The sequence below is a fragment of the Phycisphaerae bacterium genome (genome assembly GCA_028714855.1).
Lineage (GTDB): Bacteria > Planctomycetota > Phycisphaerae > Sedimentisphaerales > Anaerobacaceae > CAIYOL01.
Map to the genome: position 1 here is coordinate 57672 of JAQTLP010000009.1, position 42329 is coordinate 100000.

Here is a 42329-nt window from a genome sequence, read left to right on the forward strand (position 1 = left end):
GAGTCCCACCGTCTGCAATGGCGGAAATTAACAGGTATGAAGGTAAACGCTATTACCGGGAAACAGTTCACGTCAATACCGCCAAGGGACTGATCGAGGCGCAGGCATATTTGGCCACTCGCGAATCAATGAAAAAACGTTTCGGTGACAGATTCCACGTCAACCTGATACATGAGCTGTGGCTGCGAAAACGGATTGAAGGGTTTATAAAGAAACATACCCGCCCCGGCGAAGAAACCACCGACGCCAACCTCGAACGGCGGGCAGAACGAGAGCTGCTGGCGACCACCGAGCGCGACCTTGTAATAAGTCACTACCGCAGCGATGCCGTCAGCGACTATTATCTCGAACACGAACTGGACCGTCCCAGGCCAAGCATAAAACCCCTTCGCAGCGAGCCGGATGTTGCACCTTTTGTCAAAAATTATCTGGCACTGGTCATAAAACAGGTCATGCTCAATCAGCTCGACGAAAGAGTGCAGTCCCAATACCGTTTTGAGCTTGAGCATATACGTACTTCCGAAAGATACTTCAAGCGCTCAATCAGTCTTCTCATCGCTTTACAGATGATAAACACCGATGATGTTGAACTTATTACCGGCAAGGCCCTCAAGACAATGTCATACCAGAAATACGACCTTATCGACTACGTCAAATATGCCGTTCAGGCAGCCGATAGCATATTTGATTCTCGCGTGGCTTACTCATATCTTGAGCGTGTCCGCACCAACTTCCACCCCGGCCTTATACCGCTCGGAGCCGAGATAGAATTGAGCAATCTGGGTCCTGCCACTGTTGAGTCGCAGGGAAACTCTCAGAAAAAAACCGACCCGGCATATGATGGTTTTAGATACTTCCACGATTTTTGGCTTGATGTTTTATCATGGAAACTCGGCGGTTATATCGATGACCACACCGGCGAAACTGAACGGGCACGCCGCTGCGGTTTTTTGGAGCTGGCGCCCGGCAGACTGAATATCGCAGGCGAACTGTCCCGGCCTGCAACGGCTGACCCCTGGCTTCTCAACCAATTGATACACGAAATCAGCAAATTCTATAAAGTGGCACCGCACAGTCTGCATTTGTCTTTTCAGCTTCGCAAGGACCAAATCGGCAGCCAGAAAGTCCTCCCGTTGGATTTCGTCAAGTGCCTGCTTGCGCTGGGCGGTGGTTTGCAGAAGCAAAGCAGCGGCAGATTATGGATTTCGAGAATGGGCAATGATGAAATAACCCAGCGCAGCGACGGCGAAGAAGAGCTTGTCTTTGCCAGAACCAGCAAGCGCAAATGGTATCTCGGTGAAGATGAAGTCGCCGACAAAGCTCCTCCTCAGGCCACTACATATACCCAGCAGTATAAGTTCATTCGTCTCGATAAAGAGATTAATTATGAGCCGTTAATCCTGTGCCTTAAAGGTCTTCAAATAGCCTATAATCCTGGCGATTACTTAAGTATCAAGCAGCTGAAAGCGAGTAAGAAATTACAAAAGGACTACGAAGAGCTTAAGGAATGGGCGCTTGAGCCCGCGGAAATCGAGCCGCAGATAATAAGCAGGTTTCTGGATACCATTCAGGGCGGGTTAATGAACGAGAGGCACCGCCGTCCCGCCCATAAACTGCACTATATCGATTGGGCAATAGATGCCATTGACGCGCAACTGCAGAAGTTCAATAAACAGGTTATCACTTCTTAGTTGGTCTGTTTTTTATATTCAGCAGGTATATTTTTCTTCTTTTTAGTTTTCTTATCGCGCACCGGGTTACTTCGTTATGGTCGAATGCCAAATCTTTCGGCAGTTTCCCGATATCGAACCACCGCGCCTCGGCCGCGTCGTCGCCGGCCCTGATTCTTCGCTGTTTCTCTGTAGCGATACCCATAAATACTATCGTAATCTGCCTGCCCCGCGGGTCACGGCCGGGCGTGCCGAAGGTATGCATTTGCTCGAGCACGATACCGCTTAATCCCGCTTCTTCGAACAATTCTCTGACGGCGGCATCTTCGAGCTCCTCGTCGATATCGACAAATCCGCCGGGCAGTGCCCATTTGCCTTTGAACGGCTCGTTTCCGCGATTGATAAGCAGCAGTTTCGCCTTGTCCCCGAAGAAGCCGAATACCGCGGCATCAACGGAGATCATCGGCCTCGGCCAGTCGTAAACATATTTGCCTTTTTTCGCCATAAGGTCCCTAATTTAACAACTCATCCGCAAACAATCAATTGCTTAAAATCTCTTTATCGCTTAAAATGACTAATCTTATGGCCTGTTCACAAAACAAAATTCAAATCGCTTCGCTCCAGCTTGGTAACGGCTGGAGCGGCAGGGTGGTATTATCAGACCTTTCAAGCGGCGTAGAGTTTTCGGCAGCGGACTGGATTAAGTGCCTCTCGCAGCCGCACCTGTTGTTCGAGGACGTCTCGAAAACCATCAAAGTAGAAGGCCGCAATCGCGTCGCGATAAAAAACCTCACTATCGCAGGTACAAATCTGAAAGCGGTAATTAAACGGAGCTGGCCTGAAGATGGTTTCAGTCAGTTTTTCCGCTCGTTCCGCTCCGGCAGGGCGGTGCGAAATTTCGATACAGCTTTGACACTTCATCGCCTCGGGATTCCGGCGGTGGCCCCGCTTGCGGTCATGCAGGAAAAGAAAGGCCCGCTTACCCGCCAGAGTATCTACATCACCCGCTATCTCGAAGAAAGCTATGACCTCCGCGACTTTTGCCGCCAGTATATATCGGAGAGGCGACTATCGTTAAGAAAGCATCTCTCCAATCAGCTCGCCTCGATACTGGCGACGCTGCACAAAAACGGTTTATGGCACAGAGACTCGAAAGCGAATAATTTTCTCGTTACACCGCAAGGTGGGGATAAATACAAAGTTCTGCTCACCGATATGGATGGTATTAAGCCGTATCGGCTGCGGCGAGAGGCTTGCCGGTTACGTTCATTGTGGCAGCTCGCCGCGTCGCTTATGTCCATCCCCGCTGTCAGCCGGACGGATTACCTGCGATTCTTTTTAGACTATTGTAATCTTACAGATATTGCCCCTTCGCAGCGGCGGGAGATTTACCGTCAGCTTGCGGAAATGGCCAAAGCTAAATATCGCCGCTTGACGCGGAAAAATATCCTGATAATCAAGCCCAGCTCGCTGGGTGACGTGGTTATGGCGCTGCCGGCGCTTTCGGCCCTTCGCAGGAGCTTTCCCCAGGCGAAGATTAGCTGGTTTATCCGGCCGGAGTTCGCGCCGCTTATTAAAAATCACCCCGATTTAAATGAGGTAATTCTTTTTGAGCGTAAGTTCTTGGGTCGTGCGTTGTCTAATCCGCGTGCTTTTGGCGCATTGGTTGCGCTTATCTGGCGGATTAATCGCTGTAAATTCGACATAGTAATCGACCTGCAGGGCCTGTTCCGCACCGCTGCTTTTGCCTGGCTGTCGGGCTGTAAAAAGCGTTTCGGAATGGCAAACGCCGGGGAATTCGCCCATCTCTTTTACACGAATAAGATTAAACAGGATAGTGTCTGTATCCACCTTGTCGATTACTACCTCGAAATTGTCCGCCAGGCCGGCGCTGCAAAGATAGATGTGCAATTCCTGCTGCCGGTAGATTCTGTTGCTGCTGATTCGGTCAATAGATTGCTGAAAGCAAAAGACATTAAACCTGATAATTACGCCGTTTTTGTCCCCACGTCCGCACACGAGGATAAATGCTGGCCGGTTGAGCGTTTCGCCGCTTTGGCTGATAAAATTACTAAGCAATTTCACCTCTCCATAATCGCTACCGGCTCGGCTTCCGAAAAGCCAATTGTGGAAAGGCTCAAAAATAAAGCCAATGTCCCGATAGCCAATTTCGCGGGCGTAACTTCTATCGGCGAGCTGGTTACTCTGCTCAAAGGCGCCCGGCTGGTGGTAAGCAATGATACCGGCCCGGGGCATATAGCCGCGGCTTTGGGCGTGCCGGTTGTTTTGATTTTCGGCAGGTCTAATCCCGCCCGCGTGGCCCCTTACGGCAGGCCTGATTGCGCCGCGGCCATTGAGCCGAATGGCAGGGGCTTCGAGGCCGACAGCACTGACCCGAAACACGATATTAAAGCAATAACAGTCGATGAGGTTTATCAAAAGGTATGTGAGCAGCTTTAAAATTGGGTTCGTTTGGGTTCGTTTTTGCGAGTTGGTAGTTCGTAGTTTTTGGTTGTTAGTAATTGTAATATCTGGAGTTATATTCATTTTGGGGGTTTTGGAAATTGGGTTCGTTTTGCATAATTTGTTGTTTTTGATTGATTGACTTTTAACCGCAGATTGCGCAGATTCACACTGATTACTTAAATAAAAGTTGCCTAAGTTAACTGTGTTTTGTTGTTTCATGTTTTTCATAATGTTTAGAATATGTCCCTTTCTTAATAGGACGAACATGCGCGTTTGATACGAAAATTATGGGGCTTTTGAGGGGTCGGTTTTGGCTAAGTCGTTATAGCAAAAGGGATAAAAAATTTTTAAAAAATGGGTTTTTGGGATGTAGGTAGCAACGTTTTTGATTGAAGTACCCTGCTCAATCGCCGCGGGGGGCTATTTATTTTTTACGTTTTTTTTAAGAAAGCTGCGCCGAGGCCGAGCAGTAAAACCGTCGCCGGTTCAGGAGCCCCAATTACCCGGATGTTATCTACTGCACAACCCGGTATATTGGTGAAATCGCTGTCATCCCGTAAACTGAACCTGATACTTTCTATTATATCCGGAGGTTCCGGATAAGCCTGGGAAGTGTGAAAAAACTGTCCTGTCCATAAGTGATTTGAATTAGAATAGATGCTCCATAAGTTGTTCTCCATGTTAACAGTCACCGACATTGAGACCGTCTGTCCAAAATCAAAGGACCCAATTATATCGCCGTATGTTAAGTAACCATTTTCCAGAATGTTGCCGTAGGAATTCAAATCAAGCCTGACTACACTTGGCGTATCAAACAATACAACAAAGTTGTCATAAGCTCCTGCCATGAAGTTTTCCATGTATACATCGAAATCTAACCGGTAAACGGGATAATGCTCAGTAAATTCCAAGTCGAGTTTGAATTGTGAGTATCGCAGAAATCCTGAGTCTTCTGGTATTAATTCGACTGGCTGCTGCGTCAGGCTGCCGAATGAATTTCTTACAATCTGGTCGCCGAATATACTTTCAGTCGGAGTATTACGCGGCGGAGGACTATCTCCAGTGGTCATTTGTGAACCTACAGTGTGTGCAGGTGAGGAAAAATCAATATTATATATAGTATCGGCTTTTGTGAAAACCGGCAGGAATAATAAGAAAAGTGCCAGCAGCAAAAATAAAGTATTTCTTTTCATCTCTCTTCTCCTTCTCTCTTACCCTTTGTCCCCAGTCAAGGGCGTATTTTAGTATATGCTTTACAGCCGGATAGTCAAGGAAAAACAGGGCGGAATTTGGTCTTAACCTACTGCGAGATTGATTGAAAAAAGATGGCGAACAAGTAAAGTAAGCTGCTCTGGATGATAGATCTAATCCGAAGGTTGTGTGTATTCGACGTTTTTAATAAAACTATCTGCTTTCGACGCAAAAAACGGCATTTTGCTTCGCCAAAAGGTTTTATTCTCCTCGGATAGTGTATTATCGCTCGCAAGAACATCCTCGACGATGTTGGCGATATTACCCAAAATTCCTTTGAAGATTAACTGGTCCTGCTGAGCCATTGCCGCCACCTGCAACTGCTGTTTAGGAGGTGTGTTTTCAATCCTAATCGTTAATGCTTTGCCCCATTTGTCTGTTTTGCCCCATTTTGTCGTATCTGAGATTCCGCTGCCTTCACGCATTCCTATTTCAAAACGGGACTTTCTCAATCTGTATCCGAGCTTGAATTCGAAAGAAGAGACAGGCAGGTGATTGCCATCATAAGATGGTTTCAGCAGTTGAATGCTAAGCTGGTTGTAATTGTCCGATCTGATATTAGCATTAAGTTTAACCTTTTCATAAGCGAACAGATTTGGGTCGATTTCACTAAAGTGATTTTTTGCGATTGAGAGCTGTCTAACGTAATTCCGCCATCCCGGAGCGGTGTTATGATAGGGGCGGTTATTGAGAACCTCTTTGACGAAATAACCTGCTCTGGTTAATACTTCATCGCCTTTGTCCAAGTCGTTGTAATCAACAACAACCAGCGACGGCTCCCAGTAAGCCGAGTAGGCAAAAAATATCCAGCCGATACCAAGCTTTTGGGCGAAATCAACCAGAGGGACCGCATATTCCCTATTTTTGTTCGTAGACTGGCTTGAATCCTCCTGTCCCAACTGTTCATATTCAACGTATCCCCACTCTCCTATTATTACGGGGAAACGCCTGGCAAGCTGGTCTATCGTTGTTTTCCAGTTCATGCAACTTGGATTTTTGCAATCGTTATATGCGTGCACTTCATAAATGATATTTTTTCGCTTAACAGGATTGCTTAATACTCCAGAGAGGTCGTGAGACCAATGAACGCCTGAAACTAATGTAATCGCCTCCGGATTAACTGAATTAATAACATCAGTTAATTTCTCGGCAACAGGCTTCCATTCATCCCATGTAATGTAAGCCGGCTCGTTGAAACTGTCGTATAACACCCATCTGCATTTTTTGTATCGTGTTACAATTGTTTTCAATGCTTCCATAGCAAGGGGCAGGTTTGGGTCACAGGTCGGCGCTTCAGTCTTATTATTCAAAGGATTCCCGTGGGCGTGCCAGCCCACGACGACGTACATTCCATTTTCTCCTGTTGCCCTGACTATTTCATCTACATATTTCGACAGGTAATCAGGATTTTCACGCCATTTCAGAGGGTGAATAGGCAGGCGAATTACATTTGCATTCCAGTTGCGGCGGATGTATTTGACAACGGACGCATCATACTTGTCATTGTTCCACAAGTTGCTATCTGCGAACCAGACCCCTCTTAGTATTATATCATTGCCGTTTGCATCGAGGATTCTATTTTTTTCGGTATGCAGAGTGGGCGGGGCATTTGAGCCGTCAAAAACGGGTTGTTTGGAATCGACGTGTTCGGCAGCATAAGATACAGTGCCAAAAGTGAGATTGACGCATAATATAAGTATAGATAATGGTTTCATACGGACTTTTCTCGCAGACTTTTCAAGACATCTGTGCACCTGGTGCACAAGTCGGGGTATTTGCCGTCGGCTCCGACGGTCGACCAATAGTTCCAGCATCGCTGGCATTTTTGATGGGGGCTTTTCTGTGCGGAGACGGTTGTTTCAGTTGCGCCTTTATCGAGTTTGACCTCACTGACAATGCAAAGGGCTGTGAAATTTTTCACGCCGAACTGTTCGATAGCGGCGGCATCATCGTTATTACAGCGGATTGTAACGGACGATTCCTGATTGCTGCCGATAATTTTGTCCTTGCGGAGCGGCTCAAGTGCGAGAAGGACTTTATCACGCAGGTCCATAAGTTTTTGCCATTTTGGCTCATCTTTTTGCCAGTCGATAGAATCATCGACTTTCGGCATTTCAGCGAGATGTATGGTTTCGGTTTTCCCCAACACCATCCAGACTTCTTCTGCGGTATGCACCAAGATTGGTGCGAGCATACGAATAAGAGAATCGAGGATTTTATACATAGCAGTCTGTGCGCTGCGGCGAGAGAGACTATCGGTGGCGTCGCAATACATTCTATCCTTGAGCAAATCCATATAGATACTGCTCATCTCGACCGTGCAGAAGTTATGGATAAGCGAAAAGACCTTGTGAAAGACAAACTCCTCGTAAGAAGCCATAACTTCGGCGATAAGCTTTTGCAATTGCTGCATAGCCCATTTATCGATTTCGAACATATCGTTATAGGCGACGCTCATTTTGTCCGGATTGAAATCGTCGATATTGCCGAGCAGATAACGCAGCGTATTTCTGATTTTCCTGTAGGCATCCTGTGTCCTGCCGATAAGCTCATCATTGCAGCGGACGTCTTCCTGATAATTTACGCTGGCTACCCACAGGCGGAGGATGTCGGAACCATATTTTTTCACCTCATCCTGAGCGTTGACGTAATTACCCAGGGATTTCGACTGCTTCATTCCCTTTTCGTCAACGGTAAAGCCATGCGTTAAAACGCTTTTGAACGGCGCTTTGCCTGTCGCGCCGAGGGCGGGCAGAAGCGACAACTGAAACCAGCCGCGGTGCTGGTCGGAGCCTTCGAGATAGAGGTCAACCGGCACAGGCCAGCCCCTTTTCTGAGCTGCGCTGTACCAACTGCAGCCGGACTCGAACCAGACGTCGAAGATGTTTTCTTCCTTCTGCAAGTCATCGAAATTGAAACCGGCCGGCAGTTGGAAATCGTCTCCGAGAAGTTCGCGAGGCGAATCGGTGAACCAGCAGTTCGAGCCCTTTTCGCAGACGCGTTTGGCAACCGCCAGCACGGATTCTTTGGTCAAAAGGGCATCGCCATTAGAATTTACGAAGACGGGAATAGGCAGTCCCCAGCTACGCTGTCTGCTGATGCACCAGTCAGGGCGGGATTCGAGCATACCTTCGATGCGTTTCTGGCCCCAGGCGGGAATCCATTTTACTTTGCCGGTGCTTTCCAACGCCAAATCGCGAAGGGTTTTGCCGGCAGGGGGCAATTCTTTATCGACGCTGATAAACCACTGCTCGGTAGCCCTGAATATGACCGGGCCTTTGCTTCGCCAGCAATGGGGATAGCTGTGCGTGATTGCGCCCTGAGCGTAAAGCAGGCCTTTTTTGCGAAGGTCGTCATTTACGAGGGTATCTACCTCGAGGACATTTCGGCCTCGCAGATGCTCGGGGGCGGTGTCGTCGTAACAGCCGTTGTCCAATACCGGCGAATAGATTGCCAAGCCGTATTTCTGTCCTGATATATAGTCTTCAAGGCCGTGGCCGGGGGCGGTATGAACTATTCCCGTTCCGTCTTCGGTTGTAACGTATTCGGCGAGGATGACCATATAGGCGTCTTTATCAGTCGGATTACTCTTCACAAACGGATGCACATAGCGCAAGCCCTCGAGGGCTGCACCTTTGACTGACTTATCGCTGATAATATATTCGCCTTCATTCAGCTTGCCAGCCGCTATCGCAGCGGCAAGTCTCTCGGCGCACAAGATTGAGATGAATTTACAGCCGTTGACCTCGTAGGTTAGAGTTTTGTATTCGAGGTTGGGATGGACGGCAACAGCGAGGTTGGCCGCCAGCGTCCAAGGGGTGGTTGTCCAAATCATAAAGCAGACTTTGGCGCTGCTATCATTAACTAAACCGAACTTAACCAGCTGCTCGATACTGTCTTTGGCGACAGGGAAATTCACGAAGATGCTCGGCGAAGAGATGTCTTTATATTCAAGCTCGGCTTCGGCAAGGGCGGTCTCGCAGCCAATCGACCAGTGGATGGGTTTTAGCTGTTTGCGAACCAGACCCTTATCGACTAATTCGGCGAAGACTTCCAAAATGCCCGCTTCATACGCAGGGACGAATGTGAGGTATGGATTTTCGAAATCGCCGAAGACGCCTAATTCCTGGAACTGCCTGCCCTGGAGTTTGACATATTTGCTCGCGTATTGCTTGCAGAGCTTGCGGATTTCGAGCTTGTCTATGTTTTTCGCCTTTTCGCCGAGCTCGGTAAAGACCTTTGCCTCGATGGGCAGGCCGTGACAATCCCAACCGGGGATGTAGGGGGCGTCGAAGCCGGCCATAGTCTTGAACTTAACGACAAAATCCTTGAGGACCTTGTTTATAACGTGCCCCATATGGATATCGCCGTTGGCATAGGGCGGGCCATCGTGGAGGGTGTATAAAGGGGCTCCGCGGCGAGCTTCTCTTGTTTTGGCGTAGATATCTTCCTTCGCCCATTCTTTGCGCAATTGCGGCTCACGCTGGGTAAGATTGGCTTTCATCGCAAAGCTGGTCTTAGGCAGGTTCAACGTATCACGGTAAGTTTTACTGTTCTCATCCGGCATCTAAAAATCCTCAAAAACAAATGCATAGCGAATCGAATATAGTAAAATCGCCAAAGCAGACTGTCAAGAATATCTCTTTATCTCCAACAAGAACAGGGTTGTTATTTTTCACAGAATCGGGTAGTATTTCCGCGATAAATGAGCCGCAAGAGCACTAAAAAAGCAGTGACAGTCAGTCAGCCCAAGAGGTATAGCTGGGTGTGGGTGATGCTTTTGGCGGTTGTAATATTGACCTCGGCGGTCCGCGTCCGGCTTCGGGACGTTCCGCTGGAACGCGACGAAGGCGAATATGCATATGCGGGCCAGCTTATACTGCAGGGCGTTCCCCCGTATTCTCAGGTTTATAATATGAAAATGCCCGGCATCTATGCGGCCTACGCCCTGATTTTGGCTGTTTTCGGCCAGACTATCAGCGGTATTCACCTGGGCTTGGCCGTTGTCAATGCAGCCACTATTTTACTGATGTTTATTCTGGCCAGAAAATTCTTAGACCCTCCCGCGGCTTTAGTCGCTGCGGCGGTCTTTGCAATACTATCGCTGGGACTAAGAGTTTTTGGCTTCACCGCCAATTCCGAACATTTCGTTATCTTTTTCGCAGTTGGAGGTATTTTGTTATTGGTGCATGCCGTTGAGCGTCAGAAGCGGATGGCGCTGTTTGGCGGGAGCGTGCTGGTTGGAATTGCGTTTCTTATGAAACAGCACGGTGCTGCTTTCATTGTCTTTGCGGGACTGTATCTTTTGTTTAGTGAATTACGCAGACCACCATTTGTTTGGAAAAAGTCAGCAACTACGGGTATTCTTTTTATGGCTGGTGTTTTGCTTCCTTTTGCGGTGACTTGCCTTATTCTCAAACAGGCGGGTGTGTTTGGGAAATTCTGGTTCTGGACTTTTGTTTATGCACCAAAGTATGTTTCGTCGATAGAATTCAAGTTGGGAATGCAGAACCTGAGAGACAGAACGACCGAAATTTTCCAGTCGACTGTTTTGATTTGGATTCTTGCAGGTGTTGGGTTAACCGCTTTGTTTTGGAATAAGAAGATTAAAAGCCACCGTATATTCATAGGAGGGTTTTTGGTTTTCTCGTTTTTGTCTATCTGCCCAGGTCTTTATTTTCGTGAGCATTATTTTATTCTTTTGCTCCCGGCTGCGGCCTTATTGGTGGGTGCGGGTGCTGCTTCCATCATCGATGTCTTCAGCCGCAGGGGGGCGAGGATGGTGCCTGTTTTATTGTTGCTGGCTGTGCTGCTTTCTGCCGTTTATCAGCAAAGGAAATTCTTTTTTGTTATGAGTCCAGTTGCGGTCTCGCGTTTCGTTTATGGCTTGAATCCATTTCCGGAGTCTCTGGAGATTGCCCGCTACTTAAGGGGGAACTCATCCGAGAATGACCGAATCGCCGTTATCGGCTCGGAACCGCAAATTTATTTTTATGCAGACAGACGTTCCGCCACGGGCCACATTTACACCTATGCGCTGATGGAAAACCACAGTTATGCCCGCCAAATGCAGGAGGAAATGATAAGAGAAATTGAAAAAGCCAGCCCTGAATTTATGGTATTCGTAAACGTCCCTACTTCCTGGCTCGCCATGCCGGAGTCAGAACAAATGATTTTGGACTGGTTTTGGCAATACCAGAGAAGGTATTACCAACTGGTCGGCGTAATCGATATTATGGGCAATGATAATATTTTATACCGCTGGGGTAAAGATGCCTCCACATATTCACCGAGGTCGATATGCTGGCTTGCTGTTTACCAACGTGCCAATCGCGAGTATTGAATTATGAATGTAATCAAGATATTGTCACTTAAAACCGATAACTCTAATACGCACGATTTAGAACTTTGTTATAATACCGAGAGTTAAAGTATTATGTTTAAAGACAAAAAAGTTATTGTTGTGATGCCGGCCTACAATGCAGCCCAAACCCTGCAACAGACCTACAATGAAGTTATGAGTCAAGGCGTGGTCGATGAGGTTATTGTTGTCGATGATGCCAGCCACGACGAGACCGCCGATATCGCAAAATCTCTGCCGAACACGGTAGTTCACGTCCATCCTCAAAATCAAGGATACGGCGCCAACCAGAAAACCTGCTATAAGCTCGCCCTGGAGCGAAACGCTGATATAGTCATTATGGTCCATCCAGATTATCAATACACTCCCAAGTTAATACCCGCGATGGCCTCTATAATCGGGAACGGCCTTTATCCTTGTGTGCTCGGGTCGAGAATACTTGGGGGATACGCCTTAAAAGGCAAAATGCCGCTCTGGAGATATGTTTCAAATCGCTTGCTGACTCTTGTAGAAAATATTTTCACCGGTGCAAAGCTCTCGGAATACCATACCGGCTACAGGGCTTTCTCTCGCCTGCTTCTTCAACAGCTGCCCTTCGAAGTCGATTCTGACGATTTTGTTTTTGATAACCAGATGCTGGCTCAAGTTCTCTGGTATGGTCATACAATTGCAGAGGTGAGCTGCCCGACCAAATATCAGGCAGATTCTTCCTCGATTAACTTTAGCAGGAGTATCAAGTATGGTTTCGGATGTCTGCGAACCGCTCTTACTTTCCGGCTTGCAAAAATGCGTCTGGTCAAATCGAAGCTGTTTCCGAGGTAATGGATAATCCTCACAAAAAATATTGGTCCATCTATATTTGTCTGGTTTTGACACTTATTACCACGGTGGTCTTTTGTCAAGTCCGCTCTTATGATTTTATTAATTACGACGACCCAGTTTACATTTATGATAACCTACACATTCAAAACGGCATCACACCTGAAACCATCAGATGGGCCTTCACAACTGGTTATTACGCTAACTGGTATCCCTTGACGTGGCTTTCACATATGCTGGACTGGCAGCTTTTCGGGGCCAAGGCGGGGGGACATCATCTCACTAACCTTATTTTTCATATCGTAAACACACTGCTTTTATTCATTGTTCTAAAACAGATGACGCAGAAGCTCTGGCCAAGCGCGTTTGTGGCGGCCTTGTTCGCCCTTCATCCCCTTCATGTCGAATCAGTTGCCTGGGTCGCCGAGCGCAAGGATGTCCTGAGCGCATTCTTCTGGATGCTCACGATGTGGGCGTACCTGCGATATGTCAAACATCCGGTCACCGGCCGTTACCTGCTGACGCTGTTAGCCTTTGCCATGGGGCTTATGGCAAAGCCTATGTTAGTGACAATACCATTTGTATTACTGCTGCTGGACTATTGGCCTCTTGCCCGTGTATCATTGTCATCCGAACGGCAGGCAATCTATCGTCTGATTCGGGAAAAAGTTCCTTTCTTTGTTCTTTCGGTGATTTCAAGCGTTGTTACTTTTTTTGTGCAGCGAAGCAGCGGAACAGTAGCAGAGCTTGTTCGTATTTCTTTAAAAATTCGTATTTTTAACGCTCTTGTCTCTTATGTGGAATACATCGAGAAAATGATATGGCCTGCTCATCTGGCGGTTTTTTATCCGCACGCCGGCCGTAACATGCCGATTTTAAATGTTATAATATCTGCCGCTCTTCTGGCGGCCGCAACAATTCTCATACTTCGGTCTTCCCGAAACCATCGCTACCTGTTCACAGGCTGGTTTTGGTATCTTGGGACGCTTGTGCCTGTTATAGGTCTTGTCCAAGTCGGTCAACAGGCTCTTGCTGACCGCTATACCTACATTCCTCTAATAGGTGTGTTTATCATCATTGCCTGGGGTGTGCCGGAACTGCTGGCGGGAAGGCGGTATGAAAAAATCACACTTACCATATCGGGGCTGCTGGTTATTTTGACTATGTCGATATGTACCCATTTTCAGCTTCGCTATTGGCGAAACAGTCTAACTCTATTTCAGCATGCTCTTGATGTAACCGGCGGCAATTATACAGCGTACATTCACACGGCGGATTTTCTCTGCGAGCGGAACAAGCTCGACGAGGCCATCGCGGAGTATCGAAAATGTCTTCAGATGATACCTGACGACACAATTGCACTTAATAATCTCGGTATTGCACTCGGCAAACAAGGTAAGTTTGAAGAAGCCATCAAATGCTTTACCGAAGCCCTTCGGATAAAACCTGATGCGGCTGCCCATACTAATGCAGGTCATGTCCTGGCCCTTCAAGGCAATCTTGATGAGGCTTTAGTACATCTTGCCGAAGCACTCCGGCTTAACCCTAACTATGCCCAAGCACACTACTATCTCGGGCAGGTTTTGGCGCAAAGAGGAAAATACAGTGAAGCCATCACGCACTTTGAGGATACGCTGCGACTGAAGCCTGACTGGATTGAACCGATGAATAACCTTGCCTGGTTATTGGCCGCGAGCAGGGAAACTACAATTCATAATCCCGCCAAGGCGGTCGGACTTGCCCAACGAGCATGCGACCTCACTAACTACAGGAGTCCTGACTTGTTAGATACTTTGGCTGTGGCTTATGCTGCGGCAGGTGATTTCGGTAAGGCCGTAGATATCGCTGAAAAGGCCTTAGAATTATGCCAATCTTCCGGACAGGATGCGCTTAAAAAGGAGATAGAAAACCGGCTGGTTTTATATAGGGCGGGTAAAGCTTATATTGAAACTAAGTAGGTTGTTTCAAGTTACCCTTGACTCTAAACCGAACAACAAATTAGAATTAACAACCATAATGGATACTATATTGACCAAATACAGCAGCTTTTGGATTTGCCTAGCCTTGATGCTCATTACTACGGCGGTCTTTTGCCATGTTTGTAAATATGATTTTATTAATTACGATGACACCCACTATGTCTATGAAAACCCGAATATTCAAAACGGCATCACACCAAAAGCTATTAAATGGGCCTTCACCACCGGTTATGGCAGTAACTGGCACCCCCTGACATGGCTTTCACATATGCTGGACTGGCAGCTTTTCGGCTCCAAGGCAGGTGGACATCATCTCACTAACCTTATTTTTCATATCGTAAACACGCTACTTTTGTTTGTTGTTCTAAAGCAAATGACGCAAAAGCTCTGGCCAAGCGCGTTTGTGGCGGCCTTGTTCGCCCTTCACCCGCTTCACATCGAATCCGTTGCCTGGGTTGCTGAGCGTAAGGATGTTCTAAGTACTTTTTTCTGGATGCTAACGATGTGGGCGTATGTTCGATTTGTCCGCCGCCCGAAGATTGCCAGCTATTTACCGGTAATCGTATTTCTCGCTCTCGGCCTGATGTCAAAACCTATGCTGGTTACCCTGCCTTTTGTACTTTTGCTTTTAGATTATTGGCCTTTGGAGAGATTCAGCCTGAAACGCGGAAAAGCCGGCTCAAAATATTCGCTGTCCTATCTGCTTATCGAGAAAGTTCCGCTATTTGCGATGGTCGTCGCATCGAGTATAGTTACTTTCATCGTTCAGAGAAAGGGGGGAGCATTACAGGCAGGGGAGAATTACAGTTTTATTACCCGCCTGGCTAATGCCCTTATTTCTTATGTGCAATACATTATCAAGATGATTTTTCCTGTCGATTTGACCGTACTTTATCCTCATCCCGGCCAGAATGTATCGATTCCATACGCTGTGATGTCAGCTATTTTCTTGTTGGCCGTGACAATTATGATACTTCGATTTGCCAAGGAGCACCGATATTCTGTTGTAGGCTGGTTTTGGTATCTCGGGACACTTGTGCCGGTTGTTGGTCTTATCCAGGTTGGCACCCAGGCCAGGGCTGACCGCTACACATATATTCCTCTAACGGGCCTGTTTATCATTATTGCCTGGGGAGTGCCGGAACTGCTGGCAAAATGGCGGTATAAAAAAATCGCACTTACCTGGTCCGGGCTGCTGGTTATTTTGGCTATGTCGATATGTACTCATTTTCAGGTTCGCTATTGGCAAAATAGTCTAACATTGTTTCAGCACGCTCTTGATGTAACCAAGGACAATTATGTGGCACACTTTTGCATGGCAGGGCCTCTTCGCGAGCAGGGCAAACTGAATGAGACCATCTACCATTGTTCGGAGGCCGTTCGAATTAAACCTAACTATGACAAAGCCCTGCACTGTCTCGGCATTACTTTTTTTGAGGCTGGGAGAGTCGACGAGGCTATTCCCTGTTATAAAAAAGCGCTAGAAATAGACCCATCTTTTTTTAATGTAAACATTGGTCTCGCTCTTGCTTACGCAGCTAAAGGCGATTTTGCGGAGGCCATCCAGAACTATAAAATTGCGCTCGAAAAAACGGACACGAGCCGTGAACTGTTAAAACTCGGACGATTCGGAGAAGCCATCGCGGGGTATCGCAAAATCGTTTCGGCAACTCCCAGCAACCCCGATGTCCTCAACGAACTCGGCTATGCACTTGCGCACACCGGCAAATTTGACGAAGCCGCCGGATGTTTTGCCGAATCGCTGCGGCTTGACCCAAACTATGCCCAATCGCACTACTATCTCGGACAAGTTCTGGTACAAAGGGGAAAAATCAATGAAGCCATCATACACTTCGAGGATGCGCTTCGACTTAAGCCCGACTGGATTGAGCCGATGAATAACCTTGCCTGGTTATTGGCTGTAAATAAGGAAACCACAATTCATAATCCCACCAAGGCGGTCGGAGTTGCATGGCGAGCATGCGAACTTACTAATTATAGGAGACCTGACCTTTTGGATACCCTGGCCGCAGCTTATGCCGCGGCAGGGGATTTCAGCAAGGCTATAGAAACCGCTGAAAAGGCCTTGGGATTATGCCAATCCCCCGGACTGAACGCGCTCAAAAAGGAGATAGAAAGCCGGCTGGTCCTGTATAAGGCGGGCAAACCTTATATCGAAACTCGGTAGACCGTTTTCAGCTTGTTCTTGACTCTGCTTCGAACAACAAATAAAGTTGTCGCTAATGGCGAAAAAACTTTACATAATTGATGGTCACGCGCAAATTTATGCTGCTCATTATGCACAGATGCGCGAATTGACCAGTCCATCCGGTGAACCAACCAAGGCAACTTATATTTTCACCACTGTAATTTTGGGCCTTATACGTAACCATAAACCGGATATGCTCGTTGTGGCAATGGACAGCAAAGCCCCGACTTTCAGGGTGAAAATCTACTCCGATTATAAAGCCCATCGTCCGCCTATGCCGGACGATATGCCTGCGCAGATAGACCGTATCGAACATATACTTGCCGCGATGAAAATACCAATTCTGCGTGTCGATGGTTTCGAGGCCGATGACATAATCGGCACCCTTGCAAAAAAAGCCTCAAAAGACGGCATCGATACCTATATCTGCGCAAAAGATAAAGATATGTATCAGCTTGTCGATGACCACGTTTATATCTTCGATATGAAGAAAGGTGAAACTCTTGATGATGATACGCTGTTTGAGAAATATAAAATTCATCCTAAAGATTTCATCGATGTTTTGGCTTTACAGGGTGATTCTTCGGACAATATCCCTGGCGTACCGTTAATCGGAGAAATGAACGCTGTTAAGATGATTCAGCAATACGGTTCTCTCGACAAATTGTATAAACACGCCGATGAAATTAAGGGCAAACGGGGCGAAAATCTCCGCAATTTTAAAGAACAGGCCTATCTTAGCAAAGAGCTTGTGACTATCGATTGCAATGTGCCCTTCGAAATTGATTACAATGCTTTGTCTCTGAAAAAATTCGATGAAGCCAAACTTGGTCAGATTTTCACTGAGCTTGGTTTCAATCGCCTGCTTACACAGTTGGGTTTGCAGGGTTCTTCTGAAACTCAATCAGAGGCAGATGATACTTCAATAGTTACGTCTGATTTAGGTGAGCCGGAATCGGCTAAGACAATTCCGCACGATTACCAGTTAATAGATACTCAGGATAAGTTTGACGGTTTCGTAACCGAACTTAAGAAACAAAAACTGTTTGCCATTGATACTGAAACCACATCCATTAACGCTATGCGGGCCGACCTGGTCGGCATAAGTTTTTCCTGGCAGCCGCATAAAGCATATTATCTGCCTGTAAGGGCTTCGTTAGGCCAAAAGTGTCTCGATGCAGGTATGCTCCGTCAAAAACTCGCCCCGATACTTGAAGATGAAAACGTCAGGAAAATCGGCCAGAACATAAAATATGATTTGCTTGTCCTGAAAAATGCCCGACTGCCTGTAAAAGGGGTTTATTTTGATACGATGGTTGCCTCTTATTGCCTCGACCCTTTACGCAGCAGCCATTCGATGGATAATATGGCTGCCGATTTTTTGAATTACCGCTGTATCCCAATATCTTCGCTCATCGGTAAAGGCAGAAATCAGCGTACCTTTGATATGGTCGATACAGCTACAGCCTGTGAATACTCCGCCGAGGACGCCGACATAACTTTTCAGCTTTATGAATATCTGAAAAACCGCCTTGAAAAAGCCCCCCCGACAAAGAAACTGTTTGAAGAAGTGGAAATGCCCTTGGTCTCGGTCCTAACGGTTATGGAATACAACGGCATTTCGCTCGACACTAAGTTGCTGAAAAAAATGTCCGGCGAACTTGCCGCAACGCTCAAGACTCTTACCGACCGTATTTACGAATGTGCCGGCGCCGCTTTCAACATTGATTCTCCGAAGCAGCTTGCCGAAATCCTTTTTGATAAACTCGGCCTCGAATCTGTCAGGAGCGGCAAAGCCGGCCGCAGCACCGATGCGGACGTCCTTGGACAGCTTTCGGACCAGCATCCTGTTATCGAGCTTATTCTTCAATACCGCCAGATAAGCAAGCTGCAGAATACTTATGTCGATAAGCTAAGCCAGTTGATTAATCCACGCACCGGCCGAGTCCACGCCTCCTTTAACCAGACTATAACCGCGACGGGACGTCTCAGCTCCAGCGACCCCAATTTGCAAAACATTCCCATTCGCACCGAACTTGGCAGCAAAATTCGCTCCGCCTTTATTCCGGAGAGCAAAACCAGCTGCATCCTCAGCGCAGACTATTCCCAAATAGAGTTGCGCCTGCTGGCACATTTTTCGAAAGACCGTGCTCTTATGTCGGCTTTTGAGGCCGACCAGGACATTCACCGCTTCGTTGCCTCCCAGATTTATGGGGTGCCGATCGCAGAAGTAACCGACGAAATGCGCTCACACTGTAAGGCGGTCAATTTCGGTATAATTTACGGTCAGGGTGCGTTCGGATTATCCCGCTCGATAGGGATAAACCATGCCGATGCGAAAAGGTTTATTGATGACTATTTTGCCCGCTACAGTTCAATCCGCAAATTTATGGACGGTGTAATCGATGCAGCTAAACGCACCGGCTTTGCCGAAACGATTCTGCACCGCCGGCGAAGAATCTTAAACCTCGCCAGCAAAAATGCCAATAAACGCGCACAGGCCCAGCGATTTGCAATAAACACAGTGATTCAGGGTTCAGCCGCGGATTTAATAAAGGTTGCCATGATAAACATCCAGCGGAAAATCGAAGCTGAGCTCCCTGCGGTGAAGCTGATTCTGCAAATTCACGATGAGCTTGTTTTCGAGGTGCCCGCGGACGAGGCCGACAAACACGTAAAGTGGATCAGGCAAGAGATGACTACGGCATTGGAGCTTAGTGTCCCCCTGAAAGTTGATATAAGTTACGGCCCAACCTGGCTGAGTGATAAGTAGCGATGCCGGTTTGTATTATGTGGTTTGTATACGACCGATTATCGTGCAATCCAGCGATTTTATTAACTTAGTCAGGTTATCATCCGGCTCGGACGTATTTTTGGCGCAGATAAAAGCGGCCCGAGCGGCCAATATGATTTGCCTGCGGTCCAGGCTGTTTATCAAGGATGGTGCGTTTATCAGGATAAAGTCGAATTTATCCTCCGCCTTTTCCACTATCTCCGTTATATTCATCTGTCTCGATTGGGAAAAATAATGGCCTGGCCAGACCCACAAATTCTCAATTTCAGTTTGAACAGCTTTTGTGCTCAAATCGCTTTGCTCTGCGTCAAGCCCAAAGGCCTTGGCAACGGCGTCACGCTTAAGGTCAAGGTCTATAAGCAGACAGCGTTTTTTACTCTTGGCCAGCCCTATAGCCACATTAACAGGTATTGTTACCGGCAGCGATTCCGTTTCTGTCGAAGTAAATAAGATGCTCCTGCATTTTCTCTTAACTTGTCTTATCCGTTTGATAATAGGTTCGTAACTATCTTCAGCCGGTTTGTCACCGCCTTGACCATCACCTGTGAGATTAATGTCGATTGCTTTCTTGAATTTCTTTTTCCTCAAGAGATTCAGAGTCAGCACAAATAATATGATTACAACTACACCGGCGGCAAGGTATATAATCGCCTCACCTTTGGAATTTATTCCCAGTCTAGTCCAGATATTTTTCAGGGTATCAATCATTTTATAACCGCTGTTCGCCTGGGAAATTATCCCGGCATAGTTTTTCGATATCTTTTGCTACAATTTCCGCGATTATCTTGTCTTGCTCTGATAATAACGGTTTTGGCTGTTCAATAATATGGTCGTCTATCCGGGTCTCCGGCTTTAATCTTTGGATATCGGTTTTTTGGCCTGGGGCCTTTCTTTTTATGGCGATAATCTTTCGCTGCTCAGCCATAATCTCCTCAGCGAGGTCAAAAATCGGGATATCGGACGTTTCCTCTGATGGTTCTGCCTGTTCTTTCATCCCCGGCGGGGGGGGTATTTTTGCCGATATTTCCGCTGTATCAGATGGCCGGGCTGTCTCTATGGAGCTATCTTGAGCGACCGGGTTTTTGGGGGTGGTGTTGTTGTGCAGCGGCACTATATTGCGAGCGCGAAGGATATCCGCCTTGCATTGCAGAATGTCTATGTCAAATTGTTCGTTATTTCCAGCTTTGTTCACCACGGTAACCTCCTGTGACTTTATATTAGTTTAATCGGATTGCGGGTATTAATCAAGAACAAATTGCAGCGGCTGCTACTACCGCGGCGTTTGAGTTGAACTAAATTTCCCCCTTTTTTTTCGAAATGTCAGGCTTTTCAGTCAACATTTCACTCTCCTGATGTGCCTTTATAAAAAGATAAGGTAGCGTTTTTGCGTGGAGATTGGCATAGAGTAAAACGGTTGGCGGCTAATAGCCCCCCGAAGAAAAGCGTGCATAGCCAAACTTAAGTGCCCTAAGTATAGAATTGAAATCTAATTAGCAAAAGCTCTTGCTGATCGGGTTGAGCAAGAAACCGTGGAAAGTAGGTTGTTAAGGAGAAAAAATGGAAATGAAGGACAAAAGAACAAAAGTTGTAGTCTGTGTATTGGCATTAGCTGTTCTGTCAGGGATTTTGACCTTAGCTACAGCCGGCAATTTGGAACCAGACGCTCCGCCGGCACCAACGATGAAAACTCTCAATGAAATTTACGATGCCGTTTCTGGTGTCTCGCAAAGAGAGGGATGTTTGCAACAGGTTAATGTCGACGCCAGCAGCACTTATACTCTCTTCACAGTGCCAACAGGCAAGCGGTTTGTGTTATTGAATTTGACTTTTCGTTATGATTCGTCAAAAAGAAGAGCGTATCTAACTGTAAACGATAATTTTCTCACGGGATATCCTTATGTGAGGTCTTATACGGAGTCTATAACGAATTATATGCAGAGCTACGCAGATTTTCCAGATAGGTGTGTGGTTGTCAATGCGGGTGAGACATTGAAAGTTGTAAATGAAGAATCTGCCACCTTGAAAGCCATGATTGTCGGTTATTATTACAATATCCCGTAAATAATTGAGAATAACCTTGATTATGGCCGCAAGTTATAAGGGGATTTACAATGGACTGTAAGAATCCAATAGGGTTGGCATTGATGGCCGTTTTAGCATTGGGTTTTGCCTCCGCCTATGCGGAAAATATTGATCCTTACGAAGGCGACTCACAATATGCATACGGCGAAAATGCAGGCTGGCTTAATTTTGAGCCGAGCCAGGGGCCGGGCGTTACCGTAAGCAGGACGAAACTTACCGGCTACGTATGGGCGGAAAACATCGGCTGGATAAATCTATCACCTGCATCCTACGGCGGCGTGGTCAACGACGGTGCCGGCAATTTATCTGGTTATGCCTGGGGTGAGAATGTCGGCTGGATAAATTTCGGCCCTTCCTATGGCGGCGTAACCATTGACCTTGACGGCGACTTTGGCGGCTGGGCGTGGGGTGAGAATATCGGCTGGATTAACTTTAACTCCGCCGACCTCTACGGCTACAATGTAAAGGTGTGCAAGGTAAGCTTCGAGGACTTGGCGAAATTCGTCGATGAGTGGCTGCTAACTGGTGATCTGGATGCCGATTTGAACGGCGACGGTGAGGTTGATTTTACTGATTACAGTATACTCGCTGATTACTGGCTTGATTACTGCCCCGACGATTGGCCGCTTTGAGCGGGGCCCATTGAAAATTGCGTGAACTCGCTGAGGCTGAATTGTTCTATTAGTGAATGAATATCATCGATGGTAACGGCTTTTACAGCGTTAATATCATCTTCGATAGTGCGATACTGCTGTAAATATATCCAGTTGGCACCAAGGTCAATCAGCCGACCCATCGGCAGCTCATTCTTTATTACCAGCGCACTCAATATTTTATTTTTTGCTGTTTTCATTTCATTTTCGGTTACGCCGCTTTTGGATAGACTCTCGAAAATACTCTTTACCGTATCAAGCACTTTGCCGAGGTTTTCACTGCCGCAGTTGAAATAGCTGCAAAATACCCCTGTGCCGTCCATGGCCGCAAACTGCATTGATGCCTCTTCCGCCAGCGCCTTGTCGATCAGCTCCCAGAAGAATCTTGACCCGACATCATCGCCAATGATAGTCGCCAGCAGAGATGCGGCAAATCTTCTCTGGTCCTGGGCCGGAACCGCCGGGGACATCAGGCATATATGCTCGCGGGCCAGATTTGATTTTTCGATACGTTCCTTTTTTTTACTTCCGGCTGAGTCTTCCAGTGTTCTGGGAGCAGCCTGCTTTTGCCACTTTTCGCAGCCTCTTTCCACGGTACCGCAAATCTGCTCCCAATCGAAGTTACCTGCGACGGCAACAGCCATATTGTTCGGCGCATAGCGCCTTGAAAAGTAGTCCCGCATCTGTTGGGCCGTTAGATCGCTGATACTTTCCACAGTACCCAGGATGCTGTTACCGCACGGATGACCGCCGAAGTGCAGATGTCGGCATCTATCCAGCACGTCAAAGTTCGGCATATCCTTATACATCGCTATTTCTTCTTTAATTACGTTCTTCTCGATATTGAAGTCTGCATCTCTCAATGCAGGCCTCATCAGCTCTATCCATAACTTTGTCACCTCGCTCAGATATTCCGGTAAAACGGCTGCATAGAAAACAGTGTTTTCCTCTCCGGTAAAGGCATTGAACATAGCCCCAGTTCTATCGAACGCCTGGTTGACTTCGAAGGTGCTTAGTTTTTCAGTGCCTTTGAACAGCATATGTTCGAGGAAATGTGATACGCCGTTTATCTGTTGTGTCTCATCTCTTGAACCGGTTCTAACGAAGAAGCCGACCGCAGCCGACTTGGCAGATTTATTGACTTCGCCTATAACAGCCAGTCCATTTGCCAGTATTTTCTTCTTAAATTCCATATTCTGCTTTAATAGATTTTTATTTCTTTCGGCCCAATTGTTACTGCCGTAAAATCTTTGAAAGGGTTACGCCGCAAAAACCCTAAAATAGAATCGACTGTTGTTTGTTCTATTTTATTTTTAATCTCGTCCAGACTGCGGACCCTGCCAAGTATATAGTAATCGCCTCCTATACCGGCAGCCCTGCTGCCGGACGATTCGCTTTGCAGGACGAGAGTGCTCTTAAGCCCGACTTTGGCCCGTTCGATTTCTTCTTCGCTGATTCCAACGCCGAGCCGGTTGAACTGGTCTGTTATTACATCAAGAGTCTCCTGAGCCTTATCCGGCGTTGTACCTGCATAGCACATTATACCGGCCGCTTCTTTCAAGCTGTGATATTTTGCGGCTACTGCGTAGCAAAGGCCCCGCTTTTCCCTTACCTCTGTAAATAATCGTGCGCTCATCCCGCCCGAAAGGACCGATACCGCAACTCTGGCATTATAATAGTCTTCATCGGCAGGTTTGACTGTCTCGGTCATCAGGCCGATGTGCACTTGGGCGCCGTCATTGTGCAGATGCGTGTATTTGCCTGCCTTGTTTTGCTGTGGAATCACGTCTTGCTGCGACTGTTTTTTTACGTTAGAAAATAACCTTTCTATTTGCGCAACAACAGCATCAAAATCATATTTGCCTGCAACAGCGAAAATTGTCTGCGATAGAGTGAAGTTGTTCTTTATGATTCGCCTTGTTTTTTCGGCAGTGAGGGTCTTTAATTCTGCGATTTCGCCTAAGGCGCTGCGTCCCAAAGGATCCGGATAGAATTGTTCCCGCAGCTTTAACATAACTTTCTGGCGGGGGTCGTCGTCAAGGGCGTGCACCCCATCGATTGCTAATTGCCTTGCCAATTCAAATTGGTCTTCTTTCAGGCCGGCACGCAGTATTATATCAGCATATAGTTCTATCGCTTCAGCCAGATTCCCCGATTCCAAAACAGCACCGATGATTGTATGAGAGCTGCCGACCGAACTGGAGCGATGCAGGCCGAGGCCATCAAGCGCATCGCCAAGGCTTCTATTGTTTTTATCGCCTGCGCCTCTGAAAATCCAATCGGCAATAACACTTCCTGCTCCGCAGCAGCCGTCCGGAAATCTTGCAGCCCCCGCAGGAAGCATAAAATCGAACGCCACCGACCCGACTGCCTCCATCGGCTCACCAAGAACGACCATTCCGTTTTTTAAGATATGTTTATCGAGTCTTTCAGTCATTGATAGCTCTAATCTACCAGTAAGGGGAGATGTTTTCAAAGGAATGCTTCAAAAATTCTGATGCTAACAAATATTTATCGTTTCCATCTGCTTCAGGATACAAAATAAGACCAAGATGTCGATACTAGAATTGTTTCATTATTTTAAATAACTGAGAGTAATATTCCAATAGGTAAGGAACTAACTTTATTAAGAGATAAATGAACCAAGCTGTTATTATACCAACAAAAACTGTAACTGTAATCTTTGTATTTTTTTTATAACTCGGATGAAACCATACGAACGGCAGGGCAAACGGACCGACGAACAAAAAGGCAACTATAATATTGGCGGTGTTGAAATACCATTTCGTTTTAGACTTGCCGGCTCCTTTGAGAAACTCGCCGCAGAAGCGGCACTTTACCGCTTCATCCTGAATTTCTTCCGCACAAAACGGACACTTCTTCATTCTTATGCCACCGCAGCAGTTTCTTCGTCAACCTGGTCAAACCTGACGCTTATCTTCTTGCTCACTCCTCGCGTCTGCATCGTTATCCCGAACAGCACCTCTGCGATACTCATTGTGCGCTTGGAGTGGGTAATTACCACGAATTGTGATTCTTTCTGGAATTCCCGCAGCAGCATATTGAATCGCTCATTGTTTGCCTCATCCAGCGGGGCGTCAACCTCATCCAGGAAACAGAACGGAGACGGCTTCGATTTGAAAACCGAGAACAGCAGCGCAATCGCCGTCAATGCTTTTTCGCCGCCGCTGAGCAGTGATATGCTCATCGTCTCTTTGCCCGGCAGCCGGGCTATTATCTCTATCCCTGCATCGAGAATATCTTCGGTGTCTTCAAGCACTATATCGGCTTTGCCTCCGCCGAACAGCTTGCGGAAAACCTGCTGGAAGTTGCCCCTGATTTCCTCGAAAGTTTCTTTGAACCTTTCCCTGCTTTTCTTGTTAAGATGGCTTATCAATTGCTGCAGCTGGGCCTTGCTTTTGTTCAAATCCTCTACTTGAGTGCTTAAAAACTCATTTCGTTTGTCGAGGTCTTCCTGTTCAGCTATCGCGTCCACATTTACGTTGCCGAGCCGTTCAATCTTACCGCGAAGGTCGGTGATTTCTTCCCTTACCTTGTCCCAATCTACCTGGCTTTCCTTGTAATTCTCGTAGGCCTCGGCCAAATCAATCTGGAGCTCATCCCGGACTCTTTCAACAAGGTCTTCTCTCTTTACATCCAACTGGCTCAATTCTATTTTAACTCCGCCAATCGCTGACTCAACTTCGCTTTGCTCAGTCCTTTTCTGGCGAAGCAACTGTTCCGTTTGGGTTCGCTCTTCGAGCAGTTTTTCAATTTTTTCCTGAAGCAGGGTGCTGCTTTGCTGATTTTTCTCTTTTTCAACAAACAGCTCCGACACCGCTGATTCGCAGCTGAGGATATCTCTCTGGGATTCCAGGGATTGTGTACTGCAGCTTTGTATCTCTGTTTGTGCCGTTTCCACAGCTATCTGGTTTTCCTGCATCTGGTTTTGCAGGCTTGCAATCGTTTGTTTCGATGCCTTGATTTGTTCGGTAATCTGCCCCAGAGCGACCCTCAAATCCGCGAACTTGCCCGCTTGTGTTTGCTGCTCGGCTTTCCGCTCGGAGAATCTTGCCTCAAGCTCTTCTATGCGTTTTGTTCGCTGGCTGTCCACCGCCTCCAGTTCCTGCAATTTCTGTTTCGAGTCGTATTCTTTCTGTGCCGACTGGGCAATTTGCGCCTCCAGCAGACCGATTTCACCGGCTATCAGCGGCTGTTCTTCGCTCAGTCGTTTTATATCCTGCTCATAAACCGTCAGTTTCGAGATTGCCTGCATCTTTTCGGTATTGGCTTCATAAATAGCTGTCCGCAGCTCCCTGCATAATTTAGCCAGATGCTCGTTCGTATGAGTGTTTCTTTCTATTTGTCCCTCAATCTCTGCGATTTCCGCTTCGAGTTGGCCGATTGTGTCCTGCAGCTGGCGGAGCCGGCTCTTTCGCGATATCAAGCCTGTGGCTTTTCCCAAAGGTCCGAGCTTTATCACGCCGTCGGCGCCTAAAAATTCGCCCCTTAGAGTAACGAATTTGTAATCACCGCCAATGCTCCCGGCCAGTTCAATCGCGGCATCAATCGAGTCAACTACTATCGTTTTACCCAACAGTTTCCAAGCCAATGGTGCATATTTGCTATCGCCTTTCACGAACTCGGCAAGCCTACCCTTTACATGCTCGAATTTCGACAAATCCTTTTTATCTACAAACGGCTCTATTTTATCCGTGCATATAAAATTCACCCTGCCTTCGAGATCCTCGATTGTTTCTTTATCGGCCAACAGTTTGCTTGTGCTGCTGATTACGAGAGCGTCGGTTCGGCCCTCAAGCGCAGCCTCAACAGCGTTTGCATATTCGACGTCGGCTGCTATGGCCTCTGCCAATATTCCTTCCACGTAATCGAATTTAGGACGGCTTTGCAGTATGTTTTTAATCGCGTTATTAAGGCCTTCGCGCCTTGCCTCCATATCCGCCAATATCGACAATTCGCTGTTCAGTGCGCTTCGCGTCTCTTTGCTTTGTGCCAATCGCTTACTCTCTGTTGCAATCAAGCTGTTGACTTCTTCTGTCTCTTTATGCTTGGAGTCCAGACTTTGCTGCAATTCGCCCAGCACTTTCTCTATATCGCCCAGACGGGCGGCGTGCTGCGCTTTTTCCGTTAAGAGTTTTTCAAGCTCTGCCCGGCTGGTCTCTGCACGGCCGGACAAACGGTCTTTCTGGCTGGATAGATTGCTGCGATAAGCACCGATGCTCTGCACCTCGTTATGAAGCTGTGCCGTCCTCCTGACTATATCTATAATACCTGATTTTTCGTCTTCCAAATCAGCATCGAGGGACGCGCATTCAGCGTCTATTTCCTGAAGGACTTTTTGAAGCTGTTCAGCTTCCAGTTTTTTGCTCTCGAACATTTCTTCGCCGTTTGCAAGCTCGACCCCGTATTGTCTCAAATCGTTATCGAAAAGATTTTTCTGCTCCTGCAGCTTTTCGATTCTTTTCTCAGCTTCTTCTTTTCTCTGCTTCAGTTCCGCGATTCTGGTTCGCAAGAATTCAATTCGCTGCAAGTTCTGCTCGATTTTGCTTTGTACGGCGACAAGGCAGTTCCCCGTGCGGCTTAACTCGTTCTCTGTTTCTATTATTTTTTGGCCTAATTCGCTCATTAGAGCGTCATTTTGGGCCACTTTTGCGACAACACCGGCAAGCCTGTCTTCAAGATGTTCAAGGCCAGATTTTTTCTCTGCGCTCTGAGCACGGTTCTTTGCGTATTCAGACAACGAATAATTCACCTGCAGCTCTTTGAGCCTCCCACAGTATTCCAGGTAGTTTCTTGCTTTGCCTGCCTGATACTTTATGCTTCGAAGCTGCTTTTGTACCTCGGCTAAAATATCCGCAAGCCGCAGCAGGTTTTGTTCGGTATATTCCAGTTTGCGAAGGGCCTCTTTTTTATGAGCCCTGTATTTGCTTATACCGGCTGCTTCTTCGAATATAGCCCTTCTGTCTGTTTTCGAAGCATTTAACAGCTGCCCAACCTGTCCCTGCTCAATAATCGAGTAGGCCTTGACCCCAACGCCGGTGTCCATAAACAATTCGCGGATGTCTTTAAGCCGGCAGATTTTATTGTTTATACGGTATTCGCTTTCGCCGCTCTTATAAATCCTGCGTGTAATCTGCACCTCGTCGGTGTCGATTGGCAATTGCCTGCTCCCTGTTCCATTTGGATTCGAGAGAAACAGGCTTACTTCCGCCGTCCCTGCGGGTTTTCTGCTGCTGCTGCCGCTGAATATCACATCCGCCATTTGCTCGCTTCGAAGGCTCTTGACACTTTGTTCGCCGAGCACCCATTTTACCGCATCGACGACATTGCTTTTGCCACAGCCGTTGGGGCCGACAATGGCGGTTATTGGTGCATCGAAGGTCAATTCAACCTTGTCGGCGAAGCTTTTAAACCCGTTGAGGACGATTTTTTCAAGTCTCATCTATATTCCCTACTCTTAGTTATGATAACTGATATTACGCGGCATACCCGCTACAGCCGGATAGATACCACTATTATTATCGGCTGATGACCTATTTTCTCTTGATAATTAGGTCGATTTTAGGCAGGGGCCCAGCCTGAAACTCCGCTTCCACCGCGCCTTTGTCACACATCTGTTTCAAAAGGGCGATTGCTTCAGTATATGAGACATTTAATCCTCGACGATCTTCTTTGGCCTTTTTTAGCGGTTCTTCGCACAGTGTTTGGATAATGTCGCCAAGTTCAAATGAGCTTTTTAGCTGCATCATTACATTGGGCCGTTTGGGGTGTTTGCGGATTATTGAGACATATTTCTGACCTGCAGGGGCGTTTATTGTAATACTGCCGTCCTCCGACTGGATAAAGATATCGTCACGGCAGTATATCGGAGCACCGAACAGCACAATTCGGGGCTGACCGCTCCGGTAAACGAAAATGCCCTTGTATTCGGTTTGTGAGATTTGCTCAAGGTAAAAATTACGCGCAATCAGCGTTTGCCTTATTATAAGGTCGTCTAATTTTCTTAAGTTTTCATATGCCGCCAATGTGATATTGGGGTCGTTGTCCCGCAGTACTTTTCGCGCTATCGCAATCGCATCGTTCCGTTTCGCCGATGTAGTAATCGCCTCCAAAGCCTCGACCCGATAAGCTGAATCTTTGTTCAATGCTATTTCTCGAAGGGTATTCAGACCGTCATCACTGCCCAGATTGAGCATGCATCTGGCTGTTCTTAGACGTACCTGCTCCTGAGATGAATTCAGAAGGGCGGCCAGCTTGCTGAGGCTTTCGTTTCCGATGGCTTCTAGAGCTGTCTCAGCTGTGTACTTGTCTTTAGAAACAGCAAGCTTTTGGATGAACGTGCTTATTCTTTCCCTGGTAGCTTCCGGAGTCTCCGAAAGGTATATCGCCTTGACTATCGAAACGAATCTTTGTTTTTGTTTTTTGTATGCAGCAGGTACTTTTAATTCAACCTGGCTGGCGGAGACCGCTCTGGCTGCTCCGTAACCAAAACGCCCGTTTAGTTTGCTGCAAATAAGGCTTGCGATTCTTAAATCAGGCTGACTAAGCCCCATATTTATCTCGTATTCGTTGAGGACCCTGCCGCCAGCCATGATATAGACGTTTTTTTTATTTGTTTTGCCGGGACTTAAGGTATCTACAAAGACCGGTCCTTTCGCCGTAGCCAAAGGTTTCATAGCTACACCAAACCCTCCTATTGCCTTAAGCTCAGCGCCATACAGCCACCCGCCTTCCAGAGAGGTTGTTTGTGTGCCGGGCAGAGCAGATACACTTACATCGAAGTATTGGTTTTTCGGAACTGCCGTCGGCATAATCCCCTGCACTAATACCACCGCCGTATCGGGACTATTAATAAGCTCATCAACGTTCACCTTTTCCTCATCCAATTGCTTCAGGATATATTGCTTGAGATATTCTCTAATTTGGGCCGGACATTCACTTGAACCTGTTCCACTTAGTCCGCCGACCAGACCGTATCCCTCGACGGGGATTGGGTCAAAGGGGAATACCTCCGCCAGCGACCCTATTGTAGCACCCAAATCTATTTTTGCTGCTGGTTCATTTGGTTCTTTAACAGTTTGGGCCGGCCTGCCGCAGCCGTTTATAAAAAAAACAATAAACAGTATGCTTATTAAGTAAGCCGGTTTTAGATAGTTACTATTCATTTGGCACCTAAAAAGAACTAAACTTGTCGCCCGCGAAAACGGGAATTTGCAACTAAGAACCTGCCCAAATACTATGTTTTGCCGGATTTTTAGTCAAGTCTTATCTTGGTCGGCATAGCAGGTAAGTGTGATTGATATACAGAGCCGGTTGGCCTTGGGCAGGAAACCGGGATATGCCCAAATAAAAATGGCTGGAGTGGTAGGCACTCACAGCCATTTTGTAATTGGTATTTGCGGTTTTGTTAACGTTTGCGTTTATTTCTAATAGCAAACATACTACCAAGTCCGAGTAATGCTATTGTTACAGGTTCCGGGACAGGGTTGTATTCATATGCAACGGTAATCAGACCACCCGTCAGGCCAAGCGTGTAGATGCTTGGGCCATACCCGCCGGTTGTAGAGATGAAAGTCGAGACGTTTGTACTCAGCCAAGCGTCAAAGGTTCCTGCACCCGTGAAAGAAGCCAGGACAGCCCCGTTTGTGCTGCTTGTAGACTCGATGTCGTTTCCCGAACCGCCCGTAACCGAAAAAGCGTCCGTACCTATATAATCAGGTACTCCGTCATTGTCGAGCGTGACCGAGCCCGAGCCTGTCTGCAGCGGTACCGCAGTGACAACCAAAGCGCTGCTTAACACGTCGATTGTGACCTCAGCTCCAATTCCTAATGTCACATCCGATGGAGAGCCTCCCTCGTTGTCCCAATGAATTTGGCCGGCGTAGGTGTCAGAGTTCAAAGTCAGAGTCACTTTCGTCAACGTGCCAAGTGCAGGATTGAATTTTGACAACGAAGCACCAGCCCACCCGGCCGCAGAGCCAACAGTAGTCGGCCCGTAGGTATCCGAGTACGTGACCAGTGCAGCATTAGCGGTGGTTATCAAGCTCAATATTACCACCACAACTAATGCCATAATCGTGCTAAGCTTGTGTGTGTTTTTCATCTGATTTCCCCCCCAAATAAATGTTTCTAAATTTATCCCCCAACGATGGCTCTATTATATCCGAAGGTCTATGGTAATTCAAGTTTTATCTGTAAAAAAACCCGATTTTCAATCATTTCGTGATATACGGCTTGTGACTGGTATTATTATAGGGCGAGCCGAGTTTTTTTTTGCTTCGGTGATACGCTTTTTCTGCAAAGGCAGTATGGAATCAGCCGGTGTTTGGTCACTCACCGATTATCTGGCAGATGATTGTTCTTGTCCTTGGACTGGTATCAAAATCTACCAGGACAATTTACTGCAAATAAGGCTTGTGATTCTTAAATCAGGCTGACGAAGCACAATATTTATCTCGTACTCGTTGAGGACCCTGCCGCCAGCCAGGATATAATTGCCTTGCGATATTCTCAAATTTCGTTTTAGCCTTTATTTCTCTTGAATTGGCAAAACTTCCTCTATCTAAGATAAAACCAGTTAAACGGGTTAGAGAAAATCTCTGCGGTTAACCATAGTTCAGACAAGGTAATGCCGACGGCTAATACTGCGATGGCCAATAGGACGGCGTATCTCCCCAGCCGTCGGAATGTATATTCCAGCCCTTCAATATATATAAGCAGGAATGGCAGCAGTGCTCCGGCTATTAGACGGCCGGAGACAAAGTACGGCAGCTCCCGTGAGGGATAGGGACAATCATTGAAATCGTAGAGTATTGACAGAAAAGCCAGAAATGCCACTGACGTGCCAACCACCAGGAAACTCATGACAAGCACAAAACGATAACGCCCATTTGTTTTGTTCCTGTTCAATATGACACCAAAGCCGCAGATGGTAACAAGCACCGCTGAAGAAACTACGTAAAACAAATCCGCACCCCACCATGCCATCCGTTCAATATGCCAGACGAATTCACCCCGCCAAAACGTCTTTGTCGATTCGGCAAGGAAGAAACACAACCCTTTGTACGTGAAAATCGGATGGTCTGACAGCTTGCCTAAGGGCTTTACTACCCATCCAAAAAATTCTATCTTTTCTTTTGTCCCAGTGATATCTCCGAACACAAGATAATTCCGTAATAACCAGATGCCGACAGGTACCACTACCGCTGCCAGCAGTATGCAAAGCCGGGGCAGATATTCCCTGATCTTTTTTTCGCTGAAAAGTTTTCTAACCTTGAGCACGACAATCACACATAATAGCACCAGCATCGCTATATTAGATAACTTCACCAGTAGCGTTGCCGCTGCCGCCAGCCCTGTTAAAAGGTGGTAGTGAACTGATTTGCTTTCGAAATATATCTGAAGCAGCAGGAAAAACGATATCGCAAAAAGCAGTGACGAAATGGCGTCGCTGTTAATAGAGTAGAATGCATCTTGTGGGAAGAAGGCCACGAATAATGGCAGCCCTATTCGCAGCAGCGACCCATCTGGGTAAAACGTCCGGCCCAGCCGGTAGGAAAACCATACCAGCAAAGTAAAAAGAGGCACATTCAGAAATCGTATCCAATATATCAGCTGCCCGCCGCTTATTCCGAGTATTCTGCCGGCACTGCACCAGATGCCTGCCACCATATAGTAGACGGGAAACGATGCTGTTTCATGATTCTCATAGTTTTGCCATACCGCGACTGCATCGGCAAAGTTCTGGGATTTCAGTATTTCCTGTAAGTTTGGATAAGCCCACAACGGTATGGGAACTAAAATTTGTTCCGGTTTGGATACATACTCAGTCGTCCCATAGAGTAAAATAAGTTCCGCTGACTCACGGCTGAAGTTTTCTACAGCGGCACGAGGAATTTGACCGTTGGAGTATTTGTATACCAGGTCGAAGTGTGCATCCTCATCAACGTTGTTAAATAAAGGAAATGCCGCATTAAAGATGAATATCCGAACTGCGGCTATGATGCATAACACAAAAACGATGGCATACTCATGACTGGCCGGAGGATTTATCTTATGATTAAACACATTCTTTGCCTTAATAAATCGTAATCGGTAAATGACCTATTTATTCTCCAATTATCTGGCAGACGACCGTTCTTTTTCTCGGCTTGGTATCAAAATCTACTAGGACAATTTGCTGCCAGGTGCCCAGGGCAAGCCGACTATCTACGACAGGCACGCTCAGTGACGGCCCCAATAAAGCCGCCCTTACATGAGAATGCCCGTTATCATCGTGCCATGTCTCTTCGTGCTCATATCGGCTGGCTTGCGGCGCAATCTTCTCAAATGCCGCCTCTATATCATGATTTACCAGCCCCGGCTCATATTCGATCGTTGTAATTCCCGCCGTTGAGCCGATGTTGAAAACGGTAACGGTACCGTTGCGTATACCCGAGTCTGCGATGGCATTGCTGATCTGTTTGGTAATATCGACAATATCGCAATTGCCCCTTGTTTTAAATTCAAGCTTTTTCGTTTCGACCATAACACAAGATATAGTCTATTATAAAACTTTCTACAAGAAGGAAAATTGTTGTTTTAACGGTTACAGATGTGAGTCAAATAACCACAACTTTTTTTCGCTCACAGCTGGTCATCGTAATTTCTGCTGTCGAACCTGCATTGAAAAAATCATATTTGCACTGTCAGTGTGCTGCTGTTACAATGATACCTTAGCTGTTTATCAACAACGTAGATAGTTAGTGTTTGGGAAACCTCGAATAATACTGCTTTTGTTTCGGAATGCTATAGCATTATGTCTGACAATGGTGCTGAAATAAACCCGTTTTCGGAAACAAAGATAGATATGCCGAAACCAAAGGTGGATATATACAGGGCCTGCTATACGTTGGTTCAAAGGACGGAATTAGTCACAGCCTTATTGCTCACTCTGATAATTGTCTTTCTTCACTTTATCTTTATGGGAAATGCAGGTGCGCTTTGGCGCGATGAGGTCAGCACTTTCAATGTAGCAACAATGCCTTCTATTTCAGAAGTTTGGCGTTCCCTTATATGGCATCCTTTTCCCATCTTTACCTCAATGGTGTTGCGTCTGTGGACGGCGGCAGTGGGCGGAAGTGATTTTAGATTAAGAGTTTTTGGGTTTCTTGTTGGCATCTCTATTCTTGGGTGCTTATGGCTCAATGCTCGACTGTTGACCCGTTCTGTGCCGCTGTTGTCGCTGGTGCTGTTTGCGTTGAATCCGTTGGCCATACAAATTGGAGATTCCATTCGACCTTACGGAATGGGATATTTCTTTATTCTGCTTGCATTCGCATTTATATGGAAGGTGACCGATCAGCCGAATATCCTCAAAATTATTGTCGCCACACTTGCAGCCGTCTTAAGCGTACAATTCCTGCTTCATAATGCGTTTCTATTAATGGCGATTATCTTTGCCGGAGTTGTTGTGACCCTTCGCAGGGGCTGCTGGAAAAGGTCAGTATTACTGATAGCGATGGGTGTAGTCGCCGCGATTTCACTTTTGCCTTACCGGCAAATCTTCAGAGAAGCTCAGCAGTGGTCCGCTCTCACAAAGGATCCGGTAACTTTTCTCTGGATTTTGAAAGTATTTTCGCAGGCATTGGCTGCTCCCGGGCAATTTATGCTTGCGATTTGGATTTGCCTTTTTATCTTGGGCATCGCCGCCGCTGTTTACCTTCAATTTTCTCGTTCACCGGATTTTTCCAAAACTGAAAGGGACTTTATCTTGTTTTGCTCAATCGTGATGGTTGCAAGCATATCTCTTTTGGTGATCTTATATAAGCTTATCAGTATCAGTACTAAGCCGTGGTATTATTTACCTTCGATAGTATTGACCGCGGTTTCACTGGATGCGATTCTGAGAAGAAAGGGGCAGATAGTAACTGTTTTTCGGATAACTTTAGCAATATTCATAGTAGTATTCAGTTGGAGCGCTGTATGGCAGAAGGTTCATACACGCCAAACCAACTTGGATATCATCGCGTCAAGACTGGAAAGATCCGCCAATAAGAATGATATGATTTTATTGCACCCATGGTTTTACGCTGTTGCATTTCAGCAGTACTACCATGGCCCTATTGCCTTCATGACGATTCCGCCAATAGACGATTTCAAAGTGCATCGTTACGACCTGGTCAAGGGGAAAATGGCTTCTGACGATCCTCTCCAGCCGATTCTTGACCGCATGACCGAGACCTTGATGTCCGGTCATAGTATTTGGTTAGTTGGTGACACGGATCTTCCGTTAAAAGAGCAATCGCCTTGTTTTTTGCCGCCGGCTCCGCACACGGTCTATGGTTGGCGACTGAGCCAATATATGAAATGCTGGTGGGAGCAAGCCGGATGTTTCATTAACTCTCACTCTTCGGAACGTACAGCTTTACAACCAGTAATAGATAAATCTATAAACCCGAACGAAGATTGCCATATTAGGCTAATACGAGGATGGCGGCCGTGATAATGCCGGCAGCCGGCCTTGACTGGCGGCCGCCGAAACATTAAGATAGACCTTAATGTGAATACGCTTTGACGCCGAATTAACAGATATTGAGGTTTTTCAGCATGACAAATGTATTAAGCGGTGACATACAGCTTTCCGTTATTACACCTATATTCAATGAAGAGCTAATCATCAAAGACTCTGTTCTCAAGCTTATTCAGGCAATGCAGGGCTTCACAGACAAATGGGAATTAATCCTTGTCAACGATGGAAGCACAGACAACACACAGAATATCATTACAGAACTTACCCAAAATGATGGCCGCATCAAAGTTTTGACATATAAAAATAACAGAGGAAGGGGGTATGCCTTAAGAACAGGATTTAAGCGTTCTTGTGGTAAATACGTCATAGCAGTTGAGTCTGACCTTAATTATGGCAAAGAGATTATTTCCTCCATTTACAGAAAACTCTTGGACACCGATGCGGATGTAGTCATTGCCTCTCCATATGCGAAAAATGGCAAGCTGGAAAATGTGCCTTTCAAAAGAGCTCTTTTAAGTCGACTGGGCAACAGAGTGTTGCGAGTGGCATTTCCGTCGAATATCACCACGGCCACAGGTATGACCAGGGGCTACAAGGGGGATATCATTCGCCTGCTGCCCCTTGAGGAAGATGGTAAAGAAATCCATCTTGAGATAATATCGAAGGCCTGTATGCTCGGCTGTCAGTTCGACGAAATCCCAGCCACCTTAAAATGGACTCCTCGCCAAAAGGGAAAACCCGGAAGAGAATCTAAATTTCACGCCGGTAAAATCATCCGAACCCATCTGCTCTTCGGCTTCTACGAAGCGCCGATTTTACTCTTCGGTACTTTAGGCAGCCTGGTTCTTTTGGTTGGTGTGACACTTGGACTATACCTTAGCTATCTGTACTTTATTGAAGACCAGGTAATTGGCGAAAGGGTCATCTTGATTATGACCACGGTATTTATGATTCTTGCCGGCTTCTCGATGTTCCTGTTCTGCTTTCTGTCGTATCAGTTAAGAGATTTAAGAAAACAGATCTTTAAGCTGTATCAGAAAATTCATTAAACAGCGTTGCGAGTGCCTATGCAGACTAAACGCAAATCAGGATTGCTAATTCAGGCACTAATTTCTCTGATTATCGTAATTGTCCTTTTTTATTATCTGGATATCGAAAGCTTCACCCAACAGTTTCAGAAGCTTTCTTTCTCTGTCTTTGTATTTATCATTGTACTGCTTATTCCGAGTGTCCTCCTTCGAAGCCTTCGCTGGAAGATACTCTTTGAAAATGCTCACCACAACATTACCCTCGTAGATTCCACAAATTTAATGCTGGTAGGAATGTCGCTCAATCTTATCTTGCCTGCCAGCCTCGGAGATATTGCAAAAAGTTATTTTGGTTATCGCTGGTCCGGCATAAAAGAGCATATGCTTTCCGTAAGCCTGCTTGATAAAGTCATAGCTCTGGGCTCGTTAGCAGCCCTTGGTATTCCCTGTGCACTTTACCGTGGGAATTTGTTGTATGCTTTCTTGTCAATCCTAGTCCTAATCCCTGCAATATTTGTTCTGATACTGCCGCACCTGACCGCAAGAATACATTTCGTACAAAGATTATTTACTTGGTTCACTAAAGTGACGGGCGATAAATTCGATTTCTTAACAGCCCTCGAACAGTCCGGAATTACTAAAGCCAAACTGCTTTACGCCTTTTTACTTTCGGTCTGCGGCTGGGCGCTTACCTATTTGCAAATGTACTTTTGCTTCCGCGCAATAGGCTTGGCAGTACCGCTGTTTTATGTCTTGGCAGTAGCCCCTCTTATCACCCTTGTCCGTCTGTTTCCTTTTACTCTAAGCGGCATTGGTTCCGATGAGGCCGTGCTATGTTATTTTTTCACCCAGACCGGCGCTTCTATGGAAGAGATTTTAGCCGGTGCGCTAATATATCGATTCCTAACATTAATTCTGCCTGGCTTGATAGGCTTGTTGCCTCTGACATTTACAAAACGCATAGGCGGTAATAAATTAAACAAGGTTAACCAATGAAGATCCTTAAAACCCTGAAGATAAAAATCTATAATATAATAAGGTTATACCGTTGGAAAACGGTAAGAAAACTTTTGGATCCTAACGCCAAAAACTTACTCGACATCGGCTGCTCGGAGCTATTCTTCTACGACAAATTGAAAGACAAATATGATGTCACCGCGGCAGACTCTCATCCAACCAGCGAACTGATAAAAAAGGAAGACATCCAGAACCTCAGTTTCCCCGATAAATCCTTCGATATCGTCATCTGCCAGCAGGTCTTGGAGCACGTCTTTGACCCCGTCAAAGCAATCTACGAACTAAGAAGAGTCACCCGCAAACAGCTTATAATCAGCGTTCCTTACGAACCGTTCTTTACGCTCTGTCGCTGTTTGGTCTGGGAAAAAAACCACCTCTGGGCAATTACTCCGAAAGCCCTCAAATTTCACCTCGGTAAGCCAACCTATGAGAAAAAGTTGTGCCTCAAAAGATACTATATAGCTGTTTGGAACTGCGAATAGTGCAGCTTAACCATCTTACGGCTCCTTTGTCACTGCGAACACCACGTTCCTGATAGGCATTGCGGCAATCCAAACGCCGTCATCATCAGCATAATAAAAATTTCACTTTTTTTGCTATTGCCCTTAACAGTGCTGGTCTTTGTGATAGAATAAGCCCAAAGGATTCTTGGGTAAGTATGGGATGACAAGGTTTTTGGATGATTTATTCAACGGTTAAGCGTATTTTGGCCAACCCTCTGGTAATTCTCAGCGGGGTAACGTTATTATGCCTTGTGCCATTTGTAAATAAAGCATTTCACATAGATGACACCTTGTTTCTTGCTGCGGCAAAACAAATTCAAAGTAACCCCGCGAACTTTTACGGCTTCAACATTAACTGGTATGGCATTGTGGAGCCGATGTCTGATATCACTAAGAATCCACCTCTGACTTGTTATTATATTGCGATGGTGACGAAATTGTTTGGCTGGAGTGAGGTGGCGTTACACCTGGCTTTTCTAATTCCGGCTCTGGCAGCTTCATTGGGCAGCTTTTATCTGGCAAAGCAGTTGTGCTCCCGGCCAATGCTGGCTGTAATGGCAGGAGTGCTCACTCCTGCATTTGTGGTATCCAGCACAAATGTAATGTGTGACACGATGATGCTGGCTTTTTGGGTTTGGGCGGTGGCTTGCTGGGTTTGGGGAATGGAGAAGAATAAATGGTCAGGATTGTTAATCGGTGCAGTGCTTATCGCGCCCTGTGCGTTAACTAAATATTTTGGGATATCGCTGATTTTGCTTCTGTTCATTTATTCTGTGGCGAAAAAACGAAAGATTGGAACATGGGTGTTATATTTGCTGATTCCCGTTGTGATTTTAGCTCTTTATCAATGGACAACATTCAGACTTTACGGCAGGGGCTTGTTGACGGATGCCGCATCTTATGCCTCAACAAAGCGATGGAATTTTAATCCCGGTCTTGAATTGCTTTGGGGAGGATTGCTCGGTCTGGCCTTTACGGGAGGGGGCATAACAACGGTTCTGTTCTACGCTCCGCTGCTATGGTCGCGGCGGATTCTGATAAGTGGTGCTGCTTTGATGGTTGTACTTGTATTTTCTCTTGGTCTTGTGGGAGAAATCAGTAATGTCATAGTACGTCTTGGCAACAGGGTAAGATGGGACCTTCTTCTACAATTTGGTTTGATGTCATTGGGAGGGGTTTACATCATTTGGATTGCAGCGGCCGATTTGTACAAGTGCAGAGATTGTAAATCGCTGCTGTTGTTTCTTTGGGTGCTTGGAACTTTTGTCTTTGCCAGCTTTGTAAACTGGACGGTTAATGGGCGTAGTATACTTCCGATGGTTCCTGCGGTTGGAATCCTGTTAGGGCGTAGAATCGATAGAATCAATAGACAGGGTAAAACCGCCCGTCGGATGGCGGGCTGGCGAGTTAGCTGGCCGTTGATTCCCGCGGTAATTATAGCGTTGTTTGTTTGCTGGGCCGATTATACGCTGGCCGGCACGGCCAGAGATGCTGTGAAGAAAATCTACAAAATGTACGAGAACCGTCAGCCCACTACCATATGGTTTCAGGGACATTGGGGATTTCAGTATTATATGGAGGCCCGTGATGCCAAAGCTCAGGACTTCAATGATTCAAAGCTGGTCACTGGAGATGTGATTGTCGTACCTATGAACAACACAGACCTGAAGCCTCTGTCTGTAGACAAGATGTTTCTGGTGGAGGTTTTTGAATTTATGCCCTGTCGATGGTTATCAACGATGGATCCTCTGCTTGGAGCAGGCTTTTACGTGGGTATAAAGCGGCCGCTGCCTTTTTCTTTTGGTCGGGTATCGGCTGAAAAATATGGTATTTTTGTTGTCAAGTAACAAGGGTAAGCAGGTTTGATACCATTTTCAAATAAGGCAAAATTGTAATGTGCCAGCAAAAACAGCCTCAATATCAGAAAGTAGAACAAAAAAAACAGAGAAATTTTCTGCCCTGGTTGGCGGTCGTAATTGTTATTGCTATCATAGCTGGACTCCGAGTTCACCTTTTGGATGTCCCGCTCGAGCGCGACGAAGGTGAGTACGCCTATGCCGGCCAGCTTATATTACAGGGGGTTCCTCCTTATTCACTTATATATAATATGAAATTCCCCGGAATTTATGCGGCCTATGCTTTAATCTTGGCTATTTTTGGGCAGACACATCCTGCTATCCACTTTGGATTGCTGATTATCAACGCAGCTACAATTATCCTGGTGTTTTTGCTGGCGAGGCGATTAACTGACTCTTTTTCCGGCGTTTTTGCCGCCGCAGTTTTTGCGGTGCTCTCACTCGCCCCGTCGGTCCAGGGAATCTCTGCCAACGCTGAACATTTCGTCGTTCTTTTCGCTGTAGCCGGCATATTGCTGCTGGTCCTTGCGGTTGACCGCAAAAGTCCGGTTCTCTTGTTGGTTGCCTCTATATTACTGGGAATTGGTTTTCTTATGAAACAGCACGGGATTGCCTTTATTGCATTTGCAGGCCTATACCTGTTTTCTACCCAGTTTCGACGCAAACCCTTTGAACTCAAACCTTTTCTATTAAGAGCAGCTTTGTTTATTGTTGGCGTGTTATTACCTTTTGGCATAACCTGCTTCATTCTATGGCGTGTCGGCGTCTTTGAGAAATTCTGGTTCTGGACATTTGTGTACGCTCGCGAATATGTTTCAATTGTGTCTATACCGGAAGGGTTAAAGAATTTTAAATCCTCAATAATACCCATTCTTGGTTCGGCAGTTTTAATTTGGATTTCGGCTGGAATCGGTTTGCTTACGTTGTTTATAGAAAAGAAAATCCGCGACCTAAGGCTGTTTATCATCGGCTTTCTACTTTTCTCGTTTTTGTCCACTTGTCCGGGCTTTTATTTCCGTCCGCATTATTTCGTTCTTCTGCTGCCTGCCGTTGCCTTACTATCCGGAGTCGGCCTGTTTGGCATCCGGCAGGTTTTGAGGTTGCAAAAAGCGATAATTGGAAAAGATCCGATTGCCATCCTCTTGGGAATTGCTATATTGTCTCATACACTGTACCAGCAAAAGAATCTCCTGTTGGCTAAAGACCCTGCCATCGTATCCCGTATAATCTGCGGTCCTATTAATCCTTTCCCCGAATCGCTGAAAATAGCCGATTACATAAAGGCTAACAGCTCAAGCAGTGATAGAATTGTTGTTCTCGGCTCAGAGCCGCAGATTTACTTTTATGCCAACAGACGTTCGGCTACCAGTTATGTTTATGCATATCCTTTGATGGAGCCGCATCCGTATGCACTGCAGATGCAGGAGGAAATGATACGGCAGATAGAGGCAGCCAAACCCAAGTTCCTGATATTAGTGAATCGTTTATCCTGGGCGGCGCAACCTACCTCTGAGAAAATGATATTGAACTGGGGTCAAAAGTATCAGGAGGAATACTACAGGCTGGTTGGCTTTATTGATATTGTCTCAACAAACTATACAATCTATCATTGGAATGAAAATGCTGTTGAATATACACCGCGATCTGAATACTGGCTCGCGGTTTTTGAGCGAAAAAGCGGAATTTAGCTTATCCCTCGAGCAGGAGGGCTTTGTGCTGCTTATTTATGCCCATAAGCCCCTCAAAATAAAAAAGTGAAAATATTTTTATTTTTTTCAATTTCTCCTATTGACGGCACCATTATTTAAGTTAGAATGACGGAATAGTAGTGGCCAAGCTAGATACGTGCATCGACGCTTGGCCTCTGATTTTGCGCCAAATGCATAAAGCTCTTTTACAAGTTAACAGTTAAGCCAAATTAGCAGCGAAAGTGCAGCTCCGGCAGTAAATATGCGTTACAGCCGTGAGCTTTCAAATTTTTTTATTTCGGCACTTTCGGTGCATATGCCAAAGTGTTGAGCCTTTCTCGACGAAATCCCTCTCTGTTTGCTTTCGAGCAGCAGGGCGGGTTCGACGAATAAATTCGAAGGGTTTGATCCTGGCTCAGAAC

At 46.4% G+C, this 42329-nt stretch carries 29 protein-coding genes and 1 rRNA gene (2 of these 30 cut by a window edge); 16 read left to right on the forward strand and 14 right to left on the reverse strand.

What is annotated here, in order from left to right:
• A protein-coding gene (locus PHG53_08475) for a gamma-glutamylcyclotransferase (GenBank protein ID MDD5381652.1) crosses the window boundary here: on the forward strand, positions 1-1691 show its 3' portion. The gene continues 229 nt to the left of window position 1, outside the view; only the last 1691 of its 1920 coding nucleotides appear in the window; its start codon lies beyond the left edge, outside the window; the stop codon is at positions 1689-1691.
• On the opposite strand, the gene PHG53_08480 is transcribed toward PHG53_08475, so the two are convergent.
• Complete coding sequence (locus PHG53_08480; GenBank protein ID MDD5381653.1) at positions 1681-2175, reverse strand: NUDIX hydrolase; 495 nt, start codon at positions 2173-2175, stop codon at positions 1681-1683. The genes PHG53_08475 and PHG53_08480 overlap by 11 nt on opposite strands.
• Positions 2176-2252: 77 nt before the next feature.
• Between PHG53_08480 and PHG53_08485 the strand changes: the two genes are divergently transcribed.
• Entirely contained in the window at positions 2253-4130 is a 1878-nt protein-coding gene (locus PHG53_08485) for a glycosyltransferase family 9 protein (protein ID MDD5381654.1), read from the forward strand.
• 437 nt (positions 4131-4567) lie between these two features.
• On the opposite strand, the gene PHG53_08490 is transcribed toward PHG53_08485, so the two are convergent.
• The 3 genes from PHG53_08490 to ileS form a co-directional block, all read right to left on the reverse strand.
• On the reverse strand, positions 4568-5329 hold the full coding sequence (locus tag PHG53_08490; GenBank protein ID MDD5381655.1) for a PEP-CTERM sorting domain-containing protein: 762 nt from the start codon (positions 5327-5329) through the stop codon (positions 4568-4570).
• 171 nt (positions 5330-5500) lie between these two features.
• Positions 5501-7102, reverse strand: a complete 1602-nt coding sequence (locus tag PHG53_08495; GenBank protein MDD5381656.1) for a glycoside hydrolase family 5 protein — start codon at positions 7100-7102, stop codon at positions 5501-5503.
• Positions 7099-9954 (reverse strand): isoleucine--tRNA ligase, encoded by a 2856-nt coding sequence (ileS, locus tag PHG53_08500; protein MDD5381657.1) that lies wholly within the window; start codon positions 9952-9954, stop codon positions 7099-7101. The genes PHG53_08495 and ileS overlap by 4 nt, the downstream gene beginning before the upstream one ends.
• Positions 9955-10092: 138 nt before the next feature.
• Here ileS and PHG53_08505 point away from each other — a divergent pair, with 138 nt between their 5' ends.
• The 5 genes from PHG53_08505 (at position 10093) to polA (ending at position 19528) form a co-directional block, all read left to right on the forward strand.
• Complete coding sequence (locus PHG53_08505; protein MDD5381658.1) at positions 10093-11730, forward strand: glycosyltransferase family 39 protein; 1638 nt, start codon at positions 10093-10095, stop codon at positions 11728-11730.
• A 93-nt stretch (positions 11731-11823) separates the two neighbouring features.
• Positions 11824-12570, forward strand: a complete 747-nt coding sequence (locus PHG53_08510) for a glycosyltransferase family 2 protein (protein MDD5381659.1) — start codon at positions 11824-11826, stop codon at positions 12568-12570.
• Entirely contained in the window at positions 12570-14525 is a 1956-nt protein-coding gene (locus tag PHG53_08515) for a tetratricopeptide repeat protein (GenBank protein ID MDD5381660.1), read from the forward strand. The genes PHG53_08510 and PHG53_08515 overlap by 1 nt, the downstream gene beginning before the upstream one ends.
• Before the next feature lie 58 nt (positions 14526-14583).
• Positions 14584-16734: a tetratricopeptide repeat protein gene (locus tag PHG53_08520; GenBank protein ID MDD5381661.1), complete on the forward strand. Its 2151-nt coding sequence runs from the start codon at positions 14584-14586 to the stop codon at positions 16732-16734.
• Positions 16735-16789: 55 nt separating this feature from the next.
• Positions 16790-19528 (forward strand): DNA polymerase I, encoded by a 2739-nt coding sequence (polA, locus tag PHG53_08525; GenBank protein ID MDD5381662.1) that lies wholly within the window; start codon positions 16790-16792, stop codon positions 19526-19528.
• A 15-nt stretch (positions 19529-19543) separates the two neighbouring features.
• Here polA and PHG53_08530 read toward each other — a convergent pair whose 3' ends face one another.
• Together PHG53_08530 and PHG53_08535 are read right to left on the reverse strand one after the other, a co-directional pair.
• Positions 19544-20257: a hypothetical protein gene (locus PHG53_08530; protein ID MDD5381663.1), complete on the reverse strand. Its 714-nt coding sequence runs from the start codon at positions 20255-20257 to the stop codon at positions 19544-19546.
• Position 20258: 1 nt separating this feature from the next.
• Positions 20259-20741, reverse strand: coding sequence for a hypothetical protein (locus PHG53_08535; GenBank protein MDD5381664.1), 483 nt, complete (start codon positions 20739-20741; stop codon positions 20259-20261).
• A gap of 365 nt (positions 20742-21106) precedes the next feature.
• Here PHG53_08535 and PHG53_08540 point away from each other — a divergent pair, with 365 nt between their 5' ends.
• Together PHG53_08540 and PHG53_08545 are read left to right on the forward strand one after the other, a co-directional pair.
• Positions 21107-21610: a hypothetical protein gene (locus PHG53_08540; protein MDD5381665.1), complete on the forward strand. Its 504-nt coding sequence runs from the start codon at positions 21107-21109 to the stop codon at positions 21608-21610.
• A gap of 50 nt (positions 21611-21660) precedes the next feature.
• Complete coding sequence (locus PHG53_08545; protein MDD5381666.1) at positions 21661-22263, forward strand: hypothetical protein; 603 nt, start codon at positions 21661-21663, stop codon at positions 22261-22263.
• On the opposite strand, the gene PHG53_08550 is transcribed toward PHG53_08545, so the two are convergent.
• From PHG53_08550 to PHG53_08585, 8 genes are all read right to left on the reverse strand, one after another.
• The gene (locus PHG53_08550) at positions 22236-23477 is read right to left on the reverse strand and encodes a pitrilysin family protein (GenBank protein MDD5381667.1); all 1242 of its coding nucleotides are present in this window, start codon (positions 23475-23477) and stop codon (positions 22236-22238) included. The genes PHG53_08545 and PHG53_08550 overlap by 28 nt on opposite strands.
• Before the next feature lie 8 nt (positions 23478-23485).
• Positions 23486-24721 carry a pitrilysin family protein gene (locus PHG53_08555; GenBank protein ID MDD5381668.1) on the reverse strand — a complete coding sequence of 412 codons (1236 nt, stop codon included), beginning with the start codon at positions 24719-24721 and terminating at the stop codon, positions 23486-23488.
• Positions 24722-24845: 124 nt separating this feature from the next.
• Complete coding sequence (locus PHG53_08560) at positions 24846-25169, reverse strand: zinc ribbon domain-containing protein (GenBank protein ID MDD5381669.1); 324 nt, start codon at positions 25167-25169, stop codon at positions 24846-24848.
• A 2-nt stretch (positions 25170-25171) separates the two neighbouring features.
• Positions 25172-28747: a chromosome segregation protein SMC gene (gene smc / locus PHG53_08565; GenBank protein ID MDD5381670.1), complete on the reverse strand. Its 3576-nt coding sequence runs from the start codon at positions 28745-28747 to the stop codon at positions 25172-25174.
• A 91-nt stretch (positions 28748-28838) separates the two neighbouring features.
• Positions 28839-30470, reverse strand: a complete 1632-nt coding sequence (locus tag PHG53_08570) for a flagellar basal body P-ring protein FlgI (protein MDD5381671.1) — start codon at positions 30468-30470, stop codon at positions 28839-28841.
• A 242-nt stretch (positions 30471-30712) separates the two neighbouring features.
• Positions 30713-31408 (reverse strand): PEP-CTERM sorting domain-containing protein, encoded by a 696-nt coding sequence (locus PHG53_08575; GenBank protein MDD5381672.1) that lies wholly within the window; start codon positions 31406-31408, stop codon positions 30713-30715.
• Between the two features lie 455 nt (positions 31409-31863).
• Positions 31864-33372, reverse strand: a complete 1509-nt coding sequence (locus tag PHG53_08580) for a DUF2142 domain-containing protein (protein ID MDD5381673.1) — start codon at positions 33370-33372, stop codon at positions 31864-31866.
• A 40-nt stretch (positions 33373-33412) separates the two neighbouring features.
• Positions 33413-33832: a secondary thiamine-phosphate synthase enzyme YjbQ gene (locus tag PHG53_08585; protein MDD5381674.1), complete on the reverse strand. Its 420-nt coding sequence runs from the start codon at positions 33830-33832 to the stop codon at positions 33413-33415.
• Positions 33833-34153: 321 nt separating this feature from the next.
• On the opposite strand from PHG53_08585, the gene PHG53_08590 reads away from it, so the two are divergent.
• From PHG53_08590 to PHG53_08620, 7 genes are all read left to right on the forward strand, one after another.
• On the forward strand, positions 34154-35788 hold the full coding sequence (locus tag PHG53_08590; GenBank protein ID MDD5381675.1) for a glycosyltransferase family 39 protein: 1635 nt from the start codon (positions 34154-34156) through the stop codon (positions 35786-35788).
• Positions 35789-35892: 104 nt separating this feature from the next.
• Positions 35893-36864 carry a glycosyltransferase family 2 protein gene (locus tag PHG53_08595; protein MDD5381676.1) on the forward strand — a complete coding sequence of 324 codons (972 nt, stop codon included), beginning with the start codon at positions 35893-35895 and terminating at the stop codon, positions 36862-36864.
• 18 nt (positions 36865-36882) lie between these two features.
• Positions 36883-37839, forward strand: coding sequence for a lysylphosphatidylglycerol synthase transmembrane domain-containing protein (locus PHG53_08600; GenBank protein MDD5381677.1), 957 nt, complete (start codon positions 36883-36885; stop codon positions 37837-37839).
• Positions 37836-38342, forward strand: a complete 507-nt coding sequence (locus PHG53_08605; GenBank protein MDD5381678.1) for a class I SAM-dependent methyltransferase — start codon at positions 37836-37838, stop codon at positions 38340-38342. Before PHG53_08600 ends, PHG53_08605 begins: the two co-directional genes overlap by 4 nt.
• Positions 38343-38539: 197 nt before the next feature.
• Positions 38540-40210 carry a glycosyltransferase family 39 protein gene (locus PHG53_08610; protein ID MDD5381679.1) on the forward strand — a complete coding sequence of 557 codons (1671 nt, stop codon included), beginning with the start codon at positions 38540-38542 and terminating at the stop codon, positions 40208-40210.
• Between the two features lie 47 nt (positions 40211-40257).
• The gene (locus tag PHG53_08615) at positions 40258-41907 is read left to right on the forward strand and encodes a glycosyltransferase family 39 protein (GenBank protein ID MDD5381680.1); all 1650 of its coding nucleotides are present in this window, start codon (positions 40258-40260) and stop codon (positions 41905-41907) included.
• A 392-nt stretch (positions 41908-42299) separates the two neighbouring features.
• Positions 42300-42329 (forward strand): 16S ribosomal RNA (locus PHG53_08620) (its annotated part continues 1443 nt past the right edge of the window); the annotation flags it as partial.

Excerpts from the sequence above, each read along its gene's own strand:
- PHG53_08490 (MDD5381655.1), bottom strand. The coding sequence starts at position 5,329 with ATGAAAAGAAATACTTTATTTTTGCTGCTGGCACTTTTCTTATTATTC.
- PHG53_08505 (MDD5381658.1), top strand. The coding sequence starts at position 10,093 with ATGAGCCGCAAGAGCACTAAAAAAGCAGTGACAGTCAGTCAGCCCAAG.
- PHG53_08605 (MDD5381678.1), top strand. The coding sequence starts at position 37,836 with ATGAAGATCCTTAAAACCCTGAAGATAAAAATCTATAATATAATAAGG.
- PHG53_08585 (MDD5381674.1), bottom strand. The coding sequence starts at position 33,832 with ATGGTCGAAACGAAAAAGCTTGAATTTAAAACAAGGGGCAATTGCGAT.
- PHG53_08515 (MDD5381660.1), top strand. The coding sequence starts at position 12,570 with ATGGATAATCCTCACAAAAAATATTGGTCCATCTATATTTGTCTGGTT.
- PHG53_08590 (MDD5381675.1), top strand. The coding sequence starts at position 34,154 with ATGCCGAAACCAAAGGTGGATATATACAGGGCCTGCTATACGTTGGTT.
- PHG53_08560 (MDD5381669.1), bottom strand. The coding sequence starts at position 25,169 with ATGAAGAAGTGTCCGTTTTGTGCGGAAGAAATTCAGGATGAAGCGGTA.
- PHG53_08520 (MDD5381661.1), top strand. The coding sequence starts at position 14,584 with ATGGATACTATATTGACCAAATACAGCAGCTTTTGGATTTGCCTAGCC.
- ileS (MDD5381657.1), bottom strand. The coding sequence starts at position 9,954 with ATGCCGGATGAGAACAGTAAAACTTACCGTGATACGTTGAACCTGCCT.
- PHG53_08495 (MDD5381656.1), bottom strand. The coding sequence starts at position 7,102 with ATGAAACCATTATCTATACTTATATTATGCGTCAATCTCACTTTTGGC.
- PHG53_08570 (MDD5381671.1), bottom strand. The coding sequence starts at position 30,470 with ATGAATAGTAACTATCTAAAACCGGCTTACTTAATAAGCATACTGTTT.
- polA (MDD5381662.1), top strand. The coding sequence starts at position 16,790 with ATGGCGAAAAAACTTTACATAATTGATGGTCACGCGCAAATTTATGCT.
- PHG53_08600 (MDD5381677.1), top strand. The coding sequence starts at position 36,883 with ATGCAGACTAAACGCAAATCAGGATTGCTAATTCAGGCACTAATTTCT.
- PHG53_08545 (MDD5381666.1), top strand. The coding sequence starts at position 21,661 with ATGGACTGTAAGAATCCAATAGGGTTGGCATTGATGGCCGTTTTAGCA.
- smc (MDD5381670.1), bottom strand. The coding sequence starts at position 28,747 with ATGAGACTTGAAAAAATCGTCCTCAACGGGTTTAAAAGCTTCGCCGAC.
- PHG53_08615 (MDD5381680.1), top strand. The coding sequence starts at position 40,258 with ATGTGCCAGCAAAAACAGCCTCAATATCAGAAAGTAGAACAAAAAAAA.
- PHG53_08485 (MDD5381654.1), top strand. The coding sequence starts at position 2,253 with ATGGCCTGTTCACAAAACAAAATTCAAATCGCTTCGCTCCAGCTTGGT.
- PHG53_08550 (MDD5381667.1), bottom strand. The coding sequence starts at position 23,477 with ATGGAATTTAAGAAGAAAATACTGGCAAATGGACTGGCTGTTATAGGC.
- PHG53_08555 (MDD5381668.1), bottom strand. The coding sequence starts at position 24,721 with ATGACTGAAAGACTCGATAAACATATCTTAAAAAACGGAATGGTCGTT.
- PHG53_08575 (MDD5381672.1), bottom strand. The coding sequence starts at position 31,408 with ATGAAAAACACACACAAGCTTAGCACGATTATGGCATTAGTTGTGGTG.
- PHG53_08540 (MDD5381665.1), top strand. The coding sequence starts at position 21,107 with ATGGAAATGAAGGACAAAAGAACAAAAGTTGTAGTCTGTGTATTGGCA.
- PHG53_08530 (MDD5381663.1), bottom strand. The coding sequence starts at position 20,257 with ATGATTGATACCCTGAAAAATATCTGGACTAGACTGGGAATAAATTCC.
- PHG53_08610 (MDD5381679.1), top strand. The coding sequence starts at position 38,540 with ATGATTTATTCAACGGTTAAGCGTATTTTGGCCAACCCTCTGGTAATT.
- PHG53_08510 (MDD5381659.1), top strand. The coding sequence starts at position 11,824 with ATGTTTAAAGACAAAAAAGTTATTGTTGTGATGCCGGCCTACAATGCA.
- PHG53_08595 (MDD5381676.1), top strand. The coding sequence starts at position 35,893 with ATGACAAATGTATTAAGCGGTGACATACAGCTTTCCGTTATTACACCT.
- PHG53_08480 (MDD5381653.1), bottom strand. The coding sequence starts at position 2,175 with ATGGCGAAAAAAGGCAAATATGTTTACGACTGGCCGAGGCCGATGATC.